Annotated in this window: 56 protein-coding genes and 1 pseudogene (2 of these 57 only partly in view); 46 read left to right on the top strand and 11 right to left on the bottom strand. The window is 64.1% G+C overall.

The features are described from left to right. The 3 genes from ACFPFG_RS01350 to ACFPFG_RS01340 all read left to right on the top strand — a co-directional run. Positions 1-359: the 3' end of a DUF932 domain-containing protein gene (locus tag ACFPFG_RS01350; RefSeq protein ID WP_380110208.1), read on the top strand. The gene continues 466 nt to the left of window position 1, outside the view; only the last 359 of its 825 coding nucleotides appear in the window; its start codon lies beyond the left edge, outside the window; its stop codon occupies positions 357-359. A 65-nt stretch (positions 360-424) separates the two neighbouring features. Then, a complete protein-coding gene (locus ACFPFG_RS01345) occupies positions 425-2,470 on the top strand; it encodes a ParB/RepB/Spo0J family partition protein (RefSeq protein ID WP_380104563.1) in 2,046 nt (681 codons plus the stop codon). A 62-nt stretch (positions 2,471-2,532) separates the two neighbouring features. Further along, on the top strand, positions 2,533-2,742 hold the full coding sequence (locus ACFPFG_RS01340; protein ID WP_380110207.1) for a hypothetical protein: 210 nt from the start codon (positions 2,533-2,535) through the stop codon (positions 2,740-2,742). A gap of 103 nt (positions 2,743-2,845) precedes the next feature. Here ACFPFG_RS01340 and ACFPFG_RS01335 read toward each other — a convergent pair whose 3' ends face one another. Further along, positions 2,846-3,514, bottom strand: coding sequence for a hypothetical protein (locus ACFPFG_RS01335; RefSeq protein WP_380104561.1), 669 nt, complete (start codon positions 3,512-3,514; stop codon positions 2,846-2,848). A gap of 906 nt (positions 3,515-4,420) precedes the next feature. On the opposite strand from ACFPFG_RS01335, the gene ACFPFG_RS01330 reads away from it, so the two are divergent. Continuing rightward, complete coding sequence (locus tag ACFPFG_RS01330) at positions 4,421-4,735, top strand: DUF736 domain-containing protein (RefSeq protein WP_380104560.1); 315 nt, start codon at positions 4,421-4,423, stop codon at positions 4,733-4,735. Positions 4,736-5,096: 361 nt separating this feature from the next. On the opposite strand, the gene ACFPFG_RS01325 is transcribed toward ACFPFG_RS01330, so the two are convergent. After that, positions 5,097-5,390, bottom strand: coding sequence for a helix-turn-helix domain-containing protein (locus ACFPFG_RS01325; RefSeq protein ID WP_380104559.1), 294 nt, complete (start codon positions 5,388-5,390; stop codon positions 5,097-5,099). Positions 5,391-5,604: 214 nt separating this feature from the next. Between ACFPFG_RS01325 and ACFPFG_RS01320 the strand changes: the two genes are divergently transcribed. The 10 genes from ACFPFG_RS01320 (at position 5,605) to ACFPFG_RS01275 (ending at position 13,491) form a co-directional block, all read left to right on the top strand. Further along, positions 5,605-5,952, top strand: a complete 348-nt coding sequence (locus ACFPFG_RS01320; protein ID WP_380104557.1) for a DUF2958 domain-containing protein — start codon at positions 5,605-5,607, stop codon at positions 5,950-5,952. Positions 5,953-6,295: 343 nt separating this feature from the next. Beyond that, complete coding sequence (locus tag ACFPFG_RS01315) at positions 6,296-7,057, top strand: DUF2285 domain-containing protein (RefSeq protein WP_380104555.1); 762 nt, start codon at positions 6,296-6,298, stop codon at positions 7,055-7,057. An 83-nt stretch (positions 7,058-7,140) separates the two neighbouring features. After that, positions 7,141-7,431, top strand: a complete 291-nt coding sequence (locus ACFPFG_RS01310; protein WP_380104553.1) for a helix-turn-helix transcriptional regulator — start codon at positions 7,141-7,143, stop codon at positions 7,429-7,431. A gap of 26 nt (positions 7,432-7,457) precedes the next feature. Further along, the gene (locus ACFPFG_RS01305; RefSeq protein ID WP_150986372.1) at positions 7,458-8,303 is read left to right on the top strand and encodes a replication initiator protein A; all 846 of its coding nucleotides are present in this window, start codon (positions 7,458-7,460) and stop codon (positions 8,301-8,303) included. 253 nt (positions 8,304-8,556) lie between these two features. After that, a complete protein-coding gene (gene parA, locus ACFPFG_RS01300; protein WP_380104551.1) occupies positions 8,557-9,195 on the top strand; it encodes a ParA family partition ATPase in 639 nt (212 codons plus the stop codon). Beyond that, a complete protein-coding gene (locus ACFPFG_RS01295) occupies positions 9,192-9,464 on the top strand; it encodes a chromosome partitioning protein ParB (protein ID WP_380110205.1) in 273 nt (90 codons plus the stop codon). Before parA ends, ACFPFG_RS01295 begins: the two co-directional genes overlap by 4 nt. After that, on the top strand, positions 9,461-9,985 hold the full coding sequence (locus tag ACFPFG_RS01290; protein ID WP_380104549.1) for a DUF2840 domain-containing protein: 525 nt from the start codon (positions 9,461-9,463) through the stop codon (positions 9,983-9,985). The genes ACFPFG_RS01295 and ACFPFG_RS01290 overlap by 4 nt, the downstream gene beginning before the upstream one ends. Continuing rightward, positions 9,982-10,581 (top strand): S26 family signal peptidase, encoded by a 600-nt coding sequence (locus ACFPFG_RS01285; protein WP_380104547.1) that lies wholly within the window; start codon positions 9,982-9,984, stop codon positions 10,579-10,581. The genes ACFPFG_RS01290 and ACFPFG_RS01285 overlap by 4 nt, the downstream gene beginning before the upstream one ends. Before the next feature lie 460 nt (positions 10,582-11,041). After that, a complete protein-coding gene (locus ACFPFG_RS01280; RefSeq protein WP_380104545.1) occupies positions 11,042-13,027 on the top strand; it encodes a relaxase/mobilization nuclease domain-containing protein in 1,986 nt (661 codons plus the stop codon). Between the two features lie 173 nt (positions 13,028-13,200). Beyond that, positions 13,201-13,491, top strand: a complete 291-nt coding sequence (locus tag ACFPFG_RS01275) for a heavy-metal-associated domain-containing protein (protein ID WP_380104543.1) — start codon at positions 13,201-13,203, stop codon at positions 13,489-13,491. A gap of 41 nt (positions 13,492-13,532) precedes the next feature. Here the strand turns inward: ACFPFG_RS01275 and ACFPFG_RS01270 are convergent, their stop codons facing one another. After that, a complete protein-coding gene (locus ACFPFG_RS01270) occupies positions 13,533-14,933 on the bottom strand; it encodes a heavy metal sensor histidine kinase (RefSeq protein ID WP_380110203.1) in 1,401 nt (466 codons plus the stop codon). A gap of 9 nt (positions 14,934-14,942) precedes the next feature. Continuing rightward, on the bottom strand, positions 14,943-15,626 hold the full coding sequence (locus tag ACFPFG_RS01265; protein WP_380104541.1) for a heavy metal response regulator transcription factor: 684 nt from the start codon (positions 15,624-15,626) through the stop codon (positions 14,943-14,945). Positions 15,627-15,990: 364 nt separating this feature from the next. Here ACFPFG_RS01265 and ACFPFG_RS01260 point away from each other — a divergent pair, with 364 nt between their 5' ends. From ACFPFG_RS01260 to ACFPFG_RS01240, 5 genes and pseudogenes are all read left to right on the top strand, one after another. Further along, positions 15,991-17,907, top strand: coding sequence for a copper resistance system multicopper oxidase (locus ACFPFG_RS01260; RefSeq protein WP_380104539.1), 1,917 nt, complete (start codon positions 15,991-15,993; stop codon positions 17,905-17,907). A gap of 25 nt (positions 17,908-17,932) precedes the next feature. After that, complete coding sequence (locus tag ACFPFG_RS01255) at positions 17,933-18,904, top strand: copper resistance protein B (RefSeq protein WP_380104537.1); 972 nt, start codon at positions 17,933-17,935, stop codon at positions 18,902-18,904. A gap of 105 nt (positions 18,905-19,009) precedes the next feature. Continuing rightward, positions 19,010-19,396 (top strand): copper homeostasis periplasmic binding protein CopC, encoded by a 387-nt coding sequence (gene copC, locus ACFPFG_RS01250; RefSeq protein ID WP_380104535.1) that lies wholly within the window; start codon positions 19,010-19,012, stop codon positions 19,394-19,396. 4 nt (positions 19,397-19,400) lie between these two features. Beyond that, a complete protein-coding gene (copD, locus tag ACFPFG_RS01245) occupies positions 19,401-20,327 on the top strand; it encodes a copper homeostasis membrane protein CopD (RefSeq protein ID WP_380104533.1) in 927 nt (308 codons plus the stop codon). A gap of 159 nt (positions 20,328-20,486) precedes the next feature. Beyond that, a pseudogene (locus ACFPFG_RS01240) lies at positions 20,487-20,671 on the top strand (copper-binding protein); the annotation flags it as partial. A gap of 83 nt (positions 20,672-20,754) precedes the next feature. Here ACFPFG_RS01240 and ACFPFG_RS01235 read toward each other — a convergent pair. Continuing rightward, a complete protein-coding gene (locus ACFPFG_RS01235; RefSeq protein ID WP_380104531.1) occupies positions 20,755-22,050 on the bottom strand; it encodes a type II restriction endonuclease in 1,296 nt (431 codons plus the stop codon). A gap of 212 nt (positions 22,051-22,262) precedes the next feature. Between ACFPFG_RS01235 and ACFPFG_RS01230 the strand changes: the two genes are divergently transcribed. From ACFPFG_RS01230 to ACFPFG_RS01130, 21 genes are all read left to right on the top strand, one after another. Then, positions 22,263-22,610, top strand: a complete 348-nt coding sequence (locus ACFPFG_RS01230) for a DUF4148 domain-containing protein (protein ID WP_380104529.1) — start codon at positions 22,263-22,265, stop codon at positions 22,608-22,610. Between the two features lie 84 nt (positions 22,611-22,694). Next, positions 22,695-23,000 carry a DUF2933 domain-containing protein gene (locus ACFPFG_RS01225; protein ID WP_380104528.1) on the top strand — a complete coding sequence of 102 codons (306 nt, stop codon included), beginning with the start codon at positions 22,695-22,697 and terminating at the stop codon, positions 22,998-23,000. 139 nt (positions 23,001-23,139) lie between these two features. Beyond that, positions 23,140-25,653, top strand: a complete 2,514-nt coding sequence (locus tag ACFPFG_RS01220; RefSeq protein WP_380110201.1) for a heavy metal translocating P-type ATPase — start codon at positions 23,140-23,142, stop codon at positions 25,651-25,653. A 107-nt stretch (positions 25,654-25,760) separates the two neighbouring features. After that, positions 25,761-26,216, top strand: a complete 456-nt coding sequence (locus ACFPFG_RS01215) for a hypothetical protein (RefSeq protein WP_380104526.1) — start codon at positions 25,761-25,763, stop codon at positions 26,214-26,216. A gap of 203 nt (positions 26,217-26,419) precedes the next feature. Beyond that, positions 26,420-27,607, top strand: a complete 1,188-nt coding sequence (locus ACFPFG_RS01210) for a TolC family protein (protein ID WP_465251917.1) — start codon at positions 26,420-26,422, stop codon at positions 27,605-27,607. Between the two features lie 14 nt (positions 27,608-27,621). Next, positions 27,622-29,130, top strand: coding sequence for an efflux RND transporter periplasmic adaptor subunit (locus tag ACFPFG_RS01205; protein WP_380104522.1), 1,509 nt, complete (start codon positions 27,622-27,624; stop codon positions 29,128-29,130). Then, positions 29,127-32,246 carry an efflux RND transporter permease subunit gene (locus tag ACFPFG_RS01200; protein ID WP_380104520.1) on the top strand — a complete coding sequence of 1,040 codons (3,120 nt, stop codon included), beginning with the start codon at positions 29,127-29,129 and terminating at the stop codon, positions 32,244-32,246. Before ACFPFG_RS01205 ends, ACFPFG_RS01200 begins: the two co-directional genes overlap by 4 nt. A gap of 204 nt (positions 32,247-32,450) precedes the next feature. Next, positions 32,451-33,344 (top strand): LysR family transcriptional regulator, encoded by an 894-nt coding sequence (locus tag ACFPFG_RS01195; RefSeq protein ID WP_380104518.1) that lies wholly within the window; start codon positions 32,451-32,453, stop codon positions 33,342-33,344. A gap of 44 nt (positions 33,345-33,388) precedes the next feature. Next, positions 33,389-33,652, top strand: coding sequence for an EexN family lipoprotein (locus tag ACFPFG_RS01190; protein WP_380104516.1), 264 nt, complete (start codon positions 33,389-33,391; stop codon positions 33,650-33,652). 208 nt (positions 33,653-33,860) lie between these two features. Next, the gene (locus ACFPFG_RS01185; protein WP_380104514.1) at positions 33,861-35,864 is read left to right on the top strand and encodes a conjugal transfer protein TraG; all 2,004 of its coding nucleotides are present in this window, start codon (positions 33,861-33,863) and stop codon (positions 35,862-35,864) included. Next, positions 35,861-36,325, top strand: a complete 465-nt coding sequence (locus ACFPFG_RS01180) for a CopG family transcriptional regulator (RefSeq protein WP_380104512.1) — start codon at positions 35,861-35,863, stop codon at positions 36,323-36,325. The genes ACFPFG_RS01185 and ACFPFG_RS01180 overlap by 4 nt, the downstream gene beginning before the upstream one ends. Continuing rightward, the gene (trbB, locus tag ACFPFG_RS01175; RefSeq protein WP_380104510.1) at positions 36,322-37,374 is read left to right on the top strand and encodes a P-type conjugative transfer ATPase TrbB; all 1,053 of its coding nucleotides are present in this window, start codon (positions 36,322-36,324) and stop codon (positions 37,372-37,374) included. Before ACFPFG_RS01180 ends, trbB begins: the two co-directional genes overlap by 4 nt. Further along, the gene (locus ACFPFG_RS01170; protein ID WP_380104508.1) at positions 37,371-37,754 is read left to right on the top strand and encodes a TrbC/VirB2 family type IV secretion system protein; all 384 of its coding nucleotides are present in this window, start codon (positions 37,371-37,373) and stop codon (positions 37,752-37,754) included. Before trbB ends, ACFPFG_RS01170 begins: the two co-directional genes overlap by 4 nt. After that, a complete protein-coding gene (locus tag ACFPFG_RS01165; RefSeq protein ID WP_380104506.1) occupies positions 37,751-38,035 on the top strand; it encodes a VirB3 family type IV secretion system protein in 285 nt (94 codons plus the stop codon). The genes ACFPFG_RS01170 and ACFPFG_RS01165 overlap by 4 nt, the downstream gene beginning before the upstream one ends. Before the next feature lie 9 nt (positions 38,036-38,044). Continuing rightward, positions 38,045-40,510 carry a conjugal transfer protein TrbE gene (gene trbE, locus ACFPFG_RS01160; protein ID WP_380104504.1) on the top strand — a complete coding sequence of 822 codons (2,466 nt, stop codon included), beginning with the start codon at positions 38,045-38,047 and terminating at the stop codon, positions 40,508-40,510. Then, positions 40,507-41,262 (top strand): P-type conjugative transfer protein TrbJ, encoded by a 756-nt coding sequence (gene trbJ / locus ACFPFG_RS01155; RefSeq protein ID WP_380104502.1) that lies wholly within the window; start codon positions 40,507-40,509, stop codon positions 41,260-41,262. Before trbE ends, trbJ begins: the two co-directional genes overlap by 4 nt. 12 nt (positions 41,263-41,274) lie before the next feature. Further along, positions 41,275-42,627: a P-type conjugative transfer protein TrbL gene (trbL, locus tag ACFPFG_RS01150; protein ID WP_380104500.1), complete on the top strand. Its 1,353-nt coding sequence runs from the start codon at positions 41,275-41,277 to the stop codon at positions 42,625-42,627. A gap of 30 nt (positions 42,628-42,657) precedes the next feature. Continuing rightward, complete coding sequence (gene trbF / locus ACFPFG_RS01145; protein ID WP_380104498.1) at positions 42,658-43,362, top strand: conjugal transfer protein TrbF; 705 nt, start codon at positions 42,658-42,660, stop codon at positions 43,360-43,362. Beyond that, positions 43,359-44,372: a P-type conjugative transfer protein TrbG gene (trbG, locus tag ACFPFG_RS01140; RefSeq protein WP_380104496.1), complete on the top strand. Its 1,014-nt coding sequence runs from the start codon at positions 43,359-43,361 to the stop codon at positions 44,370-44,372. The genes trbF and trbG overlap by 4 nt, the downstream gene beginning before the upstream one ends. A 2-nt stretch (positions 44,373-44,374) precedes the next feature. Next, positions 44,375-45,655 (top strand): TraB/TrbI/VirB10 family type IV secretion system protein, encoded by a 1,281-nt coding sequence (locus tag ACFPFG_RS01135; RefSeq protein ID WP_380104494.1) that lies wholly within the window; start codon positions 44,375-44,377, stop codon positions 45,653-45,655. Beyond that, a complete protein-coding gene (locus ACFPFG_RS01130) occupies positions 45,652-45,900 on the top strand; it encodes a DUF2274 domain-containing protein (protein WP_380104492.1) in 249 nt (82 codons plus the stop codon). The genes ACFPFG_RS01135 and ACFPFG_RS01130 overlap by 4 nt, the downstream gene beginning before the upstream one ends. 340 nt (positions 45,901-46,240) lie before the next feature. Here the strand turns inward: ACFPFG_RS01130 and ACFPFG_RS01125 are convergent, their stop codons facing one another. Continuing rightward, entirely contained in the window at positions 46,241-46,588 is a 348-nt protein-coding gene (locus ACFPFG_RS01125; protein WP_012205474.1) for an RNA recognition motif domain-containing protein, read from the bottom strand. Between the two features lie 111 nt (positions 46,589-46,699). Next, positions 46,700-46,909: a hypothetical protein gene (locus ACFPFG_RS01120; RefSeq protein ID WP_016445961.1), complete on the bottom strand. Its 210-nt coding sequence runs from the start codon at positions 46,907-46,909 to the stop codon at positions 46,700-46,702. A gap of 354 nt (positions 46,910-47,263) precedes the next feature. Here ACFPFG_RS01120 and ACFPFG_RS01115 point away from each other — a divergent pair, with 354 nt between their 5' ends. The 6 genes from ACFPFG_RS01115 to fur all read left to right on the top strand — a co-directional run bounded on the left by ACFPFG_RS01115 (position 47,264) and on the right by fur (position 51,283). Beyond that, complete coding sequence (locus tag ACFPFG_RS01115; RefSeq protein ID WP_380104489.1) at positions 47,264-47,662, top strand: transcriptional repressor; 399 nt, start codon at positions 47,264-47,266, stop codon at positions 47,660-47,662. Between the two features lie 66 nt (positions 47,663-47,728). Beyond that, the gene (gene zigA, locus ACFPFG_RS01110; protein ID WP_380104487.1) at positions 47,729-48,949 is read left to right on the top strand and encodes a zinc metallochaperone GTPase ZigA; all 1,221 of its coding nucleotides are present in this window, start codon (positions 47,729-47,731) and stop codon (positions 48,947-48,949) included. Positions 48,950-48,995: 46 nt separating this feature from the next. Further along, entirely contained in the window at positions 48,996-49,886 is an 891-nt protein-coding gene (gene folE2 / locus ACFPFG_RS01105; RefSeq protein WP_380104485.1) for a GTP cyclohydrolase FolE2, read from the top strand. Positions 49,887-49,944: 58 nt separating this feature from the next. Then, positions 49,945-50,094 carry a type B 50S ribosomal protein L36 gene (ykgO, locus tag ACFPFG_RS01100; RefSeq protein WP_182283136.1) on the top strand — a complete coding sequence of 50 codons (150 nt, stop codon included), beginning with the start codon at positions 49,945-49,947 and terminating at the stop codon, positions 50,092-50,094. Beyond that, complete coding sequence (locus ACFPFG_RS01095; RefSeq protein WP_380104483.1) at positions 50,091-50,651, top strand: gamma carbonic anhydrase family protein; 561 nt, start codon at positions 50,091-50,093, stop codon at positions 50,649-50,651. Before ykgO ends, ACFPFG_RS01095 begins: the two co-directional genes overlap by 4 nt. A gap of 182 nt (positions 50,652-50,833) precedes the next feature. Beyond that, on the top strand, positions 50,834-51,283 hold the full coding sequence (fur, locus tag ACFPFG_RS01090) for a ferric iron uptake transcriptional regulator (RefSeq protein ID WP_183017967.1): 450 nt from the start codon (positions 50,834-50,836) through the stop codon (positions 51,281-51,283). On the opposite strand, the gene ACFPFG_RS01085 is transcribed toward fur, so the two are convergent. The 4 genes in view from ACFPFG_RS01085 to ACFPFG_RS01070 are tightly spaced (at most 23 nt apart) and all read right to left on the bottom strand, a layout consistent with a single transcriptional unit that may run on beyond the window. Further along, on the bottom strand, positions 51,270-52,055 hold the full coding sequence (locus ACFPFG_RS01085) for a DNA alkylation repair protein (protein ID WP_380104481.1): 786 nt from the start codon (positions 52,053-52,055) through the stop codon (positions 51,270-51,272). The genes fur and ACFPFG_RS01085 overlap by 14 nt on opposite strands. Continuing rightward, complete coding sequence (locus tag ACFPFG_RS01080) at positions 52,052-52,543, bottom strand: MarR family winged helix-turn-helix transcriptional regulator (protein ID WP_380104479.1); 492 nt, start codon at positions 52,541-52,543, stop codon at positions 52,052-52,054. Before ACFPFG_RS01080 ends, ACFPFG_RS01085 begins: the two co-directional genes overlap by 4 nt. Before the next feature lie 23 nt (positions 52,544-52,566). Then, a complete protein-coding gene (locus ACFPFG_RS01075) occupies positions 52,567-54,099 on the bottom strand; it encodes a PepSY domain-containing protein (RefSeq protein WP_380104477.1) in 1,533 nt (510 codons plus the stop codon). 14 nt (positions 54,100-54,113) lie between these two features. Further along, positions 54,114-55,558: the 3' portion of a TonB-dependent receptor gene (locus ACFPFG_RS01070; protein WP_380110199.1), read on the bottom strand. It continues 763 nt past the right edge of the window; 1,445 of the gene's 2,208 nt are visible here — the last part of the coding sequence; its start codon lies off the right edge, out of view; the stop codon is at positions 54,114-54,116.

Genomic DNA, 55,558 nt, shown 5'->3' with positions numbered 1-55,558 from the left:
TGAGCGGTTTCGAGCGGGTGCAGGAATCCCGCGATCGGATGCGCGGCATCACCTTGGACGAAGGCGAGGCCGAAGTGTTCGCCCGGGCGGCGCTGTCCCTCAAGTACGACGACCCGGACAAGCCCGCGCCCATCACCGAATCGCAAATCCTGATGCCGCGCCGGTTTGACGACCGCCGCCCGGACTTGTGGAGCGTGTTCAACCGCACGCAAGAAAACCTGACCAAGGGCGGATTGCATGGCCGCAGCGCCAACGGACGCCGCCAGCAGACCCGCCCCGTGCAGGGCATTGATTCCGATGTGCGCCTCAATCGCGCCCTGTGGATGCTGGCCGATGGCCTGCGCCAGTTGAAAGCCTGACCGTTCCCCCCGCAGGAGGGGCGGTTTCCCCTCCATTCCTTGTTTCACTCGATTGGAGAGTCACCATGAACGCCGTTACCACTACCGAAGCCCGCGCCATCCAAGCCCCCGCGCTGGAAGCCGCCGACCCGACCAAGAACCTGATTCTGGTTCCGCTGTCGCGGCTGGTGCTGCGCCCCACGGGCCGCAACGTGCGCAAGACCCCGCGCATGTCCATCCCCGAACTGGCCGCATCCATCCAGCGTGTCGGCCTGCTGCAAAACCTGATCGTGATTCCCGCCGCCGATGGTGAGCATTACGAGGTGGTGGCCGGTGGTCGCAGGCTGGCCGCGTTGAAGCTGCTGGCGAAGAAGCACCGCATTGCCAAGGATTGGGACGTGCCTTGCCTGCAAGTGGCCGATGGCACGGCCCGCACCGCCAGCCTGACCGAGAACGTGCAGCGCGAGGCCATGCACCCCGCAGACCAGTTCGAGGCTTTCGCGGCGCTGGTGGCCGAAGGTCGACCCATCGAAGACATTGCGGCGGATTTTTCCGTCACGCCGCTGGTGGTGCAACGCCGCTTGAAGCTGGCGAATGTGTCGCCACGCCTGATGGGCGACTATCGCGCCGATGCCGTCACGCTCGATCAGTTGATGGCCTTGTCCATCACTGACGACCACGCCGCGCAGGAAGGCGCCTTCTACGATGCGCCGCAGTGGCAGCGCCAACCGGCCGCGCTGCGCGACCGTCTCACCGAGCGCGAAATCGACGCCTTCCGGCATCCGCTGGTGCGCTTCGTCGGACTGGACACCTACGAGGCCGCAGGCGGTGGCGTGCGCCGTGATCTGTTCGCGGAAGGCGATGCGGGCGTGTACCTGACCGACGCCGCGCTGCTGGAACGGCTGGCGCAAGACCGGCTGGCGGGCATTGCCGCCACCGTCCGCGCCGAGGGCTGGGCTTGGGTGGATGCCACAGCGGGCGTGACCCATGCCGATCTGCACGCTTTTCAGCGTGCGCCGAGGGAACGGCGCGAGCCGAACAAGCGTGAGGCGCAGCGCATCGATAAGCTGCAAGAGAAGATGCAGGTCATCGGTGAAGCCGTGGATGCCGCGATGGAGGCCGACGACGAGGACAAGGCCGGAGCCTTGCAGGAGGAAGGCGAAGCGCTGGGCGAGCAGTTGCAGGCGCTGGAAGATGGCTTGCAGGGCTACAGCCCGAACGTGAAGGCCGCAGCCGGTGCCATCGTCACCATCGACCGCAACGGCGAAGCCGTCATTCATCGCGGCCTGATGCGCGAGGCCGAGGCCAAGGCGCTGCGCACACTGGAAAAGCTGCGGCAGGGTTTCGGCAGCGCAGGCGAAGCCGGGAATGACGAAGACGAGGAAGCCGACGACGCACCCAAGACCGCCGCCATGTCCGACCGGCTGGCGCAGCGGTTGAGCGCCCACCGTACCGCCGCGCTGCAAATTGAAGTCGCCCGGCATCCACAAACCGCGTTGGCTGCTGTGGTGCATGGCATGGTGCAGACCGTCTTGCAGCGCCGTTACTACAGGCACGATATGCCGCTGGGCGTGAGCCTGAAAGTGCAAGACCGGCTGGAAGGCATGGCCCCCGACTGGTCGGAATCCCCTGCCGCCGTGGCGCTGCGCGAACTGCAACAGGTGGCGGGCGAATCCTTGCCGGAGGACAGCGCCGAGTTGTTCGCCGCGCTGCTGGTGAAGCCGCAAGACGAACTGGTGCGCCTGCTGGCGGTATGCGTGGCCTCCACGGTGGACACGGTGACGCCTCGCGCTACGCTGCACCAGCCCGGCAAGGAACTGGCGCAGGCCGTGTGCCTCGACATGGCCGCATGGTGGAAGCCGACCGCAGCAGGCTACTTCAAGCACGTCTCCAAGGCTGTGATTCTGGATGCCGTGGGCGATTACGCGCCGGATTCCGTCAACCGGCTGGGCAAGCTCAAGAAGGCCGACATTGCCAGCGAAGCCGAGCGGCTGGCGGATGGCACGGGCTGGATGCCTGCAATCTTCAAGGCCGCAGGCCCGGAGGCTGCGCCAGAGGAGGCGCAGGAGCAGGACGCACCGGCAGATGCCGAAGCAACGGCGGATGAACCAGCCGTGGCGCTGGCCGCTTGACCCATGCCCACAACAAGCGCCCCGGCCTCGACCGGGGCGCTTCGCTGGAAGGAGAACACCCCATGACCTGCACCACCACCAGCTGCCCACGCATGGCGGCGACCTATGCATCCGGCACGGTGCGCGCCCGCCGCTGGCATGGTAAAGGTGACGTGCGCGGCTACCGACCGCCCTCGGGCTGGTCGGCCCGCGCCGACCTCACCGACATTCATCCCATCACGGGTCGCGCCTTGTCGCGTGCCGTGTGGTGGATCATCGAGACGAAGGAATAGCCGTGATCAGCACCGCGCCCAGGCCTTTCCGTCCTGGGCGCGGTGAGTGTAATTCCGGGCACGGCGGTGGCCGCGCCCGGCGATGTTCAACTCGGTGGCGCAATCACACTTTGATCGGGCCAAACATACCCGTGTAGATCAGCGTTTCCCAAACCTTCTTAATCCCCTGTCCGGTCTCCTGGCTCACAAACAGCGAAGACCTAGCGCCGTGAGGGGCGCCCAAGAAGTACGGGCGCATCGACTCCCATGTCTCCGCGACCTGCGACCAGGTCCAGCACGGAACTTCTTTCTCCAGGATCAGCGGCACAGCGATAGCCAGCGGGATCATCTTGTCCATCGGCAACGGTTCTTCCCAGTTGCACTTGACCAAGATCGGGGTTGCCTCCGCGTTGTAGAACTGAACATCCAGCTTTTCTGCTGTGATGTAAGCGGCGTGATGGCGAGGCAGGGCCAGAACGGAGTCCAAGACGTCTTGGCCATCGCCATAGGGGCAGGTGATGAATCCGTTGGCGAAATAGCGCGTGTGATCGAGGCCTTTGTAGCCGCAGCGATCGCTGGGGGTCGTGACGGGATGGCGGTCATCGTGGTTGCGTACCAGCGGGTGCCAGGTCGGGTATCTGTCAACCACGGGCCCGAGTTCATCCACGATGTCCTGCAGCGCGTGCTTGCTTCGCACTCTTTGCGATTCGTCCGCATCCCGAGGGCGGAGGACAAGGTACTTCTCCACCTCTTCGTACCCTGCTTGTGCTGCTTCATCTGCTCGAAATGCCATGACTCACCTCATTTCAATAATGTGATGCGTGAATTTATCATTCAGTGCATGAAGAGTCAATATTGTGCGTAAAGTTTAAATTTCATGGGAAAGAGGGCAATTCTGGTTGGACGACCCTGAGCGTTCCGGCGCAACGCGCCGTCGGGCTCTCGGGCTTCGCCCCGTGCCGCCTTTGCCGTCACGGCCATTCGGCTTCAATCCCTCACGCCTTCGCGCCTGCGGCGCTGCGCACTGCGTTTGCCTCCAGGGGAAAGCCCTGCGGGCTATCCCCGCCGCGCAGGCTTGGCGCCCCTCGATGGCGCCGACCCGGCTTCGCGGATCGGCTCGGCCAGCGCCCCGCCGCATAGGCAGGGCGTTGGCGAACACGCTGACGCTTGCTGCGGCAGGTTGTGCGGATGCGTGCCGTCCTCGACGCTGGCGGTTCCTGCCCATCACGTCACGAAGAACGGTTCACGGACAACCCGCACGGCATCGCTATGGAGCTTCCACGCCACGTCTCAAGACCGGCGCCGCAAGGTGCGGCCGGGGCGTTCTCGCCTGTCGTTGGGTGGTTGACCTGGCCCGCGTCAGGGAGCGAGCCGGAGCAGCCTTCGGGCGGGGATGCCGAGCCGGCCCTGTCTCCTTTCGGATGGGGGTGGTTCGGCCCAAGGCGTCCTTGTCTTGTTGTGAAGCCTGGCGGTGGCGCGGCTGCGCCTCGGGCTTAATGGCTGCAACCGTCCAGCGAAAACAATTTCCCCGCCTTTGTCACTGCGTTCGGCGGCTTCCTCGCGGGACAAATTCTTTTCGCCTCCCGGCCCTTCACTGCGTTGCGGCCGCAAGCGGTGCAGCCAGCCCGTCCCCCGCCGGCCGGATCACAACAAGGACGCGATGGGCGCGAACCTTGTTCCACCGTAAGGAGAAATCATCATGGCCAACATCGGCACCTTCACCGCAGACAAAGACGGCTTCACCGGCACGCTCCGCACCTTGACGCTCAACGTCAAGGTCAAGCTGGTGCCCAACGACAAGGGGGACAACGAGAAGGCCCCGGACTTCCGCCTGCAGGCTGCCAGTCACGACATCGGCGCGGCGTGGAAGAAGATCAGCGAGGCCGGGCGGGAGTACATCTCCGTGACCCTCGACGATCCTTCGTTCCCGGCCACGGTCTACGCACGCCTGATCGAAGGCGAGAACGGCACGCACGACCTGATCTGGTCGCGCAGCAAGCCTCAGGCGGCGTGACCGCCGCCAGTGCCCCGCCTACGTGGCGGGGCGCTGTACTGCTTTCGTCGCACTGCATGGAGGCCGCAGCATCGCCTGGGCTGCGCCATGTCGAGTTGCTTCCGTCTGCGGCGAGTCTATGGCAGCAAGAATGGCCGCGCGTGTCGGTGCGGTGCACCGCCGGGCTTTTCGGGCTGCGCCCCGTGCCGACTTCGCCGCCACGGCCATCCGGCTCCAATCCCTCACGCCTTCGCGCCTACGGCGCTGCGCGCTTCACTTGCCCTCTGGGGATCGGCGCAAGGCCCATCCCCGCCGCGTTGCACTTGGCGCCCCTTGAACACCGCCGAACCGGCTGGCGCCGGATCGGCCGGGCCGACGCCCGTTACCGCACATCGTCTTTCTTCGTCATGGCTTTCAGCTCCTGCCGCACCTGCGCGAGAAGCTGCTCGGCCTGCCGTGCGTCGTCGCCAGCGTAGGCCAGCGTCAGCAGCGTGAGCGGATGGACTTCCATGACCTCGCACAGCTCGGCCAGTTTGTTCAGGGTGGGGCTTTTGAGATCGCGTTCCAGCGAACTCATATAGGTGCGGCTGGACACGTCGGAGAAGGCTTCCTGGCTCAGACCCCGCGCCTTCCTGATGGTCTTCAACGCCTCTGACAATGTGTGCTTCGCCGCCACTCTTGGAACTCCCCAAAATCCAAGATGACAGCCGATTGCGCCCTATAGAGCTACAATCTATAGTGTTCATTTAAACTGCCGGGCGCCTTTGTGCTTTTACGGAAACCCGTATTTACGGATGCGGACAGAACCACAAAGTCGCATCCGTGCCTTGGCGTGAAGCCGCAAATTCGGCTTCACGCTTTGGAGGATTTGTTCAATGAAGGGGTCGCCGATGAACCGACTCATCACCGAGGACGAGCGCAGACAGTTGCTGGCCCACGGCCAAGCCCGTGCCGATGGACAGGCCATCGACCCGCTGCCCGTCGTGCGGCTGTTCACCCCGGATGCACACGCCATCTGGTTGCTGACCGCGCTCGATCCCGCTGATGCCGATACGGCCTATGGCCTGATCGACCTGGGGATCGGTATGCCCGAGCTGGGCCACATCAAGCTGTCCGACCTGGCTTCCATCGTGGGGCCGCGCAAGCAGCCTGTGAGGCGGGATCGGTATTTCCAGGCAGTTCGCCCGCTGTCGGAATATTTGCGGCAGGCCCAGGAGAACGGTTCCGTCCTTGATTGAACCGCCATGCTCCGGCCAAGCGAGGCGCATTGAGACTATTTCGATCTCATTCCAGACCTGTCGGGTCTGAATTCAGACCATTGCATCCACCCCAGGCGGGTATGACCCAATCAGTCACGATCCTTTTTACAGGTTCGGGCACGGTGTTTCTTGCCGCGTGACCCAATTTGGTCAGGCGGCCGTCGTTTTCGGACGAGATTCGCAACGCACCGGAGCCAATTGGTTTTGATACCGCATGTTACATGCTTGAGTTGATGCAGATGATGTTTTTGATCTGGATGCGGTAGCTCCGTTTCTGACTCGCCCGTGGCGGCGTTCCTGCGGTTCGACAGGAGTTTTCGCCATGGTCAATCCTCATCACGTCGCGCACTGGTATCCCACTGCCGCGTACCTCTACATCCTGGGCCTGGACATGTTGGCGTTGGCCTGGGAGTACCTGCGCAGACACCCTGAATACCGGCTCGACTGGCTGCGCCACCACCGTCGGCCCCACGCGGCACATGCAGCCACGCAGCGCTGGGGCCTGCGCCTTTGGGAAGACCCAGCCCGCGATGCGCGGGACGCGCACCCGGCCTGGCTGCCTGGCCACGATGCCGTAGTACAGCTCTACCCGGATGCCGACCCGCCGCCGGATGCGGCTGTGTTCGATGTATGGCGCATGCCCGGTCACAAGCAACTGATCCACGACGGCAAGGGCCTGGCGCTGATCGCGCGCGGCCCCGGCCGCTGGCAGCGCTTCGCGCTGGCGCCCGGCCTGGAAGACGGCATGGCCGTTGCCCGTGTCCATCGCGGTCGCGGCACCACCCATGCGCCCGACACACCCGCGCCTATGGCGCGGCCACGGCCGCCGCCTGCAGCGCTGCTGGAGTTGCACACCCTGCAGGCGCTCGACGCCACCCTGGCAGGTGCGTCCCTGCGCGAGGTGGGCGAAGGACTGTTCGGTGCGGATGCAATGGCCGATTGGTACACCGATGGCGGCCTGCGCTCCAAGGTGCGCCGCCTGGCGCGGCGCGGCGATGCGTTGATGCGCGGCGGCTATCGCCGCCTAGCACAACTTCCGCCGCTTGAGAAGGGTCGTTTTGAAGGGAGTGCAAAACGACCCTGAGCAAGAGGGCTTCGTTTTCTGAGACTGCCTCCATCCGGTTGCGCTGTGTAGCCGGAGCCCTGCAACCGATGGAGGTTCTCACCATGCGTCCTGCTCCCTTGCGGCCTGCCGCCGCTCCCGCCACTGCCTCGACCGCTGCCGCACAACCGCAGCGTTATCTCACCAACGACGAAGCCGCCGACTACCTGCGACTGTCCCCGCGCACGCTGGAAAAGCAGCGCGTGCTGGGCGGCGGCCCCAAGTTCCGCAAGTTCGGCCGGCGCGTCATGTACGCCGTGGCCGACCTCGATGCCTGGGCGGCGGATCGCAGCTTTGAGAGCACGTCCGATCCCGAGTACGCCGAGCACCACTCGGCGGACAGCCGTGCGCGCTGACCACTGGCGCGTGGGAGGCCATCGCCATGTCCAGCCCCTCCGGGGCCGTCCGGCAAGAGCGCGAACAGCTCGACCTGTTCCGCGCCCTGCCGGGCGACATGGCGCCGCGCGACAGCCAGGACTTGATGGCCTTTCCGTTCTTCTCGCTGGCGAAGTCGCGGCGCACGGCGCCGATCGACTTCCAGGCGGGCGGCGTGACGATCCGCGTGGAAGGCACGGCGGAGCATGGCATCGCCACGATCTGGGATGCGGACATCCTGATCTGGGCGGCCAGCCAGATCGTGGAAGCGCGCGATGCGGGCCTGCGCCCGTCGCGCCTGATGCAAGTGCGTCCCTACGAGATCCTGCGCTTCATCGGGCGCGGTACGTCGCTGCGCGACTACCAGCGCCTCAAGGCCGCGCTGGATCGTTTGCAGTCCACGACGGTGGCCACCTCCATCCGCGAGACGACCGGGAGGCGTTTGCACCGCTTCTCGTGGATCAACGAATGGAAGGAGCTGGCCGACGCCCGCGGCACGCCGCTGGGGCTGGAGCTGATCCTGCCCGACTGGTTCTACGCGGGCGTGCTCGACGCCGCCCTGGTGCTGACCATCGACCCGGCGTATTTCCGGCTGACGGGCGGCATCGAGCGCTGGCTATACCGGCTGGTGCGCAAACACGGCGGGCGGCAGCCAGGGGGCTGGCAGTTCGATTTCCAGCACCTGTACCGCAAATCGGGCAGCGTGGCGCGGTACTACGACTTCGCCGCCGACTTGCGGATGCTGGTGGCCCGGCAAGCCCTGCCGGGCTATCTGCTGGGCATCGAGTATGTTTCCTACCTGCCTTCGCCGCTGCTGACGTTCCGGCCCGTGCCGGCCACGGCACGGGGATAACTGCGGCAAAGCCTGTGGACGGGCTCGTGCTATCAGGCAACGGAAGTCTCGTGCTATCAGGCAACGAATCCTCGTGCTATCAGGCAACAAAACCGCCCACAAACCCAGTCCTGGCGCGGGTTTCGGCCTCTCCTAACTTCCCTAACTTAAATTGTCTAACTGGTAGTAGAAGCGCCGCGCCACGGTGGACAACCACCGCACGGCCAGAAACGCAGCGGCAACAGCCGGGCTTTCCAACTTGGAGGGCCAGGCCATGATCGTCGCGCTGCTCAACCAGAAGGGCGGCGTGGGCAAGACCACGCTCGCCACCCACATCGCTGGCGAGCTGGCGATGCGCGGGCAGTCGGTCATCCTGCTGGATGCCGACCCGCAAGGCTCCGCGCTGGACTGGACGCAGCGGCGCAGCCAGCAAGGCTTGCCACGGCTGTTCAGCGCCGTGGGCCTCGCACGCGAAACGCTGCATCAGGAAGCGCCAGAACTCGCCCGTCGCGCCGATCACGTTGTCATCGACGGGCCGCCGCGCATTGCAGCGCTGGTGCGCTCCGCGCTGCTGGCGGCCGAACGGGTGCTGATCCCGGTGCAGCCCAGCCCCTATGACCTGTGGGCCAGCGCCGAGATGGTGGCGCTGACCCGCGAGGCGCAGGTGTTCCGGCCTGCGCTACGCGCGGCCTTCGTCATCAACCGGCGCGTCAGCACCACCGTGATCGGGCGTGAAGCACGCCAGGCGCTCGCCGAACAGCCGCTTCCGGCGCTGCGCGCGGAAGTGCACCAGCGCATCGTGTTCGCCGACAGCGTGGCCGCTGGCCGGCTGGCACGCGAGACGGCGCCGGACAGCACCGCTGCCCGCGAAATCACCGCGCTGGTCGATGAACTGCTGCGGTGGCCGACATGACAGCGAAGCCGCCACCCAGCAGCAAACGCCCGGCTAAGCGCGTCGGCATCGGCGCGCGTCCGCCCGCGAATCCGCACGCCGAGGCGTGGATTCGCCAGAGCGACGCCGATGCGCTGGGCAAGGGCGACCTCTACACAGCTCGCCTCACGCTCGACATCACGCCCGCCATGCGGGCGCGCATCAAGGTGTCGGCCTTCACGCAGGGCGTGACGGTGGCCGATCTGCTGCGCGCATTGCTGGAACGGGAGTTCCCGGAGCAAACATCATGACTGCATCCGCATCGCCTGCCGCTGGCGCGGTTACGGCTGCGCTCACCGGCCAGCCAGCCAGCGCGCCGCTGACGCGCGTGGCGCTGGCCTACATCGAACCGCGCTTCAAGCTCTATCTGCGCTTCGGTGAACCCGCGCGCGCCCTCCAGCTCGACCGCTGGCGACGCAGCGCCGTGTTCCTGCCGAACGCAGTGTTCTGCCGCATCCGATGGGAAGCCAACGACTACGGCACGATCCGCTGGCAGCTCATGGTCATGCAGGCTTGCACGCCGCTCGATACGGCCCAGCGCATCCCCGGCGTGCAGCCGGGCGCGCGCCTGCTGCTGCACGCCGAGGGCGAGAAACAGGTGCGCGCCGTGCTCGAACGCATCGACACCATCGAGGCGCTGGGCATCGCACCCGTTGCAGTCTCGCCCGCGTACTGGCGCACGCTGGGCAACCGGCTCGCTGCGCGCCTGCCGATGCCCGAATACACCGCCGAGCGGCACGCCGCCTGGCTGGCCGGGAGGGCGCTGTCATGACGCTTCCATCCGCCGTTGCCGGTGCAACCGGCATTCCGCCGCGTCCTCACTCACGCCTGCGTGCTCGCCTCGTGCTGGCGGGCCTGTCCGCCTGCGGCCTCGCTGCGCTGGCCTGGGCGTCCTTTGTGCAGCCGCTGCCGCTCCTGATCTACAACCCGTCCGACAGCGTGGCGGTCGGCTGGTATCGCGTGGAACCGCTCCACCAGCGCACCGACTCGCTGCCACGTCCCTTGTCCGTGGGCAGCATCGTGCTGACCATGCTGCCGCCCGACGCCGCCGCGCTGGCCGCGCAGCGCCGCTACCTGCCGGCACGCGTGCCGCTGCTCAAGCGCGTGGGCGCCGTCGCGCCGCAGGCCGTGTGCGTGTTCGATGCGCTGGTCTGGATCGACGGGGTGCCGATGGCCGCCGTGCTGCCTGCCGACCGGCTGGGCCGTCCGCTGCCCTCATGGCGGCAATGCCGCCAGCTTCGGCCTGGCGAACTGTTCCTCTTGAGCGTGACCAATCCGGCGTCGTTCGACAGTCGGTATTTCGGGCCGGTCAGCGCAGCCGCCGTGATCGGCGTCGCGCATCCGGTCTGGCTGGAGACACGCCCATGATGGCCGCCGATTCGCTGTACGTTGCCGTACATCTCATCGTGCCATCGAGCGTGTCGTTCTGCTGGCCGTCGCCGTGTCGTCGCGCGTGCAGTGCGAGCGCATTCGCGCTGCACCTCGCGCGACATCCGGCGCTGCCTTCCCACGTGCAGGCGTCTTGCCTCGAACGCGCCCGGCCTGTGGCCCCAATCACACCTGTTCGCGCGTTCGCCGGTGCGCTGGCTGCTCACGCAGCAGCGCCGCCGGGCCGCCGCTGCCCGGAGCGCCAGCGAGGGGCAAAGGCGGAAGGCAAGACAAAAGGGTACGGCACCTGTCGGCCCGCAAAGCCAGTCTGCACGTGGGGTTGGCGCAGCACGGCGCGGCTTCGCCGCCGTGCTGCTTGTGGCGCGAGACCCGCGCCAATGCAGGCATGTCCGCGTGCTTCGCACGCCGGGGCACGCCCCAGCTTTCAAGGAGCGAAGCCATGAGCAACCGCAGCGATGACGATTTCCGCATCCGCCCCAGCGCCCCGAAGAACCGGGGCCAGGGCTTCGTCTCCAAGGTGCTCAAGCAGGCAGGCAAGGCCAGCGGCGGCAAGTCCTCGGTGCGCCGTCCAGCATCGGCGCGTGGCACCGGCCAGCGGCCCGGCTCGCGCCTGGGGCGCGGGCATACGGCGGCGCGCTTCGCAGGGGCGAAGCTCACGCCCATGTCGCGGCGCGTGACCATCAAGACCTTGCTGGTCAATCACCAGCGGGCCAGCCCGCAGTCGCTCGCCAGGCACCTGCGCTACATCGAGCGTGATGGCGTGGGCCGCGATGGCGAACCAGGCCAAGCCTATGGGCCGCAGACGGATGCCGCCGACCTTGATGCCTTCAAGGAACGCTGCGCCGACGACCGACACCATTTCCGCTTCATCCTCTCGCCCGAGGACGGCGCCGAGCTGGAAGACCTGCGCACCTACACGCGGCACCTCATGGGCCGCATGGAGGCTGACCTGGGCACGGGCCTCGATTGGGTGGCCGTCAACCATTGGAACACCGACAACCCGCACACGCACATCGTCGTGCGCGGGCGCGACGACACCGGCAAAGACCTCATCATCGCGGGCGACTACATCGCAGATGGCTTCCGCCATCGCGCCGCCGAACTGGCGACCGAATGGCTGGGGCCGCGTACCGAGCTGGAGATCCAGCAGACCTTGCAGCGCGAGGTGGAGCAGAAGCGGTGGACGAGCTTGGATTGCACCTTGAAACGCGAGCTGAACGCCGATGGCCAGGTGCGGATCAAGCGCTTCAACGAACCGAAGCTGCAACGCCAGCGCCTGCTGCTGATCGGTCGTATGCAGCACTTGCAGCGCCTGGGCTTGGCCGACGAGGCGCAGGCTGGAACCTGGGCCGTCCATGCCGATGCGGAGCAGACCTTGCGCGCGCTCGGAGAGCGCGGCGACATCATCCGCACCATGCAGCGGGCCATGAGCGGCCAGTTGCGCGAGCTGGCGGTGTTCGAGCCGGGCCAGGACGCGGATAGAAGTGGCCGCCCCATCGTCGGGCGTGTCGCCGCAAAAGGGCTGGCCGACGAACTGCGCGACCGGGGCTATCTGGTCATCGACGGCGTTGACGGCAAGGCCCACTACGTCGCGCTCAATGCCCGCGACGAGCTGGCGAACTATCCCACCGGGGCCGTGGTGGAGGTGAAGGGGTCGGCCGAGGTACGCGCGGCCGACCGGAACATCGCCGCGCTTGCGAGTGGTGGCCTGTACCGTACTGACCATCACCTGGCGATTGCACAGGGTCAGGCGCAAGCCAGTCGCGACCCGCAAGAGGTGGTTGAGGCCCACGTTCGCCGCCTGGAAGCCCTGCGCCGCGCCGGCATTGTGGAGCGCGTGGCCGAAGGTCTATGGAAGGTGCCGGACGATCTGCCGGAACGTGGCCGCCAGTACGACGCGCAGCGCCTGGGCGGCGTGGCCGTGGAGTTGAAATCGCACCTGCCCATCGAGCGGCAGGCCCGCGTGATCGGCGCGACCTGGCTGGATCAGCAGTTGATCGGCGGTGGCAAGGGGCTGGGCGACCTGGGCTTTGGCAGCGAGGTCAAGGATGCGCTGCAGAAGCGGGCCGACTTCCTGGCCGAACAGGGGCTGGCCGAGCGACGCGGCCAGCGTGTGATCCTGGCGCGCAACCTGCTGGGCACGTTGCGTGGCCGGGAGCTGGTGCAGGCTGCGAAGGACATTGCCGCTGAAACCGGGTTGGAGCATCGGCCGGTGGCCGACGTTCAGCGCGTGGCTGGCATCTACCGCCGCAGCGTCGTGCTGGCCAGCGGGCGCTACGCGATGCTCGACGACGGCATGGGGTTCAGCCTGGTGCCGTGGAAGCCGGTGATCGAGCAGCAGCTGGGGCAGCAGATCTCCGCGACGATGCGCGGTGGTCGAGTGTCATGGGAAGTTGGGCGGCGGCCTGGGCTGTCCCGAGGCTAGGTATCAGCCCACGCCAGCGATCCCACAAAATGGGCATAGCTTCAACGTGAAGCACTTGCAGAGCATCGTGGAAGGTTTTCAGCGAAGCCTACCCATAGACTTTGGAGTGAATCGCTTGACATTCCCATGGTGTCAATGTCGAGACTCTGCACATAACTTTAAAGGAGTACTCAATGACGGCTTTTCGTGTAGCCAACATGACGTGCGGCGGTTGCGCAGGACGCATCCAGCGGGCGATCATCGCAATGGATGGCGAAGCACGCATCGAGATCAGCCTTCGTGATCGCATGGTGCAGATTTCTGGCGCAGCAACTGATGCGGAGTTTGCTGGAGCTATTCAGGCAGCCGGATACACGCCTGAAATGATTGACCGGCGACCCTCACCAGCATCCCACATGAGTGGCGATGCAGGAAAGAGCGGTTGCTGCGGATCAACCACCCGCGGTGCTTCATGCTGCGGATAGCCGATAGCCACCCATTTTCAATGGGTGCTTCACCGGCCAAGTTACAGCTCTGCAGCTTGCAGAGGAAAACTCAGCGTAAAGCGTGTTCGCCCATTGGATGATGCGGCTGCGACACTGCCACCGTGGGCCTCGGCGATGGCGCGGGTGATGGCCAAACCCAGTCCGCTGCCGTCTGAACTGGGATGGGCCCGGGAAGGGTCCGCGCGGTAGAAGCGGTCGAATAGCCGGGGCAGGATGTGAGGGTCAACGTCCTGCCCCGTGTTTTCCACCACGACCATCGTGGACGAAGCGCTACTTGAAATGCGGATTGAGACGTTGCCCGCATCCGGCGTGTGGCGCAAGGCATTGGATAGCAGGTTGCTCACTGCACGGCGGAACATCAGACGGTCGCCGTCGATGCACCCATCGCCTTCGAGGCTGAGCTGGACATGCTTTTCCTCAGCGACGGCTTCGTAGAACTCCAGCAAGGCGTGGGCTTCGTTGCGTGCAGAGAACCGCTCCTTGCGCGGCAGATCGACACCGCGTTCGGTTTTAGCCAGAAAAAGCATGTCTGACACCATCCGGGCCAGGCGCTGAAATTCCTCCGCATTGGAGGCCAGGATATCCCGGTAGGTTGCGGCATCGCGCTTAGTGGCCAGCGCCACTTGGGTTTGCGTCAACAGGTTGCTGATAGGCGTGCGCAACTCATGCGCCAAGTCCGATGAAAAATCGGTCAAGCGCTGGAAGTCGTCCTGCAATCGATCCAGCATGCGATTGAGCTCCTGCGCCAGGTCGGCCATTTCCATGGGCACGGCCGCCACAGGCATGCGCTCTGTCAGTTGCTGGCCTGTCACGGCGGCAGCTCGTGATTTCATCTCGCGCAGCGGTGCCAGCCCCCGCCGTGCGGCTAACCACGATAGCACCCCGCAGACAACGATGGCGGCGAACACATAGACGAACAGGCTATTGCGAAGTCCGTTGAGAAACTGGACGTGGTGCTTGGTATCTGCGGCGATCAACACCTGCAAGGCCGATGCAGGGGAATAGGCCGGAACGGCTTCAAAGCTCAGGGAATGAAATGCAATGCCATCGTGGTGCCAGACCCCAAAAGTCCCCTGGCTGTCGGAATGCAACGTGATACCGCCTTGCACAGGGAGGCCGGAGGCTGGGGATTGAAACAGCGTATTTCCTGCGGCATCTCTAATCCAAACCCGAAGATCATGGTGATAGCTCAAGGCCTCGCTCAGGCGCCAGCGTGCATCGTCCATCGAACTGGCATTGCGAAGAATCTCCTCGATCAAATGTCGCTTGTCTTGCAAAGCCATCCGATCCAGCTCCACGAAATGCCGCTCGGTTTCGACGAGGAACAATCCACCCAGCCCCAGCACCACCGCGGCTGCGACCACGGTGAAGAAAAGCGTCAACCGCCGAGTCAGCGAGAGCTTGCCTTGGCGTCGCTGCAGGGACTGCATTCAGTCCTCCTCCGGCACGTCCAGCACATAGCCCATGCCGCGCACGGTCTGGATGAGCTTGACCGGATGGCCTTCGTCGATCTTCACGCGCAGTCGGCGCATGGCCACCTCAATGACGTTGGTGTCGCTGTCGAAATTCATGTCCCATACCTGCGATGCGATCAATGAACGTGGCAGCACTTCACCATGTCGGCGCATCAGCAACTCTAAGAGTCCAAACTCTTTGGCTGTGAGGTCAACACGTTTGCCATTGCGAGATACGCGACGACGCAGCAGGTCTAGCTCGAGATCTGCAACAGTCAGAGTAGTACCTTCGTTGGCAGGATGTCCACGTCTAAGAATGATGCGAACTCTGGCGAGTAGCTCTGCGAACGAAAACGGCTTTACCAGGTAATCATCTGCGCCGAGTTCCAGTCCTTTGACACGATCCTCGACATGGTCCCGTGCAGTAAGAAACAGGACCGGCATATGTAGTCCCCGATCACGCAGAGACTGGAGCACCTGCCAGCCATTGAGGCCCGGCAACATGACATCCAAGATCACCAAGGAGTACTCACCTTGCAAAGCCAGATGTAAGCCGTCTGAGCCATTTGGGACGAGGTCAGCAATGTATCCAGCCTCGGTCAGTCCCTGGCGCAGGTACTCACCTGTTTTAGGCTCATCTTCAACAACCAAAATCCTCATGTATTCGCTCCGCTGCAGTGGACGATCAAGAGTGTGCCGAGTTTGATGCCCTCTGACATGAAGATAAGAAAAATGTAATGTTCCTGAAATCCTGGCGATAGAAAGGCTCAACACGGCCTTGTTGTTCCCTTCTGGGAAGTCGTCAATCGTGGCGACCAGCGTGAGCCTCCTGGCTGCAACGAACGCTTTTGTGGATAGGCGCCCCAGTCGCACAGAACATGACGCGAGCATTACATGAATGTAATGCGTGAGTCACTCCATCGAAATTCAGCGCGCCCTAGCATATTGAACATATCGAGCGCTTCTTGTTTCAGGCAGCGTCGCCGAAAACGAATTTCTTGAAAGCTCTGGAGGATTTCACCTTATGCCGCGTCGTTCGCCATTTTTTGTCACTCCCACTCAAGGGTTCTCTCGTCGGCGCTTCGTTCAGGGGCTGGCCGCAGGGGGCGTGCTGGCGGGCCTGTCAACGCAGTCGCTCATGGCATTCGCGCAGCAGAGCGCAACAGTTCGTGGGGCCGCTCCGGTGCTGAAGGGTAACGAGTTTGATCTGGTGATCGCCGAGTCCGCCGTGAACTTTACGGGCAAGCCTGGCATGGCGACAACGATCAATGGATCGCTTCCTGCACCAACCCTGCGCTGGCGGGAGGGTGAGACAGTGACGATTCGCGTCACGAACAAGCTTCGCGAGGCCACTTCTATTCATTGGCACGGCATTATTTTGCCCTACCAGATGGACGGAGTTCCAGGCATCAGCTTTGCGGGCATTCCTCCTGGAGAGACGTTCACCTACCGTTTCAAGGTTCAGCAAAGCGGTTCCTACTGGTATCACTCACATTCAGGCATGCAGGAGCTCACTGGCATGTATGGAGCGATCATCATTGATCCCGCAGGACCTGAGACTATCCGTGCAGATCGTGACCATGTCGTGCTCTTCTCTGACTGGACTGACGAAGACCCCATGCGCGTCTTCGCAAAACTCAAGGTTCAGGGCGACTATTACAACTACAACCAGCCCACGATCTTCGACTTCTTCCGTGATGCATCGCGTGATGGCGTGTCGGCGGCATTAGACAAGCGCAAGATGTGGAACGAGATGCGCATGAGTCCAACGGATTTAGCCGACCTCTCTTCTGCAACTCTGACTTATCTCGCAAATGGCGTCACACCAGCAGGCAATTGGACTGCTCTTTTCCGTCCGGGCGAGCGTGTCCGGCTGCGCATGGTCAATGGTGCGGGCAATACCTTCTATGACGTACGTATTCCGGGTCTGAAGCTCACTGTGGTGCATGTTGACGGCGTCGATGTAGAGCCTGTGACTGTCGATGAATTCCGATTCGGCCCTGGCGAAACCATAGACGTGATTGTCGAGCCACGTGATGACGCCTATACGATCTTTGCTCAGTCGATGGACCGAACAGGCTATGCACGCGCTACGTTAGCAGTGCGCGAAGGGCTGCAGGCTCCTGTACCTGCAATCGATCCCGTCGAGTGGCTGGGAATGAGCGACATGATGGGCGCCATGAGCCATGGCACTTCCGGTGCCGACATGGAGATGACCGGCATGTCTGGGATGACGGGAATGTCTGGCATGACTGGCATGACTGGCATGACTGGGATGACGGGTATGACGGGCATGGCTGGTATGTCGGGGGCAATGGCCGGCATGGATCATGGTGCGATGGGCGGCATGAATCATGGTGGTATGGCGATGGACCATAGTCAGCATGCCATGTCAGCAGGAGGATTGGCTGTGCCCAGCACTACTGCACGCCATGCCCGCACTGAGTATGGGGCGAGCACTGATATGCGGGTCGATATGGCACGCACCAATCTCGACGATCCGGGCATCGGTCTGCGCAATAACGGCAGACGGGTGCTGACCTTGGCAGATCTGCATACGCCTTCAGGTCCAATGGACTCGCGCGGTCCTGGACGTGAGGTGGAGTTGCACCTGACCGGCAATATGGAACGCTATTCCTGGTCTCTTGATGGTTTGGAGTTCGGGCAATCAACACCTGTTCACTTCCGTCACGGTGAACGTTTGCGGGTCATCCTACACAACGACACCATGATGACTCACCCAATGCATTTGCATGGGATGTGGAGTGAACTGGAGAGCCCTGATGGTCGCTTCCTTGCCCGTCGACACACCTTGCCAGTACAGCCTGCACAACGCATCAGCTTCTTGGTGACGGCAGATGCTCTCGGACGCTGGGCTTGGCATTGCCACCTGATGTTCCACATGGATGCTGGCATGTTCCGCGAAGTCGTAGTGTCTTGAACAAACATCATAAGGAAGATCAAAAATGTCCAAAGCACTCCCCATTCGTGCATTGTCCACTGCAGTCCTTGCTCTTGTGAGCATTGCGGCACAGGCCCAAAGCGACCATTCATCGCATGGTCAAGCCGGTATGCAAATGGAAACGCCGACAAGCCCCGCCACAACTGCAGCTGATCCACACGCCGGTCATGGTGCTATGACTGAGAGCGCCGCAAGTGCCCCTGCGATGGATCACGGCAGCATGCAGATGCAAGGGGGATCCGCCCCCCCAGATGCTCGCGACCCTCATGGGTACTCCAATGGGTTGACCTTGGGATCGGGCGACTACGCGGTGCCTGGCGTCCCACGCTTGATGCTTGCGGACGAGCATACCTTTGCCTCGCTGCGTGGTGAGACCCTGGAACGCCGTTTTTCACGCAGAGGTGATGATTCAACGGCCTATGACTTGCAAGCATGGTATGGCAACGCATACAACAAAGCTGTTCTAAAGGCAGAAGGTGACGTCACCAAAGGAAAGCTAGAAGAGTCTCGCACCGAGCTGCTATGGGGCCGGGCGGTCACAACCTACTGGGATACGCAGCTTGGTCTGCGCTTAGACAACGGAGTGGGGCCTAGCCGTCAATGGCTGGCATTTGGTGTACAGGGCTTAGCCCCTTACTGGTTCGAGTTGGAGGCCACAGCCTATGTTGGCAGTGGTGGCAGAACTGCGCTTCGCCTAAATGCAAGCTACGAACTATTGCTGACTCAGCGCCTGATCCTTGAGCCCAGGGCTGAAATGCAGTTTTACGGCAAGGATGATCCAGAGCGCCATATCGGCAAGGGCCTTGCTGAAGCATCTGCTGGCCTGCGACTGCGCTACGAATTCAGCCGTCAGTTCGCTCCATATATCGGAGTGGAACGTGCGGGAAGTTTCGGACGTACCGCCGATCTCGTTCGCGCAGAAGGTGGCCGTGCGCAACAAACACGTTGGGTGGCAGGTGTCCGCTTCTGGTTCTAGCCTGACCAATGTCCCCTTCCTAGTTGGCGCGTCCTTGGGGCGCCAACTCCAGAGACTTAGATTCATCTATTTTCAAACCACCATCACACTTAGATAGGAGTCATCATGAACCGCTCAAACCTGGTCGCTAAGTTCATCGCACCAATCGCCGCCACAGTGTTCGCTTCCGCAGCATTTGCTCATCCCTCGCTAGTTTCTTCCTCACCGGCGGATAAGTCGCAGGTTGCTGCGCCTGCAACGATTGAGTTGAAGTTCTCGGAGACACTGGTTCCTCAGTTCTCCGCTGCGAACTTGACCATGACGGGCATGCCCGGAATGCCGAATCACGGCGCAATGAAGGTCAGCGCAAGCGTCTCTGGCGCTAGCGATGGAAAAACCATGGTCATTACTCCTGCTCAGACGCTTCAGCCAGGCACATATCGCGTCGATTGGCGTGCCGTGTCGTCTGACACACATCCTATCAACGGCAACGTCACATTCCAGGTGAAGTAAGCAAATGTCCGAGGATTGGTTCACCATCGTATTGCGCCTTGCGCTTTATCTAGACATGGCAGCGGCTTTTGGCGTCGCCATGTTTGGCGTCTATGCTCTTGGCCGCGACGAGCGATCCTTGGCAATAGCGCGCTTTTACCGATTAAGTGTCGGTGCATTTGCGGCAATCGGAATTGCCTTGTCCGTGGTCAGTATGACAGTCCTTGCCAAGGCAATGTCCGGTGCGCAAACATATGCCGAGTTATCAACGCATGTGTTCGAGATGCTCATCACCGGCACCCACATGGGCCTAGCTTGGTGCATTCGTATGCTTGCGCTTGTGCTTTGCATCTTGATCGCATTGGTGAAATTCAATCCAACGGTGCGCTTTGTTGCCATGTCCGTCTCCAGCGGTGTGGCACTGGCGACTCTGGCCTGGGCTGGCCATGGTGCGACGGACGATGGAATGCGCGGATACATCCACCTGACTTCGGACATCGCGCACCTCTGGGCTGCAGGTGCATGGGTCGGAGCTTTGCTTTCCTTTTTGATCTTAGCCGCAAGCAGCGCGAGTGCGGCATCGAACACAGTAGCGATATTGAGCCGTACATCGAATGGCTTCGCTCAGGTCGGGACGCTGATCGTGGTCGTCCTGGTGATCAGTGGTGTGCTCAACTACGTATTGATCGCAGGGCCTTCGCTTGATCCGCTTGTTTCGACACTCTATGGTCAGTTGCTGTTAGGCAAGCTGATGCTGGTTCTCGGAATGCTTGTGTTGGCGGCGGCAAATCGGTTCAGGCTCAGTCCTGCTCTGCAGGCAGCGTTGATCTCTGGAAATCATGCACAAGCAATCGCTAAGCTACGCCAAAGCCTGTTCATGGAAGCAACACTTGCAGTTCTGGTTCTGGCGAGTGTGGCGTGGTTAGGGATTCTTTCCCCAAAAGGAATTTGATCCGCCGAGATCAACCACCGACCACAAACGCGGGAGCGACGCTTAGCAGAAGTAGCCTCTCTGAGGCAGGGTAAAGCCCTTCCGAGGGTTCCTGTCTGGATGACCTCTGAGTGAGGTAGTCATTACAAAGCAAGAGGTCAGTAAACACACGCAGTTCAGGACAACGGCAAGGTCACCATCAACACGGAGATATCAAGAACCTGGATATGCCGGGCATGACGATGGTTTTCACCGCCAAGGACAAAAGCATGCTGACGAATCTGAAACCCGGTGACAAGGTGAAGTTCATGGTGATCAGCGATGGCGGAAAGCTGGTAGTCACGGAAATCCAGCCTGTGCGCTGACCACGCACTCGGAAAGACAGCCACGGATGCCATCAATATGCGCCGGGCACCATGTGCTCGGCTCACCGTGGGTATTGCCGGGCTTATTGCACCAACAATCTGGAAATGGCCTCCATGCCTTTGAGGCCACTGCCGAAACGGGCGATGGCATGCCGATGCTCACGCAATTCACCGTAAGGCAGATAGCGCAGCTTCAGCTCCTGCACCCTTGAAAAAGCGGGACGAGAGAACTGAAGGCGCACGTCCTGCTCTCGGCTATCTGGCGCCACCAAGTAGTAATGATTGCCCATATGTTCCGGCGCGCCCAGGGCCAGGTCGAGCATGCGGACGATGCCGGAATAGATGCTGGTGCTGTGCTCTACCTCAAAGGCAGCGACAAGCTGGCCGTTCCCATCAAGCCACAGCACATCGATCAGCCGAATCATGTCAATGGACGGCAAGGCTTCCAGATGGGCAGGCAAGCAGGTAAGGCAATGCTGCCCTAGTGCCGTCCCCTCATGAATGCGACTTCGGTCATTGCTTGCGATCCAGACTGAGTAGCCCAATTGGTGACCAAGGTCACGCAGCCAGCTCTGAATTTCGGTATGGGTGTGGTCCGACTCCCTTGCAAGCGACAGCGCTTTTGCAGCCTGGGCGCTTTCAGCGCGGACGGCGGCCAGATCGGATTCAAATCTGGCTTGCGCTTCCGGGTCATCGGGCTGTGGCGGGCTAGGATAGCGGCCGCTGCCCACATCAAAGAGAAATCCGGCGATGGCTCCGAAATCATTGGACAGCAGGTCGCGGTAGGTCTGAATCAGCGCCTGCATGCCTTGCCGCATCACCAGGTAATCCGGCCAACTGCCGAGCTTGACCTTGCTTTGGGTGATGGCGTTATAGCCCTTGACGATGGCCGTATTGAAGGGCGGTACCCGGGTCGGGTGCAGGAAGTAGAGCAGATTCGCGGCTGCCGGGCCCACGCCCTTGATCTTGAGCCGATCCAATGCGTGGATGGCGTCCAAGACAGACTGGTCGGTGCTGCAGCAAAGGCAGCTATTCAAAAATAGGCCAAATGCCTGCTGGTTCTCACGGCTTTCGTAGATATCGGGAATACGCAGCTTGGGCTTCCAGAGGAAGGCGTGATCGGCCCCCTTGAAAATTTGGCGCTGCTCGGCAATGGAGTGAACCACCGTCTCCAGCGATGAGCCGCGGTACTGCGTACCGAAGGTGTCGGCTTCTATCTCCGAGATCACGGCTTGCAGTCCGCGCCGGATCGAGCGGAAATTCTTCAGGCGCTCCTCCCATAGAAACCAGCTTTGGTAAGTCGCAGCCGGATCGCCTCGCCAGCGTTCCAGCAAATTGCGCACTGGATCAGAAGTGCCGGCCTGTGTCGATATCGTCATGGATGAATGAAGGGCTGGGGATGCCTGAGAAATGGAATCCTAATGATAAAGACCTCATGCGTTCCGCCATGGCTGCAACAGAGCTGACATAAATGTCACCGCAGTGTCCCGCTCCTGCAAGGCAAGGGTTTCTACCATAAACACATCTCCTCATCGCCTGACCACGGCAGAGGAGACGCAAGTTTCATCGACCTCTACTAGGAGCTTCCATCATGTCTCAATTCCGCTTTTCCATTTCTTCCTTGATCGCAAGCGCAGCCGCAGCCGCTGCTCTGGGTCTGCCAGGGATGGCTTCGGCTGCATACGAGCATCCCGCCAACAACGAGCGAGGCTACATCGTGCACCCTGAACACTTCAAGAGCGATAAGACCCGCGCTCAGGTACAAGCAGAGGCCGAAGCTGCCATGCGGGAAGGCCGGCTGTCTTATGGTGAGCGCAACTATCCAGCTCCCGTGCCCAATGTGGGGCCCGGCAAAACACGTGCCGAAGTGATCAATGAGCTGCGCAGCGAATCGCCGGCGGAACGTGAGGCGCGCCTACGTTTCAACTACCCGAATTGATGGGCATCAAGAGACGCACCACAGGGAACACGAGATCGCCATGATCAATGAATAGCTTGGTGGGTGACTGAGTGCCGATCGCCGATGTTCCCAATACTTCCTGGATCCAGGGCCATTAGGAATCACAATCACACAACTCGTCAGACCAATCTGACTACCTTTTGCGCCATCTCAAGCAGAATGGTGCGGTCCCGCTATGCAATTGGAGGAATGGCACGGGCGATTGTTGCGGGATACTTATTTGGACGGAACACCGTGTCCATCTGGCGCAGTGGTGCCTTATGCTGTTGCATTATTGTGCCCTTGATGCATCTCTTCATGCACAAGGGCCACGGAAGCGGCACCACGGGAATTGAGAAAAATCGAGACACCGCTTCCAGTGTGCAGTGAAGCGTTGGCCCTGGGGTGGGAGCTTGTCTGACAGCAGCAGGTGTTGCATGGGCACGCCCTTTGCTCTACAGAAAATGGGTTGACCTTGCCACGATGGAAAGGTGAAGAATGGGATGCAACCCATAAAGGTATTGTTGGAATGAACGACCACACTCACCATCACCGTGGCATCGACCAGCCCGCGACTGCAAATGAGGTCCCATCAAAGGCTGAGGGCCTCAAGGACCCTGTATGCGGCATGAGCGTCACTGCCCAGTCGCCCCACCACGCTACCCACGGGGGCAATGTATACAAGTTTTGCAGCACGAACTGCCGGGACAAGTTCATCAGCGATCCGGTGCGCTATGCGGTGAATGGCGCACAGCCCGACACGTTCTACGTGTGCCCCATGCACCCCGAGATACGCCAGGATCACCCTGGCCGTTGCCCCAAGTGCCAGATGGATCTGGTGCCTGAAGCCAGGGCGCAGGAAAACCACGGCGGCGCCCATCACCATCATCATCACGCGGCAGGCCATGTCCGCCCAGACTCCGCCGCTAAACCTGCCCCCTTGCCGGCAGACACGATTTACACCTGCCCCATGCACCCCGAGGTGCAACAGGATCACCCCGGAAACTGCCCCAAGTGCGGCATGACGCTGGAGCCCATCATTCCGCTGGGCGAAGAAGACAACAGCGAACTGAAGGATTTTCAGCGGCGCTTCTGGTGGACGCTTCCGCTCACGTTGATCGTGACGGTGCTGGCCATGTTCGGGCATCAACTGGGCTGGTTCAGCATGCAGACCCAGACCTGGGTCGAGTTCGCCTTGTCGCTGCCGGTCGTGCTGTGGACGGGCTGGCCTTTCTTCGTGCGGGGCTGGCAGTCGATCATGCACCGCAGTCCGAACATGTGGACGCTGATCAGCCTGGGGTCGGGGGCGGCATTTGTGTACAGCATCGTTGCCACGGTGGCGCCGGGCGTGTTCCCCAGTTCCTTTGTGTCGATGGGCCGCGTGGCTGTGTACTTCGAGGCTGCAGTGGTCATCATTTCGCTGACCATGTTGGGCCAGATCATCGAGTTGAAGGCCCGCTCCCAGACGTCAGCAGCCATCAAGTCATTGCTCGGTCTGGCGCCGAAGACCGCGCGCCGCATCAACACGGACGGCAGCGAGGAAGATGTGCCGCTCAACCATGTCCATGTGGGTGATCTGCTGCGCGTGCGCCCGGGCGAGAAGGTGCCGGTCGATGGCATCGTCACCGAAGGCCGCAGCGCCGTCGATGAGTCCATGTTGACCGGGGAGCCCGTGCCGGTGAGCAAGCACGTCGGCGACAAGCTGATCGGTGCCACGCTCAACACCAGCGGCGCGCTGGTGATGCGCTCCGAGAAGGTCGGCGCGGAAACCATGCTGTCGCAGATCGTGCAGATGGTGGCGTCGGCCCAGCGTTCCAAGGCTCCTATGCAGCGCATGGCCGATGTGGTGGCGGGCAAGTTCGTTATCGTGGTGGTGCTGATTGCCATCGCCACGTTCCTGGTCTGGGGCTGGTTTGGGCCGGAGCCGAGTTGGGTGTTCGGGCTGATCAATGCGGTAGCCGTGCTAATCATCGCGTGTCCTTGCGCCTTGGGGCTGGCCACTCCCATGTCGGTGATGGTGGCCACCGGCCGCGCCGCCGAGCAAGGGGTGTTGTTCCGCGATGCCGGTGCGATCGAGAAGATGCGCGAAGTGGATACGCTGATCGTGGACAAGACCGGCACGCTCACCGAGGGCAAGCCCGCGTTCGACACCGCCATTGCCGCCCCCGGCTTCACCCCGGATGAAGTGCTGCGGCTGGCGGCCAGCCTGGATCAGGGCAGCGAACACCCGCTCGCGGATGCCATCGTCAGTGCGGCAAGGGCCCAGGGGCTGCAGCTGGCCAAGCCGGAGGACTTCGAGTCAGGTAGCGGCATTGGCGTGCGCGGCACGGTGGAAGGCCAGCGCCTGGCACTGGGCAATACGGCGTTGATGGAGCAAGAAGGTGTGGCCGTGTCAGCCTTGCGGGCGGACGGAGAGCGCTTGCGCGGCGAGGGCGCCAGCATCATGCACTTGGCCGTCGATGGCCGGTTCGCAGGCATCCTGGCAGTGACCGACCCCATCAAGGCCAGCACGCCCGATGCCATCCGGACTCTCCACGCCAGTGGATTGCGCATCGTGATGGCGACCGGAGACGGACTGACCACGGCCAAGGCAGTCGGGGCGAAGCTGGGTATCGACGAAGTGCATGGCGAAGTCAAGCCCGCCGACAAGCTGGCGCTGGTGGAGCAACTGCAGAAAGAGGGCCATGTGGTCGCCATGGCAGGAGACGGCATCAACGACGCGCCCGCGCTGGCCAAGGCCGATGTGGGGGTGGCGATGGGAACGGGTACCGACGTGGCGATGAACAGCGGCCAGATCACCCTCATCAAGGGCGATCTGCGCGGCATCGCGGCATCGCGCGAGGTCTCTCTCGACACGGTGCGCAACATGCGCCAGAACCTGCTGTTTGCCTTTGTCTACAACGGCATTGGCGTGCCGATTGCCGCTGGAGTGCTGTACCCGTTCACGGGGTGGTTGCTGTCGCCAATGATCGCGGCGCTGGCGATGAGCTTGAGTTCGGCCTCGGTGATCTTCAACGCGCTGCGGTTGCGTGCCATGAAGTGATTGAAATGTTGGCCCTACGCCAATGTCAAGTCGATAGGGCGACGGGCTATTTCCCCGAGGCTGACACAAGTCAAACGGCGCCCTTGCCGCACGGTTAGCATATTGCAATGATCTGCTTCAAACGCATCGCCACGAAGTGGGGCCGCTGGATAGCCAGCGGCCTTGTCGTGTCCTTGCTGTTTTCGCAGGTTGCGCTGGCGATGTATGCCTGCCCGAAGCTGGACTCTGCCGGACACGTCGCTTCAATGCAGGCGGCTGGCATGGCCATGGAGGATGCGATAGGCATGCCGTCCATGCCGGACTGCCACGCCATGTCCGGGACAATGGACGATGAGGCACCGCAGTTATGCCGTGCCCATTGCGGCAGTGATGGGCTATTGACCCCTTCGCTGCAGGGTCTGGATATCCAAGCCATGGCTGCGCATGCGGTCTGGATTGCTTATCTGCTTCCGGTCATACGAGAAGCACAGCCCGCGTCCGGCCCGATAGCAGCCTACGCGCCACCCGACGACCGAGCGGGTGCTCCTCCCCTCTATCTCACGCTCCAGGTCCTGAGGAATTGATACGCCGTCCGTGCCCGCCGTGCATTGACGCGGCCCAACACGCGATTTCGTGAGTATCAATTTCGAGGACCATCATGTTTATTCCCTCCCCCGGGACTCCGGGCGAGCGCAGCCTTGCGTTTGCCCGTGGTGTAGCAGGTGCGGACACCTGCCCAACATGGACACATCGGCTGAGCGTTCTGAGTATTGCCTTGGCGGGCAGCATGCTCGTTGCGCTTCCTGCCCGCGCCCTTAGCTTTGCCGAAGCGCGGGAAATCGCCGAGCAGCAGAGCCCGCGCGTTTCCGCTCAGCGGTTGCAAATCGACGCCGCCGAGTCCGCGCAGAAGGCAGCCGGCTCGCTCCCCGACCCCAAGCTCTCAGTGGGCATCGAAAACCTTCCCACCGGTGGCATGGATCGCTGGAGCCTGACGCGCGACTTCATGACGATGCAGCGCCTGGCCCTCATGCAGGAAGTGCCTAACCAGGCCAAGCGCAATGCCAAGGTGGCCAGCGCCCAGGCCCGGGTCGAGCGGGAACGCGCGGCACTGGTCTTGCAGCGCCTGCAGATCCGGCAGGAGCTGAGCCTGGCATGGATCGCCGCACAAGCGGTTGAGCAGAGAGACTTGCTGTTGACAGAGCTTCTGGCAGAAAACCAGCGCCTGCAGCACAGTCTGCCCGCCCGCGTAGCAGGCGGCTCCGCCCAGGCTGGCGACCTCTTGGTTGCTCAACAGGAAGCCCTGGTCCTGTCGGACCGGCGTGATGACTTGCAACGGGACCGGGCCAAGGCGCGGGCGATGCTGCGCCGGTGGGTAGGCTCCCGAGCCGACGAACCACTGCAGGGCAGCCCCGGCCCCCTGACCCGGCCTGTCGCTCAATTGCGCTCCGATCTCTCCAACCACGCCGAGCTTGAACTGTACCCGGCGATGCAAAGCATGGCCCGTGCCGAGTCCCATGAAGCGCAGTCGGAAGCCCGTGGTGACTGGTCCTGGGAGATCGCCTACAGCCGGCGCGGCCGTCAATGGGGTGACATGGTGTCCTTTCAAGTCACATTTGATCTTCCCTGGCAGAAGGACCGGCGTCAGACGCCCATGATCCAGGCAAAGCAGCGCGAGCTTGAGCGCCTGGAGGTCGAGCAAGAGGATGTGGCGCGGCGGCATCTGCAGGAACTGGACGATAGCGCCGCGGAGTTACAGGCGCTTGACAAGCAGATCGAACGATTGCAATCCACCGGACTGCGACTGGCGCAAGAGCGCGCGGAACTGGCGTTGAGCAACTATCGCTCCGCCAAGGCGGATCTGGGCAGCGTGCTCAGTGCCCGCACTCAAGTACTTGAGGCGCGCATGCGTCTGATCGATCTCCATGCACAGCGCGATGCTCTCATCGCGAAGCTGAATAGCCTGATCGCGGACTGAGCGGAGAACTCCCCATGAACATCTCTAGAAAAATCCTCTTGGGCCTGACCGTGCTTGCCGCGGGCATTGCCATTGGCTTGGGTATCGCCCAGCGGTTCCCAGGTGGCGCAGGCAAGGCTGGCTCTGCGGCAGAGTCCAGCCCTCAGACTGACCGCAAGGTGCTGTATTGGTATGACCCCATGGTGCCGACCCAGAAGTTCGATCAACCCGGCAAGTCCCCCTATATGGACATGGAGCTGGTGCCCAAGTACGCGGACGAGGATGCGCAAGACAATGCTGGAGTCCGCGTGTCCGCCCGGACGGTGCAGGCGCTGGGCCTTCGCACGGCCGAGGCCGTGCAGCGCTTGATCGGGGCAGACCTGGATGTGGTCGGCACCGTGTTGCTCAATGACCGTGATGTCAGCATCGTCCAAGCCCGTGCTGCGGGCTTTGTCGAACGGGTGTATGCGAGGGCTGCCGGTGATGTCATCGCTGCGGGGGCGCCACTGGCCGATCTGCTCCTGCCAGAGTGGGTGGCTGCGCAACGCGAGTTTCTGGCAGTTCGGTCGCTGGGAGACTCCTCGCTGACGACCGCCTCCCGGCAACGGCTGCTGCTACTGGGCATGCCCCAGGCCTTGGTGAACCAAGTGGAACGCACCGGTGAACCGCGGGGGGTGTACACGGTCACGGCTCCGCAAGGAGGCCTGGTGGCCGAGTTGATGGTGCGCCAAGGGATGACCGTTACGGCAGGCGCCAGCCTGGCGCGTGTGAATGGTCTGGCCACCGTATGGATCGAAGCCGCCGTGCCCGAGGCTCAGAGCGGCCCACTGCAGGCGGGACAGGAGGCGCAAGTCCGGCTGGCGGCATTCCCCGGCGAGGTGCTGAAGGCGCGCATCGTGAGCATCCTGCCGGAGGCCAACCGGGATACCCGCACCGTCCGCGTGCGGCTGGAGATGGGCAATCCCGGACAGCGGCTCAAGGCCGGCATGTCTGGACAGATCTCGCTCCAGGGCCGCGAGCAAAGCGCGCTGCTGGTGCCCAGCGAAGCAATCATCCGTACCGGCAGGCGAGCCCTGGCATATGTCGTTGATGGCCCCGGCAAGTTCCATCCTGTCGAGGTCCGGCTCGGCGCCGAAATCGGTGACCAACTCGTCGTGCAAAGCGGACTGGAGCCTGGGCAGCAGGTTGTCGCTTCGGCTCAATTCCTGATCGACTCGGAAGCCAGCCTGCGAGGAGCAGTTCCTGCGGGATCAATCGCCGACGCTAACCCGGCAGGAACGGCGAGACCGGCCGCGTCAGTGCCTTCAGCGCCTGCAGGGCAGACGTTCACGGTCAATGGGGTTGTGCAGAAAGTGTCTTCCGACGAAGTGACATTGGCGCACGATGCCGTTCCTGGGCTGAAGTGGCCAGCCATGACCATGGGCTTCAAGCTGGCCAACCCCCAACTGTCTGCAGGACTGGCTCCGCAGCAGCGAGTGCGCTTCACATTCTCCCAGCAAGGAGATGACTACGTGATCACCCGCATCGAGAGGAGCGCCCCATGATCGCGAGACTGATTCGATGGTCCGTGGCCAACCGCTTTCTGGTGTTGCTGGCCACCGCGATGCTCGCGGCCTGGGGCGTGTGGGGCATTCGCAGTACGCCGGTGGATGCGTTGCCCGATCTTTCCGACGTGCAGGTCATCATCCGCACCAGCTACCCCGGACAGGCACCACAAATCGTCGAGAACCAGGTCACTTATCCATTGGCCACCACCATGCTGTCGGTTCCGGGGGCCAAAACGGTGCGCGGCTTTTCTTTTTTCGGGGACTCGTTCGTCTATGTTCTGCTCGAGGACGGAACCGACCTGTACTGGGCGCGTTCGCGGGTACTGGAGTATCTGAATCAGGTTCAGGGCCGCTTGCCCGCCACGGCCAAACCAGCGCTCGGGCCTGATGCGACCGGGGTGGGCTGGATCTTTCAGTATGCGCTGGTGGACCGCGCGGGCAAGAACGATCTGGCGCAACTGCGCGCGCTGCAGGACTGGTTCCTCAAGTTCGAGCTCAAGAGCCTGCCCAATGTCGCGGAGGTCGCTTCGGTGGGCGGCATGGTCAAGCAGTACCAGGTCGTGCTTGATCCGATCAAGCTGGCTTCCTATGGGCTCAGCCAAGAACAGGTGCGCACGGCGCTGGTGAACGCCAACCAGGAAACCGGCGGTTCCGTTCTGGAGTTGGCGGGGGCGGAGTACATGGTCCGTGCGAGTGGTTATCTCAAAAGCCTGGATGATTTCCGCGAGATTCCGCTGGTGGCGCGCGGCGGGGTGCCTGTGCGACTGGGTGACGTTGCGACGCTCCAGATCGGGCCGGAAATGCGGCGCGGCATCGCCGAGCTGGATGGGGAGGGAGAGGTCGCGGGCGGTATCGTGATCCTGCGCTCGGGCAAGAACGCTCAGGAGACGATCGCCGCCGTCAAGGCCAAGCTGGCGCAACTGCAGGGCAGCCTGCCCAAAGGGGTCGAAATCGTCACGACCTACGACCGCAGCGCATTGATCGAGCGGGCCATCCGCAACCTCACGGCCAAGCTGGGGGAGGAGTTCCTGGTCGTGGCGCTGGTCTGCGCAGTTTTCCTCTGGCACCTGCGCTCCGCGTTGGTGGCCATCATCTCGTTGCCGCTGGGGGTGATGACGGCCTTCCTTGTCATGCGCTACCAGGGAATCAATGCCAACATCATGTCGTTGGGAGGCATCGCCATCGCCGTGGGCGCGATGGTGGATGCGGCCGTGGTCATGATCGAAAACGCGCACAAGAAGTTGGAGGCCTGGCAGCACGCGCATCCGGACCAGCGGCTGCAGGGAAAGGAACGATGGGCGGTGATCACGCAGGCTGCGGAGGAAGTCGGCCCGGCGCTGTTCTTCTCGCTGCTCATCATCACGCTGTCGTTCGTTCCCGTTTTCACCCTCGAAGCCCAGGAGGGGCGCCTGTTCGGGCCTCTGGCGTTCACCAAGACCTACGCCATGGCGGCAGCGGCGGGCCTGTCGGTGACGCTGATTCCCGTGCTCATGGGCTACTGGATTCGTGGGCATATTCCCGACGAACAGAAAAATCCCATCACTCGCATGCTGATCGCGGTGTACCGGCCCAGCCTGGAGTGGGTGCTGCGCCGGCCCAAGGCGACGCTGCTGATTGCGGTGCTGGCATTGGCGACCACAGCCTGGCCGCTGGCCCGGCTCGGCGGCGAATTCCTGCCCCGGCAGGACGAGGGGGACCTGCTCTATATGCCCTCGGCCCTGCCCGGATTGTCTGCGCAGCAGGCCTCGGAATTGCTGCAGATCAGCAATCGCATGATCAAGACGGTGCCCGAAGTGGAGCGCGTGTTCGGCAAGGCGGGGCGCGCGGAAACTGCCACTGATCCCGCGCCTCTTGAGATGTTCGAGACCACGGTGAAGCTCAAGCCCAGGGAGCAATGGCGCCCCGGCATGACGCCGGAGAAGCTCATTGAGGAGCTGGATCGCGCCGTGAAGATTCCAGGGCTGTCCAACATCTGGATTCCCCCCATCCGCAACCGCATCGACATGTTGGCCACCGGCGTCAAGAGCCCGATTGGGGTCAAGGTGACCGGCAACGACCTGAACGCAATCGACCGCATCGCGGCAAAGGTGGAGCAGATCGCCAAGGGAATTCCGGGAGTGTCTTCCTCATTGGCTGAGCGGCTGACGGGTGGCCGTTATGTGGACGTGCAGATCGACCGCGTAGCGGCAGGGCGCTACGGCCTGAACATCGCCGATGTCCAGGCTGTCGTTGCCGGCGCCATCGGCGGTGAAAACGTGTCGGAAACTGTCGAAGGGCTGGCACGCTTTCCCATCAGCCTGCGCTATGCGCGCGAATGGCGGGACTCACCGCAGAGGCTTGCGCAACTGCCGATCTTCACGCCCATGGGCCAGCAGATCACGCTAGGCACGGTGGCGCGTATTGCGATCACCGATGGGCCACCTATGCTCAAGAGCGAAAACGCTCGGCCATCAGGTTGGGTGTACGTCGATGTACGCGGGCGTGATTTGGCATCGGTGGCCAACGAGCTGCGTGATGCGGTCAGCCGCCAGGTAAAACTGGAGCCGGGGGTGAGCATCACATACTCTGGACAGTTCGAGTACATGGAGCGAGCCAATGCACGCCTGAAGGTGGTGGTGCCGGCAACCTTGTTGACCATCTTTGTCTTGCTGTACTTGACGTTCAGCCGTCTCGACGAAGCTGGTCTAATCATGGCGACATTGCCATTTGCCCTTACGGGTGGCATTTGGTTCCTGTACCTGATGAGCTACAACCTTTCCATCGCCACGGGCGTCGGCTTCATCGCACTGGCGGGTGTTGCGGCAGAGTTTGGGGTGGTCATGCTTATTTATCTGAAGCATGCCCTGGAGGCGCGCTGCCCGGATGGCCGAAGACCCACTGCGGAGGAACTGCTGGACGCCATTCGTGAAGGGGCTGTGCTGCGTGTGCGGCCCAAGGCGATGACCGTGGCGGTCATCTTGGCCGGCTTGGTGCCCATCGTTTGGAGCAGCGGCACAGGATCGGAGGTCATGAGCCGCATTGCCGCACCGATGCTCGGTGGCATGGTGACGGCACCGCTGCTGTCGTTATTCGTGATCCCGGCTGCCTATGTGCTGATGCGCAAGCCTCGCTAGCTTGGAAAATTGGCGGGGTTTTGCGATGAAACCCTGCTTCTCGTCAGAAGGAGAGTTTCTCTTGGAGGAATTAACGTCGCTTCAGAAATTTCTCGGCTCACGGAGTCTGACAAAAAAATAATCATCCGCTCATTGATTTGTCAGGAGCCGCATGAAGAATGAATTTGCAATCCTAGCAATCGACTTTTACGGCGGAATTAACTCATGGAATTGCGACATCTTCGCTGCTTCCTAGCGGTCGCGGAGGAACTCCATTTCGCACGTGCAGCGGAAAAACTGCATATTGAGCAGTCGCCTCTTTCGCGTGCTATCAAAGAACTGGAAGAAGACCTTGACGCACAACTCTTCGTCCGAACGTCCCGTAGCACGCGATTGACTCGGGCCGGCAAGTTGTTCCTCGCGCATGTGCCGCGCGTCTTCGCTGCGCTGGAGCAAGCAAGGGAGAGTGTCAATGCTGCCGCCAACGGCTTTCAAGGGCAACTGCGCATCGCATTATCTGATGGCATCACCCCGTCTCGTCTGCCTGCGCTTCTTGCTCGCTGCCGGGAGGAAGACCCAGAAATCGAGATTCGCTTGTTCGAGGTGCCGTTGGCTCAGCAACTCAAGGGATTGCATGACGACCTGTATGACGCGGGCTTCTCAATGGCGGACGAAGTAGATGGCGGCATCCTTGTTGAATTGGCCTGGGAAGATGAATTGATGGTGGCGGTACCTGCTCGCCACCCTGTGCTGTCCTACAGGCAAATCCCTTTGGAGGAAGTGCTGCGCTATCCTCTCGTCATTGGTGATCCCGCTATATGTGAGGGGCATGCGCGCCAAGTTGATCGAGTCCTGCGTCGGCAAGACAAGGAGCCATTGATCGTTCAGCGAGTGGCCACCTTCGATGTGATGATGACACTGGTATCTGCAGGCTTGGCTCTGGGGCTTGCCGGGGCTGCCCATATTGCTTTCAGTCGCGAGCCTAACGTGGTGGGCCGCTCACTCGCTGGACAGCCTCCGATGCTAGCCACCTACCTGTTGCGGCGGGATGCGGAGCCCTCTCAGGCGCTAGCCCGTTTCATTGAGCGGCTGGCATCCCTTGGATCGGACGACGCATGACACGTCGATCTATTTCCTCACGTTGAACCTAGGAGGAACATGTCATGAGTCCCAAGATCATCGCTTTCTTGTCTCTAGCGACATTGCTGGCATCGTGTGGCAAGTCATCTCCGCCTACCCCCATTGAGACGGTGGAGTCGCTGGCTGCGAATCCAGAACGACTGAAGGAACTCCGACAGCAATGCAAGGTGGATCGCGCGAAGCTGGGTGACGCGCTGTGCAACAACGTCGCCGAGGCCACGAACAAGCGCTTCTTTGGTGACGGCAAAGTGCCCTATACCCCGCCCAAGGAGCCGCCCAAGTTCTGACTTGTCTGCGGTCTGCAACGAGTCCGCGATTTTCTGCTTGATACGCCGCAGTGCGCCGTTCCGCGCGGCTTTTACCCGGCATTCGTCCCAGCCTGAAACGATGCTTTTTTTCGGCATCTACGTCCCGATAACGGTCTTTGACCGGCCCTCACGCGCGCCTTGATCCTGATGCCTGCGGCACGTTGTTGTGCCGTAACTGGAGGCTGGGATGCAAGGGACGAACGTGCTGTTCGGTCAGATCGCCGTCGTATTCGGCATCGTGATCGTCGGAGTGTGGAGCGCCACGCAATGGACGGCAGCGGCCCTGGGCTACCAGCTACGCCTGGGCTTGCCGTGGTTCGACTTTTTGGGCACACCGGTCTACCACCCGTGGCGGCTGTTCGAATGGTGGTTCTTCTTCGACGCCTACGCGCCCCGCGTGTTCGACACCGGCGGCGCCATCGCAGGCGGCAGCGGTCTTGTCGCCGTGCTGGTGGCGATTGGCATGTCGATCTGGCGCTCTCGGCAAAGCAAGCTGGTCACGACCTATGGCACGGCGCGCTGGGCGAATGCGGAGGACATCCGTAAGGCGGGACTATCGAGCCCGGTGGGCGTCTTCCTCGGCCAACATCACGGCCAGTACCTGCGGCACGAAGGCCCGGAACACGTCCTGACCTTCGCGCCCACGCGCTCGGGCAAGGGCGTGGGCCTGGTGGTGCCGACGCTGCTTTCGTGGCCCGCGTCCGCAGTGATCCACGACATCAAGGGCGAGAACTGGAACATCACCGCGGGCTGGCGCTCGCGCTTCTCGCATTGCCTGCTGTTCAACCCGACGGATAGCCGGTCGGCGGCCTACAACCCGCTGCTGGAAGTACGGCGTGGCGCGCATGAGGTGCGCGACGTGCAGAACATCGCAGACATCCTGGTCGATCCCGAAGGGGCGCTGGAGAAGCGCAACCACTGGGAAAAGACTTCGCACGCGCTGCTGGTCGGGGCCATCCTGCATGTGCTCTATGCCGGTGAAGACAAGACGCTGCGCGGGGTGGCGAACTTTCTTTCCGATCCGGCGTGCCCGTTCGAGCTGACCTTGCACCGGATGATGACCACGCCGCACCTCGGCGATGGCCCGCATCCGGTGGTGGCATCGGCCGCGCGCGAAGTTCTCAACAAGAGCGACAACGAGCGCTCCGGCGTGCTGTCCACGGCCATGTCGTTCCTGGGCCTGTACCGCGATCCCACGGTGGCCGAAGTCACCTCGCGCTGCGACTGGCGCATCGCCGACCTGATTTCCGCCGAACACCCCGTATCGCTGTATCTGGTGGTGCCGCCTTCGGACATTTCGCGGACGAAGCCGCTGATCCGCCTGATCCTCAACCAGATCGGCCGGCGCCTCACCGAATCGCTCGACGGCTCCGACGGCATTGCGCGCCGCCACAAGCTGCTGCTGATGCTCGACGAGTTCCCGGCGCTCGGGCGCCTGGATTTCTTCGAGACGGCACTGGCCTTCATGGCCGGCTACGGCATCCGCAGTTTCCTCATAGCCCAAAGCCTGAACCAGATCGACAAGGCGTATGGGCAGAACCATTCCATCCTCGATAACTGCCACGTCCGCGTGACGTTTGCCACGAACGACGAACGCACCGCCAAGCGCATTTCCGAAACGCTCGGCACCGCGACCGAGCTGCGCGCGCAGCGCAACTACGCCGGCCACCGGCTCGCGCCGTGGCTGGGCCATCTCATGGTGTCGCGCCAGGAGACGGCCCGCCCGCTGCTGACGCCGGGCGAGGTGATGCAGCTTCCGCCCGATGACTCGGTGGTGATGGTGTCCAGCCTGCCCCCGATCAAGGCCAAGAAGCTGCGCTACTACGCAGACGCCAATTTCAAGCGGCGCGTGCTGGCGCCGCCTGCGCTCGCTGCCGGCAGCTATGCCGACGCGCCGCCAGCGCGCGCCGACGACTGGAGCGGGCTGGCGATTCCTGCTGTGCCCGCTGCGTCAGCGGCCGATGCCGGCGAAGGCTTTGCAGGTTCCGCCGACGACGGCGGCCCACGCCGCCAGCCAGAACTCTCCGAAACCGTCGCCTACGACCCCGAGCTGACCGCGAGCACGGCCGACCTCGGCCTGCTCGATGACGACGACGACTTGCCGCTTCCTCTCCCGCGCCAGCTTGATCCGGCCCTGCAGCGCACGGCCCGGCTGGCTTCCCTCGACCCCAACGACGGAATCGAGCTATGAGCCACTACCGCCTGAACCTCTTTATCCAGCCCGAGCACGCCCAGCGGCTCGATGAACTGGCCGCCAAGAAAGGCGTGTCCAAGTCATCCATCGTCGCGGCGGCGCTCGCATCGTGGCTATCGCCCGATGCGGCCGACCAGCGCGAGGCAGCCATCGCCAAGCGCCTTGATCGCTTGTCGCGCCAGGCCGAGCGCATGGAGCGCGACCAGAACATTGCCATCGAGACGCTGGCGCTGTTCATCCGTTACTACCTGACCGTCAGCACGCCGGTTCCCGAGGCGCACCAAGACGCGGCTCGCGCGCAGGGCAAGGCGCGCTTCGAGCAGTTCACCGAGCAGCTTGGCCGCCACCTGATGCGGGGCCGCAGCCTGGTGCGCGACGTGGTGGAGGAACTGCATCCCGACCCGATGCGCATGGAGGACACGGCGACAGCCACGCAGGCGCAGGAGCGTGCGTCATGAGCGCCGTTCCCCAATCCATGAGCGCCACGTCGCTCGACCGCCGCATCCAGATGTTGCGCACGGCAATGGGGCCACTGATCGCCACTGCGCTGGAAGACCCCGACGTGGTGGAAATCATGCTCAACCCCGATCGCACCCTGTGGGTGGATCGGCTGTCGTCGGGCCGTGCGCCGATGGGCGTGGAGATGCCCGAGGCCGATGGCGAACGAATCATCCGCCTGGTGGCGGCCCATGTCGGCGCGGAAGTGCATCGCGGCCAACCGCTGCTATCCGCCGAGCTGCCCGAAACCGGCGAACGCTTCGAGGGCATCTTGCCACCCGCTGCGCCGGGGCCGGCCTTTGCGCTGCGTAAGCGCGCCATCGGCGTGATTCCGCTGGAGCGCTACGTCGAGGAGGGAATGATGACCGCCGCCCAGGCCGGCTTTCTCGTTCGCGCTGTGCGCGAGCGCCAGAACGTCTTGATCGCGGGCGCCACCAGCAGCGGCAAGACCACGCTCGCCAATGCGCTGCTGGCCGAGATCGCCGCCACGGGCGACCGCGTGCTGGTACTCGAAGACACGGTGGAACTGCAATGCGCGGCCCGCGACCACGTTCCGCTGCGCACGCGGCAAGGTGTCGTGTCCATGACCGATCTGGTGCGCTCGTCCATGCGCCTGCGGCCTGACCGCGTGGTCGTCGGAGAAGTGCGCGGCGCCGAGGCGCTGGATCTCATCAAGGTGTGGGGCACGGGCCACCCCGGCGGCATCGCCACCATCCATGCCGGCTCCGCGCTCGGCGCGCTGCTGCGCCTGGAGCAACTGATTCTCGAAGTGGCGGTGAACCCGCCCCGTGCGCTGATCGCCGAGGCGGTCAACGTGGTGATCCACATCGCCGGGCGCGGACGCAAGCGCCGCATCGAGAGCATCGCCCGCGTCGTCGGCTTCGACGGTGTGGGCTACCAACTGGCGGACGCGATGGAGCCCTCGTTTCCCGAGCTGCCGCCGATTCCCGATGCCGCACCCGCTGCGGCGACTTCCTCGTCCCCTGACCAACCTGGAGAACTGCCATGACGCAGATGATCGTTCCTGCTTTCCGTTTTTCCGTAAATCCGGCTTTGCGCCTTGCACGGCTGCGCAGTCTCGCCCGCCCTGCGGGGCAGGGTCTGATGCTGGCCGCGCTGCTGCTTTTCCTAACCGGCACCGCGCAGGCCGCCGGTTCCTCAATGCCGTGGGAAGGCCCGCTGCAATCCATCCTCGAATCCATCCAGGGGCCGGTGGCGCGCATCGTCGCGGTCATCATCATCATCGCCACGGGCCTCGCGCTCGCCTTCGGCGACACGTCGGGCGGCTTCCGCAAGCTGATCCAGATCGTGTTCGGCCTGTCCATCGCGTTCGCCGCATCCTCGTTCTTTCTGTCGTTCTTCAGCTTCTCCGGCGGGGCCGTCGTATGAACGGCCCGGATACCTTCGCGGCCGGGTTCGCCAATGGATTCGAAATTCCGCTGCATCGCTCGCTGACCGAGCCGATCCTGCTGGGCGGTGCGCCGCGCACCGTGGCGATTGCCAACGGCACGCTGGCCGCCGCCGTCGGGCTGGGCCTGCAACTGTGGATTCCGGGCGTGGTGCTCTGGATCGCCGGCCATGCGTTGGCGGTCTGGGGCGCGCGCGTCGATCCGCAGTTCATGCAGGTCTTCGCCCGCCACATCAAGCACAAGCCGCTGCTGGACGTGTGAGGTGATGCCATGCTGAACCTTGCCGAATACCACCAGCGGCCCGCGTTGCTGGCCGACTGGTTGCCCTGGGCCGGGCTGGTGGCGCCGGGTGTCGTCTTGAACAAGGACGGCAGCTTCCAGCGCACGGCCCGGTTTCGCGGGCCTGACCTGGACAGTGCGACGCAAGGCGAGCTGATCGCCACGTCCGCGCGCTTGAACAATGCGCTACGGCGCCTCGGTTCGGGCTGGGCCTTGTTCATCGAGGCCGAGCGCCGGCCTGCGGCCGACTATCCGCACTCGGAGTTTCCCGAATCGCTGTCGTGGCTGGTAGACGAGGAACGCCGCGCCACCTTCGAGGACTCGGGCAACCACTTCGAGAGCTGCTATCACCTGACGCTGGTGTACCTGCCACCGGAAGAATCCCGTGCCCGCGCGGCCAAGATGCTCTACGAGAACACGCCGACGAATGGCGTGGACTGGCGCGAACGGCTGACGGCCTTCGTGGCGGAAACCGATCGTGTCTTTGATCTGCTCGATGGCGTAATGCCGGAAATCGCGTGGCTCGATGACGAGCAGACGTTGACCTATTTGCACTCGACCATTTCCACGCGGCGCTACCGCGTGGGCGTGCCCGAGGTGCCATTCCACCTTGACGCGCTGCTGGCCGATGCACCGCTGATCGGTGGCCTGGCGCCCATGCTGGGCGACCAGCACCTGCGCGTGGTGTCGGTGCGGGGCTTCCCGACCTCGACCTGGCCGGGGATTCTGGACGACCTCAACCGCCTCGGATTTGCCTACCGCTGGTCAACTCGGTTCCTGTGCCTCGACAAAGCTGAGGCGGAACGGGAATTGGGGCGATTGCGCCGTCAGTGGTTTGCGAAAAGGAAGAACGTCATCGCGCTGCTGCGCGAAACGATCTTCCAGCAGGAAAGCCCGCTGGTCGATACCGACGCCAGCAACAAGGCGGCCGATGCGGACGCGGCCTTGCAGGAGTTGGGCAGCGATCAGGTGTCCTTCGGCTACCTGACGGCGACTGTCACCGTTATGGACGCCGATCCCGCCGTGGCCGACGAGAAGCTGCGCATGGTGGAGCGCGTCATCCAGGGCCGGGGCTTCGTCACCATCCCCGAAACGCTCAATGCCGTGGATGCGTGGCTGTCCTCGATCCCCGGCAACGCCTACGCCAACGTGCGCCAGCCCATCGTCTCGACGCTGAACCTGGCGCACCTGATGCCGGTATCAGCGGTGTGGGCCGGGCCGGAGAAGAACGCGCATCTGGATGGCCCGCCGTTGATCGTCACCCGTACCGATGGCGCCACGCCGTTCCGGCTGGTGACGCACATCGGCGACGTGGGCCATACGCTGGTGGCCGGCCCGACTGGCATGGGCAAGTCGGTCTTGCTTGCCACGCTGGCGATGCAGTTCCGCCGCTATCACGGCTCGCGCATCTTTGCCTTCGACATGGGCCGCTCCATGCGCGCCACCATCCTGGGGCTGGGCGGCGAGCACTACGATCTGGGCACGGACGGAGAAATCGCCTTCCAGCCCTTGGCCCGTATTGACCGCGAGGGCTACCGCACCTGGGCGGACGAATGGGTCGAGGGCCGCTTGCGGCATGAGGGCGTGGCCGTCGGACCGGACGAGAAGGCGGCCATCTGGTCGGCGCTGGGAAGTCTCGCCGGTGCGCCGGTGGAGCAGCGCACGATGACGGGCCTGTCGGTGCTGCTGCAATCGAATGCGCTGCGCCAGGCGCTTGCGCCCTATGTGCTGGGCGGCGCCCACGGCAAGCTGCTGGACGCCGACCATGACCGGCTCGGCATGGCCGACGTGCAGTGCTTCGAGATGGAGGAGCTGATGCACAGCAAGGCCGCCGTCATGGCCGTGCTGCATTACCTCTTTGCTCGCTTCGATGAACGCTTTGACGGTGCGCCCACGCTGCTGATCCTCGATGAAGCGTGGCTGTTCCTCGATGACCCGGTATTCGCCGCGCGCATCCGCCAGTGGCTCAAGACGCTGCGCAAGAAGAACGTCAGCGTCATCTTCGCCACGCAGTCGCTGGCCGACATCAAGGATTCGAGCATCGCCCCCGCGATCATCGAAAGCTGCGCCAGCCGCATCTTTCTGCCGAACCCGCAGGCGACTGAGCCGCAGATTCGCACGATCTACGAGGGCTTCGGCCTCAACTCGCGCCAGATCGAGATCGTCGCCACGGCAGTTCCGAAGCGCGACTACTACTACCAATCCCGTCTCGGCAACCGCCTGTTCGATCTCGACCTGGGGCCGGCCACGCTGGCCTTCGCGGGCGCTTCCTCGCCGCAGGACCAGCGCGACATGGATGCGGTGCTTGCGTCCGCTTCCTCTGCTTCCTCCCCGTTCGCGGCCGCCTGGCTGCGCCACCGCCGCCTCGATTGGGCGGCCGATCTGCTGCGCGATTTTCCCGGCGCTTCGCCGGGTGCTGCCTTCATCCCCACCTATGCACAGGAGAACCAACCATGAAACTGCATACCCCCAAGCTCGCTGCGCTCACGGCCGCCTGCGTGCTCGCCTTCGGCATCGCGCAGCCCGCGCACGCGCTGTTCGGCGTCGGCGACATCGTGCTCGACCCGACCAATCTGGTACAGAACACGCTCACCGCCGTTCGCACGCTGGAGCAGATCAATAACCAGATCCGCCAGCTCCAGAATGAAGCCCAGATGCTCATCAACCAGGCGCGCAACCTGGCCAGCTTGCCGTTCAACGTGGTCAGCCGCCTGCGCAGCAACCTGGCGCTGACCCAGCGGCTGATCGCGCAGGCTAAGGGACTCGCGTACGACGTCACGAACATGAACCAGATGTTCCAGCGTCTGTACCCCGAGCAGTATGCGGCCACCGTCGGCGGCGACCAGATGTACAAGGACGCTCAGGAGCGATGGAAGAACACCTTGAATGGCCTGCAGACTGCGATGCAGATGCAAGCCCAGGCCTCGGAGAACCTCAACGATGACGAGGGGGTGCTGGCCGATCTGGTGAGCCAGAGCCAATCTGCCGTCGGTGCGCTGCAGGCAATGCAGGCCACGAACCAGTTGCTGGCCCTGCAGGCCAAGCAATCGATTCAGACCCAGCGGCTGCAGCTCACGCAAGGGCGGGCGGCCTCGCTGGAGCTGGCGCGGCAGGCCGCAGCCGCAGAGCGCGGGCGCGAGGTGACGCGGCGCTTTTTGGGCTCGGGGACGCCGTACACGCCGCAGACCGTCAACTTCTACAGCCGCTGACGGGGCGGCGCCATGAACGACGTAGCGGTCATTGACCGCTTCCTCGATACGTTCTCGCGCTATATCGACTCGGGTTTCGGGTTGCTACAGGGCGAAGTGGCGTTCCTGACGGCCACGCTGATCGTCATCGACATGACGCTCGCCGGGCTGTTCTGGGCGCTGGGCCACGCCACCGGCCAGGGCGAGGACGTGATCGCCAAGCTGATCCGCAAGGTGCTGTATGTGGGCGCCTTCGCCTACATCATCGGCAACTTCAACGCGCTGGCCGGCATCCTGTTCCGTTCCTTTGCCGGACTGGGCCTGACGGCCAGCGGCTCAACCCTGAGCATGGGCAACTTCCTGCAGCCTGGGAGATTGGCCAAGGCCGGCATCGACGCGGCGTCGCCCATCCTCGCCCAGATCAAGGAGATGGCGGGGTTTCCGGAGGTGTTCGTCCACATTGCGCCCATCGTCGTGCTGTTCTTTGCGTGGATCGTGGTGATCGTCAGCTTCTTTGTGCTGGCTGTGCAACTCTTCGTCACGCTGATTGAGTTCAAGCTGACCACGCTCGCCGGCTTCGTCCTGGTGCCGTTCGCTCTCTGGAACAAGACTGCGTTCCTGGCCGAGAAGGTATTGGGCAACGTGGTGTCGTCGGGCATCAAGGTACTGGTGCTGGCTGTCATCGTGGGCATCGGCTCGGGTCTGTTCGCCGAATTCAGGATACCGCCCGGTTCCGAACCCTCCATCGACCAGGCGCTGGTCATCATGCTGGCCTCGCTGTCCTTGCTGGCTTTGGGCATCTTCGGGCCGGGCATCGCCACTGGCTTGGTTTCCGGCGGGCCGCAGCTCGGCGCTGGGGCAATGGCCGGTGCTGCCTTGGGTGCCGCCGGCGCTGCCGTGGCCGTCGGTGCCGCAGCCACGGGCGTCGGTGGCGCGGTGGCTGCTGGCGCACGCATGGCACCGGGTGCCGCCAAGCTGGCCGGCAGCGGTGCGCGTGCTGCCACTGGGGCCGCCAGCAGCGCGAAATCGGTCTTCCAGACCGGCTCCGCTTCCGCTGGCGGCGGCCTCAAGGGCGCAGCCGCGGGCGCGGGCAACGTCGCCAAGACCGGCGCGCAGGCCACCGGGCAGAAGGTGGTCGATGGCGCGCGCTCGATGAAGGAGCGCGTCGCTGCCGCTTTCCGGCCCGATGACGCCGCTGCATCCGGCGGTTCACAGGGCGCTGCCGATTCCACCGCTTCGCCAGCCGCCGCCCAGCCCGCCTGGGCCAAGCGCCTGCATCGCAGGCAGCAACTCACCCATGCCGCGACGACGGCCGCCCACACGCTGCGCGGCGGCGATGGTGGCAGCTCCAGCCAAGGCCCGAGCCTGCGCAACCCCGATGAATGAAGCGATTCCTGATCCTCAAGGAGAACACTCATGCGATTCAAAAGACCCCAGGTGCGCTACGCCGACATGCCGCAGCCTGCCACGCCGTACCAAGCTGCCGGCCAGGTGTGGGACGACCGTATCGGCTCGCCGCGCGTGCAGGCAAAGAACTGGCGCTTGATGGCGTTCGGGTGCCTGACGCTCGCGCTGCTGATGGCCGGCGGCCTGGTGTGGCGCTCGGCGCAGTCCATCGTGACACCCTACGTGGTGGAGGTGGACAACGCGGGCCAAGTGCGTGCCGTGGGCGAAGCCGCCACGCCGTACCGGCCCAACGATGCGCAGACCGCGCACCACATCGCGCGCTTCGTGACGCTGGTGCGCTCGCTGTCCATCGACCCCATCGTGGTGCGGCAGAACTGGCTCGATGCCTACAACTACACCACCGACAAGGGCGCCGTGGCGCTCAATGAGTACGCCCGCACCCATGACCCGTTCGCGCGCATCGGCAAGGAGTCGGTGACGGTGCAGATCGCCAGCGTGACCCGTGCCAGCGACACATCCTTCAACGTGCGCTGGACGGAGACGCGCTTTGTGAACGGTGCGCTGGATCGCACCGAGCGCTGGAACGCCGTGGTGTCCATCGTGCAGCAGACCCCGCGCACCGAGCAGCGCCTGCGCAAGAACCCCTTGGGCATCTACGTCAACGGGCTGTCGTGGAGCCGCGAACTGGAAGGAAATGAAGGAGCAAAACCATGAATGCACTTTTACGCAAATCCGCCTTGCCGCTGATCCTACTGGCATCAACCGTTTTGTTTGCGGGCTGCGCCACGCAGGGCACCCCGCCGCCTGTGATTTCGCTCGATGAGCCGGTGCAGGCCCACGCCCTGCCCGAGCCGCCTGCGCCCGTGGAGGTGGTCACGGTGCCCGAGGTGTTGCCGATGCCGGCACAGATGAAGCCTGTGCCCAAGGCCAATGAAGCCAAGCCTGCGGCGGAGCCCGCCGATGAAACCGTGCGCGTGGCCCGCGCCAATGCCGAGGCGCGCATCGCGCCAACGCGCGAGGGGTATGTGAACGCCATTCAGGTCTGGCCCTTCACCGATGGCGCGCTGTACCAAGTCTATGCGGCCGTGGGCCGCGTGACCGTGATCGCGCTCCAGCCGGGCGAGGAACTGGTGACGGTCGCCGCCGGCGATACCGTGCGTTGGATCGTGGGGGACACGTCCAGCGGCAGCGGCGATGCGCTGCGCGTGAACGTGATGGTCAAGCCGATCCGATCCGGCCTGAAGACGAATCTCGTCATCACCACCAGCCGCAGGACGTACTTGCTGGAGCTGACCTCGACGGAGAAGACGTGGATGGCCTCGGTGTCCTGGGAGTACCCGAAGGACAAGATGCTGGCTCTGCAGCGCCAAGCGCAGGCCGCGCAGACGGCCGCGCCGGTCGATACCGGCCTGTCGCTGGAGAAGATCCGTTTCCGTTATGCGGTCAGCGGCAGCAATCCGCCGTGGAAGCCGCTGCGCGCTTTCGATGACGGGGAGAAGGTCTATATCCAGTTCCCGCCGGGTATCGCCCAGGGCGAACTGCCGCCGCTGTTCGTCATCGGTGCGCAGGGCGACGGGCAGTTGGTGAATTACCGCTTCCGCTCGCCCTACTACATCGTGGATCGGCTGTTTGGTGCAGCGGAACTGCGCTTGGGGGGAGACAAGAGCGACGTGGTGCGGATCAAGCGCACGGACGGGGTTGCTGGTGGCACGCGGAGGAATTGACCATGAACCAGGACGACATTCCCGACCATGCCTCGGATGCTTCGCCTTCGGCGGGCAAGGTGGCGCCCGAGGCGATGGCGCTGCGCGCGCAGCCGCGCCCGGTCACGCGCCTGAACCGGCGCACGCTGGCCATCCTCACCGGCGGCCTGTCGGCCGCCGTGCTCGCGGGCACGATCTGGTCATTGCAGCCGCATCGGCGCGGCGCTGGCGAGCAGACCGAGCTTTACAACGTGGATCGTGTGTCGAAGTCCGAAGGGCTGGACGGCCTGCCTGCCGACTATTCCAAGCTGCCGGCGAAGGTGCCGGAGCTGGGGCCGCCGCTGCCGGGTGACCTCGGCCCGGCCATCGTGAAGTCGCAGCAGCCCGTGACACCGGCCTATGCGCCGCCGGGCCACGACCCGGAAGATGCACGGCGCAAGGAAGCCGATGCCGCAGCGGCTTCGACGGTGTTCTTCCGCTCGGGCAATCAGGGAAAGGCCGCGGCGCCTAGCGCGGCCCAAGTCGCTGCGGCTTCGCCCGACAGCGCCTTGGCAGGCTTCGATCCACTGGCGGCCGGGCCGGCCTCGACGGCGGCCCAGCCCAGCGATCCCACCGCTGTGCAGAACCGGCAAGACCAGAAAGAGGCTTTCCTGAAAGACGGTTCTACGGAAACCCGCAATTCCGGCAATCTGCAAATGCCGGCTTCGCCGTACCAGGTCATGGCGGGCACCGTGATTGCGGGCGCGCTGGTCACGGGCATCAAGTCGGACTTGCCGGGCGACGTGATCGGCACGGTGACGGAGCCGGTCTACGACACGGCCACGGGCAAATTCCTGCTGATCCCGCAGGGCTCACGCATCCTGGGCCGCTACAACAGCCAGGTGAGCTACGGGCAGAGCCGCGTGCAGGTGGTGTGGAACCGCATCATCCTGCCCGACACGTCTTCGCTGAAGCTCGACAACCTGGCGGGCACCGACCCGGCCGGCTACGCCGGCCTGGAGGATGGTGTCGATTGGCATTGGGATCGTGTCTTTGCCGGCGCGGCACTGACCACGCTGCTGGGCGTGGGTGCCGAACTAGCCGCGCCGCAGAACCGACAGGACGGCAATCGCATCGTGATCGCCGGGCGTGACAGTGCGCAGGACAGCGTCAACCAGGTCGGCCAGGAGATGACCCGGCGCAACATGAACATCCAGCCGACGCTGACCGAGCGGCCGGGCCTGCCGGTGCGGATCATCGTCAACCGCGATCTGGTGCTGCGGCCGTACCAGCCGCTGTTCTTCAACCGGGGGGCCATGCGATGAGCACGACCAAAAAGCTACGGCTGGGGCCGCTGCCGAAACTGGAATCCACGAAGCTGACTTTCGCGTGCCCGGCCAGCTTGAAGGCCGACCTCGACCGCTACGCGGCGCTGCACGCCCAGGCGTATGGCGAGGCCGTGGATGCGACGACGCTGATCCCGCACATGCTGGAGGCTTTCATGGCTGGGGATCGGGGATTTAGAAAGGGTAGCTCCGTCGCCAAGACGGGCCAGCAGAAGCCGGCCTAACTGTTGCAGCCGCCCGAAAGCAAAAGCGCAACCCTTCGGCTGCGCCTTTGCCATTTGGTGGACGAGGGACAACTATGATGACAGCCCGATCTTGGCCGCTACGATGCTCCCAGGCTTTCCACCGCAAAGCACCTATGTGGCACCTAGCTCCAGAAGAAGCAAGATCGCGCAACGGTCGAAATCTGGCCTAACCTGTTGCCCCACAAGACCTTTCGTACCGCGGCCCGGTCTCACAAAGAACTTGACAGCGGACATTTTTCATGCCTGCAATGGCAGGAAAGAAAACCGCAGGCGAAAAAAAACCGGCCCAGAGAGCCGGTTTTCGGAAGCTGCGCCGTGATCAGTAGCGACCGCCGCCGTGGCCGCCGTTGCCATAGCCGACGTCCGAACGCTTGCCGGCGTAACCCTGCGGGCTGTAGCCACCGGAGCTGCGGCCTTCTTCGCGGGGACGGGCCAGGTTCACGACGATCGAGCGTCCGTCCACGGACATGCCGTGCAGGCCGGTGATGGCGGCCTGGGCGACTTCGGCAGAAGCCATTTCGACAAAGCCGAAGCCCTTGGAGCGGCCGGTTTCGCGGTCCATCATGACCTTGGCGGAGGCCACGTTGCCGAACTCGGCAAAGTTGCTTTCCAGGCTGGAGTCGGTCACGGAGTAGGGCAGATTGCCCACGTAGATTTTGGTGGTCATAGGAAAACCTCTTTGATTAGATGTGCGCAAACGGGCGCACCGTTGGAATGCAGGCGGCGGACTGTGCAATCCGCAGCAGGGAATGGATGGGGGTTCGCAGCAGGCAGGCCATCAGCACGCAGGCGGGTGCTGCATGCAGGTCTGAAGCCAGCCTTGGGTGACGGCAAACAGCCGTGCCGCTTCGCTGGAGGCGAATGCCTTGTCGAAACGGAATACGCGACAGTAGCTGCCGTTGCCCTGGGAGCGATGGACCGAGAAGGAGGCGCGGAAGCGGCCGCAGTCGGTCGGGTGTGTCGAGGGCGAGACGACGTACTTGCCCATGGGAATGCCGGTGTTTGAAATGTGGTTCAGTCAGGTTCGCAGCCTTGAGCAGGCCTGCGTGAGCATCTAGGAACTCGGTTGGCTGCAGCTCTACAGACCAACTGGGCGACAAAGGTCGCGAAAGACATCCTGCAGGAAGCGGCTGGCAAGCCGTTGCGCGGGAGATGTCGTTGCCGACTCAGGTAATTGGGTCTGGACAACGGTGCTGACTATATCCTGTTGATTATTTAAACGCAACTTAATATTCTTTTTAATTGTAAAAACCTGCCTGGCAGGCGATGGTTTGTTATGTTATAACTTAACAAAATTGACATGACTCAACATGCCGGCCGTTTGCCAGACCAGGAAATCACCATGCCCACTCCTTTGACCGCCAACCAGCAACGGGTGCTCGACGCCCTGCGCCAGGCCGGTGCGCCGCGCACGGCCTATGCACTGCTCGACCAACTGCGTGACCACGGGCTGAGCGCCCCCACCCAGGTCTACCGCGCGCTGGACAAGCTGGCCGAGCAGGGCGTGGTCCATCGCCTGGAGTCGCTGAATGCCTATGTCTGCTGCTCGCATCCGGACGAGGGCAGCCATGACTTCTCGGCCTTTGCGATCTGCGACAGCTGCGGCCAGGTCGATGAGTTCGTGGACGACGCGCTCAACCGCTGCCTGGGCAGCTGGGCGCATGGCCATGCGTTTGCGCTGGCCCATTCGAACATCGAGCTGCATGGCAAGTGCTCTGCCTGCACCGCGCTCCACGCCTGAGACCCCGCCTGCCGCACGCGGCTGCCGTGCCTGCAGCGTGCTCCCTTTCCCTGCTTGAGAGATTCCATGATGCATACCGTAGCGCCGGTTCAGCCGCCGCATGCCCGATTGCCTGTGACCGTGCTGTCGGGTTTTCTGGGCGCGGGCAAGACCACCTTGCTCAACCACATCCTGCACAACCGCGAAGGGCGGCGCGTGGCCGTCATCGTCAATGACATGTCCGAGGTCAACATCGACGCGGCCCTGGTGCGCGATGGCGGGGCCGGCCTGTCGCGCACCGACGAAAAGCTGGTGGAGATGAGCAATGGCTGCATCTGCTGCACCCTGCGCGAGGACCTGCTGCTGGAGGTGGCGCGGCTGGCGGGCGAGGACCGCTTCGACCAGCTGGTCATCGAGTCCACGGGCATCTCCGAGCCGCTGCCGGTGGCCGAGACCTTCACCTTCGCGGGCGAGGATGGGCGCAGCCTGGGCGATGTGGCGCGACTGGACACCATGGTGACCGTGGTCGATGCCTTCAACTTCCTGCACGACTACGGCTCGCGCGACAGCCTGCGCTCGCGCGGCGAATCGCTGGGCGAGGAGGACCGCCGCACCGTGGTCGATCTGCTGATCGAGCAGGTGGAGTTCTGCGATGTGATCGTGCTCAACAAGATCGACCTGGTCACCGAAGAGGACTGCGCGCGGCTGGTGGCCATCCTGCGCGGACTCAACCCGCGTGCCAGGCTGGAGATGGCCTCCTTCGGCCGGCTGCCGCTGGATCGCGTGCTGGATACCGGGCTGTTCGATTTCGAGGAGGCATCCAGGGCGCCGGGCTGGCTGCAGGAATTGCGTGGCACGCACCGGCCGGAGAGCGAGGCCTATGGCGTTGCCAGCTTTGTCTACCGAGCCCGCCGCCCCTTCCATCCCCGGCGCTTCTTCGGCCTGGTGCAAAGCGAATGGCCGGGCGTGGTGCGCTCCAAGGGATTTTTCTGGCTGGCCAGCCATCCGGCGATGGCCGGCTCCTGGTCGCAGGCCGGCGCCGTGGCGCGCCATGGACCGGCTGGCCACTGGTGGGCAGCCGTGGAGGCCGAGCGCTGGCCGCGCGACCCCGAGAGCGTGGAGCGCATCCTGGACAAATGGGTCGACGGCGTGGGCGATGCGCGCCAGGAGCTGGTGCTGATCGGCATGGGCATGGACGAGGACGCGCTGCGCGCCCGCCTGGACGACTGCCTGCTGACCGATGCAGAAATGGCCCTGGGCCCGCAGGCCTGGGCGCAATGGGACAACCCGTTTCCCGACTGGAATTGAGCGAATACCGCGCCGGCCTGGGTCGGCGCGGCCAATGGAGCCCTGAATGCCTGCACCTCTTCCCGATGTTTCCCTGACCGATCCCGCGCCCAGCCTCAGCCCGCTGCAATGGGTGGGCATGCAGGGCATAGACCTGCCCGTGACCGTGGCCGAGCCCGGCTACTGGCGCGAGCTGCATGCGCGTGCCGATGTGCAGGTCGATCTTCCTGCGGCCCATGTCAAGGGCATACACATGTCCCGGCTGTACCGGCAACTGGACAGCCTGGCCGAGGAATCCGCACTGTCTGCCCTGGCGCTGCGCCATGCGCTGCAGGCCATGATCGACAGCCACCTCGACTGCCAAAGCTGCAGCGCCCGGCTGCGCCTGTCGCTGGACCTGCTGACCCAGCGGCCCGCCCTGGTCACCCACGACCTGTCGGGCTGGAAGTCCTATCCCGTGCGCCTGGACGCCACGCTGGCCGAGGGCGTGTTCCAGCTGCGGCTGCAGGTGAGCGTGGGCTATTCCTCGACCTGCCCCTGCTCGGCGGCCCTGTCGCGGCAGTTGCTGGAGCAGGGCTTTTTGCAGGCCTTTGCGGGCGAATCACTGGTGGCGCCGGACCAGGTGGCCTCCTGGCTGCGCCGGCATGGCACGCTGGCCACGGCGCACAGCCAGCGCAGCGAGGCCCGGGTCAGCGTGGACCTGGGCTGTGATGGGCCGGACCTCGGCATCCTGCCCCTGATCGCCCGCGTGGAGCAGGCGCTGGGCACGCCCGTGCAGACCGCCGTCAAGCGCGCCGACGAGCAGGCCTTTGCCGCGCTCAACGGCCGCAACCTGATGTTTGTCGAGGATGCGGCGCGCCGCATACAGGCGGCCCTGGAAGGCGTCTACGCCCAGCCGCGCGTGCATGTGCGCCACCTGGAAAGCCTGCATCCGCACGACGCCGTGGCCTGGGCTTGAGCCGCGAACAGCGACCAGCAGTCCCGCATCCGTTTTTGTCCAACCCAAGGAGTTTTCCATGCAAGTTCTCTCGTCCCTCAAGGAAGCCAAGCTGCGCCACCGAGACTGCCAGGTGGTGCGCAGGCGCGGGCGCACCTATGTCATCTGCAAGAGCAATCCGCGCTTCAAGGCCCGCCAGGGCGGCGCCAAGAACAAGCGCAAGGGATGATCCGCAGGAACCCGCGCGGGGACCTGCCGCGCATCCATGCCAGCGCCTTCGTGGACCCCACGGCCATCCTGTGCGGACTGGTGATCGTGGAAGAGAACGTCTTCATCGGCCCCTACGCCGTGATCCGTGCCGACGAGATGGATGCGGACGGCCACATCGACCCCATCGTGATCGGTGCGCACTCCAACATCCAGGACGGGGTGGTGATCCACTCCAAGTCCGGCGCGCGCGTCAGCGTGGGTCAGCACAGCTCGATCGCCCATCGCGCCATCGTCCACGGGCCCTGCACCGTGGGCAGTGGCGTGTTCATCGGCTTCAACAGCGTGCTTTTCAATTGCGTGGTCGATGACGGCTGCGTGGTGCGCTACAACGCCGTGGTCGATGGATGCCACCTGCCACCGGGCTTTTATGTGCCGTCCACCGCGCGCATAGGCCCGGAGACCGACCTGTCCACGCTGGCCCAGGTGCCCGCGGACGCCAGCGATTTCTCCGAGGACGTGGTCCGCACCAACAACGAATTGGTGCGCGGCTACAAGGCCATCCACAATGAGTTCTAGAACAAAGCACCCCCTGAGCGGCTACGCCGCTTCCCCCTCTCTCGCTGCGCGGGAGGGGTACGACACCCTCGGTGCGGGGCTGCCCTTCCTCGGTGTCCCTGGGCTGGGGTGCGCCAGTCTCGTGGACCGTGGACGGTTGGTAGCGCGCAGTGGCGTGAATCACTGAGACAAGAAAGGGCTGCATGTCCGATTCCGCTGACCTCAAGAACCTGGGGCTGAAGGCCACGCTGGCGCGACTGTGGGTACTGGACATCTTTCGCCACGGGGACCAGCGTCATCTGGCAGCGGAGGAGGTCTACCGCCAGCTGCATGACCAGGGCCGGGGCACCAGCCTGGCCACGGTCTACCGCGTGCTGGCGCAGCTGGAGCAGGCCGGGTTGCTGCGGCATCAGCGCTTTGCGGCGGGCAAGGCGGTCTATGAACTCGATGACGGCGAGCACCATGACCACCTGATCTGCACGCGCTGCGGCCTGGTGCAGGAGTTCCATGATGCGGTGATCGAGCAGCGCCAGAAGCTGCTGGCGCGCTCGCATGGCTTTGCCATCGTGGAGCACTCCCACATCCTCTACGGGCGCTGCGTCAAGCCCGACTGCGAGCGGCTGGCGGGCCGGCAGGAGGCTAGCTCTCCTTGAGGCTGCGCTGCGCACGCTCGCAGATGCGGCGCGTGGCGGGCACGGGCGATTCCTCGAGCCATTGCGCGCACAGGGCGCGCACCCAGTCGGGCCGGCTCTTGGCCGCGTCGTTGAGCCAGTTGGCCACCGAGTCCTGCACATAGGGCGAGGCATCGGCGCGCAGCCGCTGCAAAAGGGGCAAGGCGATCTCCGGCTGCTGCTTGAGCGCCGCGATATGGCTGCACCAGACGCCGCGCGGCCGCAGGGCCTCGCTGGCGAAACGGCGCAGGCGGTCGGAGGGCCGCCTTGTCCACCGGGACAACTCGGCCACAGCCTGCGGCAGGTCGCTGGCCAGATGCGGGCGCACGCCCATCCACGACCATTCGCGCACGCCGAAATGCGAGTCATCGGCCAGCGGCTGCACCAGCTCCAGGCGCTGGCGCAGGTCCAGGCCGGGCTGCGCACCCGCCATGAAGCAGGCCCAGCCGCGCACCGTGTCAGAGCGGTGCGTGAGGCAGCGCTGCCAGCCAGCCTGGCCCAGCGTCTGCCACAGCAGGCCGCCAATGCACTCCATGCGCTTGAGGATGCCGAGCTGGCCCAGCGCCTGTGCCGTGTCCTGCAGCTGCGGCCACGCGTCGGGAAAGACGGCTTGCAGCAGCCGGGCCTGGTCCACGGCCAGGCTTTCGGTCAGCGTGGCGGTTTCGATCTCGCCCAGGGACAGGGCCTGCAGCAGTTCGGGAGTGATGTCGGCCGTGCGGTTGGCGCCCTTGCGCCGGGGGGCGGGCGCCGTCATGCGCTGGCCTCCACGCCTGCGCAGGCCTTGGCCAGCAGCTTTCCCAACTGGCCGCGTTCGGCGGGCGTCAGGTTGGAAAACAGGCCGGCGATCCATCGGCTGTGCTGGGCAAACAATTTGCGCGCCAATTGGCGCCCCTTGGCGGTGAGCTGCACGCGCAGCGCGCGGCGGTCGGCGGGGTCGGGCAGGCGCTGGGCCAGGGCCTCGCGTTCCAGGCCGTCCAGCAGGCCGGTCACGGTGGCGCGGGTGATGCCGGCCTGCTCGGCCAGATGGTTGGGCGCAAGGCCTTCGCTGGCGGATTCCAGCAGGAACAGCAGCACGAAGCGCCCTTCGGACAGGCCATGGGGCGCCAGCAGCGCGGCGCAGTCACGGTCGATGCGCGCAGCCAGGGACAGGGTCTGGAAGCACAGCCGCATGCTGTCCACATCGGGCAGCCGGCGGCGCTCGGCCTCGGCCAGCAGGGCCTGGTATTTCTGTTCGAGTTGCATGTGGCAAGCATACAGTATGGCGGCTAACCATATACACCCGCCTTGGCCGATGCCGGCATCCGGGCGCCATGGCTGCGCTTTTTGCGCAGCCGGCGCAGGCCGATGAGCACGCCCGTGGCGCTCATCAGCAGGCCGCCCAGGCTGAAGGCCAGCAGCAGCCCATCCCATAGCGGCCGGCGCTGCAGCAGCGGCAGCCAGTCCCAGCTGTGCAGCATGGCGAACAGCCAGCGCTTGAGGCGCTGGGTGTCGTCCAGCCGGCCCAGCACCTGGCCCGTGTGCGGGTCGATGTGCACCCAGCTGGCCGCGGCATCGCCAAAGACCACGCGCAGCACGGGCAGGGGCTTGTCATGGCCGCCCATCATGGTGTGCTCGGCGCGCTCGTACCAGTACAGGTCGTGCGCGGTCAGCCATTCGCTGCGCAGCACGGGTGCGTCGATCAGCACGGCTGCGCGCGCCAGCAGGGCGTCGCGCGAGTGGGCTGCGGGCGCGGCGCTGGCGCTGTCCAGCACCAGGGGCGTGCCGGCTGCGGGCTGGGCCAGCACCTCGGTGCGGCCTGCGGTGCGCAGCCAGCGCAGTTCGCGCACGGGGCCGCCCGCTGCGGCGATCAGCGACTGTGGCGTGGCGTCGTCCCCGGTCAGGCGCAGCGGGCCCTGCTGCCAACGGGCCATGTGCAGCGGCGGCGTGCCCGTGTCGAACAGGCGCCAGGGGTTCATGGACATCAGGCCGCTGAAGATCCAGGCCAGCGTGGTCAGCGCGAACAGCAGGCCCGCCACATGGTGCCAGCGCATGGCGCGGCCCGGGTAGGGCGTGCGCCGGCCGCTGCGGTAGGGCTGCCTGAACCGCCAGCGCATCACCCCGACCACGGTGCCGGTGATGGCCACGGCAATGCCGACCAGCGACAGCACGTTGACGATGTCGGCCCAGGCGCCATCAAAGGCATTGCCCCGGAACATGTACAGCCAGTGCAGCCACGCGCCCAGGTAGTTCCAGCCGCGCTCGGTGCGCGTGGCATCGCGCACCACCTCGGCCGTGCGGCCGGAGATGTAGAGCAGCGTGCCCTGGGCATCGTCCAGCTGCACGCGGTGCAGGGGGCGGTGGATGTCCAGCGCGCGCGAGTGGCTGAAGGCATCCTCATCCACCGTGCCCAGGTAGTGCAGGCCCGTGCCGTCCCCCGCGAAGGCGCGGGCACTGGCCAGGGCCTGCGCCTGGCTGGTGGCGGGCAGCACCTGGCCGCTGGCCGCATCAATGGCCACGGGCTGGCGCCGCCCCTCGGGCGTGGCCAGGTAGCTGGCACGGCCGGCGCTGCCGGCATGCAGGCGCAGGTCCTTGAGCGGGCCGTCGATGCCGGCCGCGCGCAGCGCCTCGGCGGGCGCGAGCAGGGCGGCACTGCCATCGAGCGGGGGCAGGTGGCGCAGCCGTTCGGCCTCGGTGAGCTTGGGGTAGCCCACGTACATCATCACCATGCCCGAGACAAACCACAGCGCAAAGAACAGGCACACGGCAATGCCCAGCCAGCGGTGCAGCAGGAACAGCCAGCGTTTGAGGTGAAGGCGCATGGCGCGGCCCTCGCTCAGAACGCCACGCGCAGCGTGATATCGGCCGTGCGCGGCGCCCCCAGGTAGGCCATGGTGCTGGTCAGGCTGGCGGCGTAGACGCGGTCCGTGGCATTGCGCAGCCGTGCGATCACCGTCATGCGCGGGTCGATGCGGTAGCTCAGGCCCAGGTCCAGCAGGGTGTAGGCAGGCCAGGACAGGGTATTTGCCGCGTCAGCATAGATACCGCCCACGCGGCGCAGCCCTGCGTTGACCTCCAGCGCGGGCGTGATGCGGTAGCTGGTCCAGAGGTTGAGCACGCTGGCGGGCGTGTTCGTGGGCCGCTTGCCGGCCAGGGATACGCCGCCTTGCTGGTAGTTGTCATAGCGCGCGTCCACATGGCTCCAGTTGCCCTGGATGGACCAGCGCGGCGTGGGCGCCAGGCCCATGGACAGCTCCACCCCGCGCGAGGACTGCTGGCCCACCAGCACCGTGCGCGTGCTGTCCTGCGGGTCCTGGGTGGAGATGTTGCGGCGCGTGATGTGATAGACCGCCAGCGCCGCCGTTCCCTTGCCCTGCCAGAACGACAGCTTGCTGCCCGCCTCCACCTGGCGGCCCGTGGTCAGCCCGGTGTTGTTGATGGCGTCGGCAAACGAGGCGCCCATCAGCATGCCCGACGGCGGATCGGCCGCCGTGGAGAATTGGGCGTAGAGATTGGCCTCGGGCGTGGCATCCCAGACCAGGCCCACGCGCCCGGTCGTCGGGCTATAGCTGCGGCTGTAGCTGGCGGGCAGCGCGGGCGTTACATCGCGCCGGTTGGTCAGGTCCACATCGATGCGTTCATGGCGCAGGGCGGTCAGCAGGTGCAGGGCCGGGGTGAGGGCCGTGCGGTTTTCCAGGTAGAGCGCGGTGGTGGTGACCTTGTTGTCGCGATCGGGCCTGAATCCGGGCGCCATGCCGGGAATGTCGTAGAAGTTCTCTGTCGTGAAATCGTAGGGATTGACCGTGCTCACCGTGCCCGACAGGCTGTTGGGAAAGCGCGTCTGCCGGTTCACGCTCACATCCAGGCCAAAGGCCCATTCGCTGCGCCGGCCGGCCAGCTCGCCCAGGTAGCTGCCTTCGATGCGGTCGCCCACCATGCGCTGGTCATGGCGCTGCAGCAGCGCGGCCGAGCGCACCACCGCGCTGTTGTCGGGCGTGAAGCGGTAGGTCTCCACGTTGCGGTAGTCGCGCAGCGCGTCATAGGCGTAGAAGGTGTTGCTCAGCTTGAGCCGGTCGCTGGCCCGCCATTCGGTGATGGAGCGCAGCCACTGCACGCGCTGGGCATACAGGCCGTCGGCACTGTTGTAGTTCTTGCCGAGGGTGGCCTCGTCAATGCGGGCCTGGCCGCGTAGCGGGTTGAGCAGTGGCGTGCCCCAGTAGGGGCGGTCCACGCGCTCATGCTGGGCCTCGTAGGCCAGGGTGTGCGTGAGGCCGCCACCCA

The sequence above is a fragment of the Delftia deserti genome (genome assembly GCF_042653485.1).
GTDB classification, from domain to species: Bacteria; Pseudomonadota; Gammaproteobacteria; order Burkholderiales; family Burkholderiaceae_C; genus Comamonas; species Comamonas acidovorans.
The sequence above is the reverse complement of the archived record's forward strand: the minus strand, read 5'-3'. Positions and strand labels throughout refer to the sequence as shown.

Bases quoted from the DNA above. Each gene is read 5' to 3' on its own strand.
- ACFPFG_RS01345 (WP_380104563.1), top strand. From the start codon at position 425: ATGAACGCCGTTACCACTACCGAAGCCCGCGCCATCCAAGCCCCCGCG.
- ACFPFG_RS01340 (WP_380110207.1), top strand. From the start codon at position 2,533: ATGACCTGCACCACCACCAGCTGCCCACGCATGGCGGCGACCTATGCA.
- ACFPFG_RS01335 (WP_380104561.1), bottom strand. From the start codon at position 3,514: ATGGCATTTCGAGCAGATGAAGCAGCACAAGCAGGGTACGAAGAGGTG.
- ACFPFG_RS01330 (WP_380104560.1), top strand. From the start codon at position 4,421: ATGGCCAACATCGGCACCTTCACCGCAGACAAAGACGGCTTCACCGGC.
- ACFPFG_RS01320 (WP_380104557.1), top strand. From the start codon at position 5,605: ATGAACCGACTCATCACCGAGGACGAGCGCAGACAGTTGCTGGCCCAC.
- ACFPFG_RS01315 (WP_380104555.1), top strand. From the start codon at position 6,296: ATGGTCAATCCTCATCACGTCGCGCACTGGTATCCCACTGCCGCGTAC.
- ACFPFG_RS01310 (WP_380104553.1), top strand. From the start codon at position 7,141: ATGCGTCCTGCTCCCTTGCGGCCTGCCGCCGCTCCCGCCACTGCCTCG.
- ACFPFG_RS01305 (WP_150986372.1), top strand. From the start codon at position 7,458: ATGTCCAGCCCCTCCGGGGCCGTCCGGCAAGAGCGCGAACAGCTCGAC.
- parA (WP_380104551.1), top strand. From the start codon at position 8,557: ATGATCGTCGCGCTGCTCAACCAGAAGGGCGGCGTGGGCAAGACCACG.
- ACFPFG_RS01295 (WP_380110205.1), top strand. From the start codon at position 9,192: ATGACAGCGAAGCCGCCACCCAGCAGCAAACGCCCGGCTAAGCGCGTC.
- ACFPFG_RS01290 (WP_380104549.1), top strand. From the start codon at position 9,461: ATGACTGCATCCGCATCGCCTGCCGCTGGCGCGGTTACGGCTGCGCTC.
- ACFPFG_RS01285 (WP_380104547.1), top strand. From the start codon at position 9,982: ATGACGCTTCCATCCGCCGTTGCCGGTGCAACCGGCATTCCGCCGCGT.
- ACFPFG_RS01280 (WP_380104545.1), top strand. From the start codon at position 11,042: ATGAGCAACCGCAGCGATGACGATTTCCGCATCCGCCCCAGCGCCCCG.
- ACFPFG_RS01275 (WP_380104543.1), top strand. From the start codon at position 13,201: ATGACGGCTTTTCGTGTAGCCAACATGACGTGCGGCGGTTGCGCAGGA.
- ACFPFG_RS01265 (WP_380104541.1), bottom strand. From the start codon at position 15,626: ATGAGGATTTTGGTTGTTGAAGATGAGCCTAAAACAGGTGAGTACCTG.
- ACFPFG_RS01260 (WP_380104539.1), top strand. From the start codon at position 15,991: ATGCCGCGTCGTTCGCCATTTTTTGTCACTCCCACTCAAGGGTTCTCT.
- ACFPFG_RS01255 (WP_380104537.1), top strand. From the start codon at position 17,933: ATGTCCAAAGCACTCCCCATTCGTGCATTGTCCACTGCAGTCCTTGCT.
- copC (WP_380104535.1), top strand. From the start codon at position 19,010: ATGAACCGCTCAAACCTGGTCGCTAAGTTCATCGCACCAATCGCCGCC.
- copD (WP_380104533.1), top strand. From the start codon at position 19,401: ATGTCCGAGGATTGGTTCACCATCGTATTGCGCCTTGCGCTTTATCTA.
- ACFPFG_RS01235 (WP_380104531.1), bottom strand. From the start codon at position 22,050: ATGACGATATCGACACAGGCCGGCACTTCTGATCCAGTGCGCAATTTG.
- ACFPFG_RS01230 (WP_380104529.1), top strand. From the start codon at position 22,263: ATGTCTCAATTCCGCTTTTCCATTTCTTCCTTGATCGCAAGCGCAGCC.
- ACFPFG_RS01225 (WP_380104528.1), top strand. From the start codon at position 22,695: ATGTTCCCAATACTTCCTGGATCCAGGGCCATTAGGAATCACAATCAC.
- ACFPFG_RS01220 (WP_380110201.1), top strand. From the start codon at position 23,140: ATGAACGACCACACTCACCATCACCGTGGCATCGACCAGCCCGCGACT.
- ACFPFG_RS01215 (WP_380104526.1), top strand. From the start codon at position 25,761: ATGATCTGCTTCAAACGCATCGCCACGAAGTGGGGCCGCTGGATAGCC.
- ACFPFG_RS01210 (WP_465251917.1), top strand. From the start codon at position 26,420: ATGCTCGTTGCGCTTCCTGCCCGCGCCCTTAGCTTTGCCGAAGCGCGG.
- ACFPFG_RS01205 (WP_380104522.1), top strand. From the start codon at position 27,622: ATGAACATCTCTAGAAAAATCCTCTTGGGCCTGACCGTGCTTGCCGCG.
- ACFPFG_RS01200 (WP_380104520.1), top strand. From the start codon at position 29,127: ATGATCGCGAGACTGATTCGATGGTCCGTGGCCAACCGCTTTCTGGTG.
- ACFPFG_RS01195 (WP_380104518.1), top strand. From the start codon at position 32,451: ATGGAATTGCGACATCTTCGCTGCTTCCTAGCGGTCGCGGAGGAACTC.
- ACFPFG_RS01190 (WP_380104516.1), top strand. From the start codon at position 33,389: ATGAGTCCCAAGATCATCGCTTTCTTGTCTCTAGCGACATTGCTGGCA.
- ACFPFG_RS01185 (WP_380104514.1), top strand. From the start codon at position 33,861: ATGCAAGGGACGAACGTGCTGTTCGGTCAGATCGCCGTCGTATTCGGC.
- ACFPFG_RS01180 (WP_380104512.1), top strand. From the start codon at position 35,861: ATGAGCCACTACCGCCTGAACCTCTTTATCCAGCCCGAGCACGCCCAG.
- trbB (WP_380104510.1), top strand. From the start codon at position 36,322: ATGAGCGCCGTTCCCCAATCCATGAGCGCCACGTCGCTCGACCGCCGC.
- ACFPFG_RS01170 (WP_380104508.1), top strand. From the start codon at position 37,371: ATGACGCAGATGATCGTTCCTGCTTTCCGTTTTTCCGTAAATCCGGCT.
- ACFPFG_RS01165 (WP_380104506.1), top strand. From the start codon at position 37,751: ATGAACGGCCCGGATACCTTCGCGGCCGGGTTCGCCAATGGATTCGAA.
- trbE (WP_380104504.1), top strand. From the start codon at position 38,045: ATGCTGAACCTTGCCGAATACCACCAGCGGCCCGCGTTGCTGGCCGAC.
- trbJ (WP_380104502.1), top strand. From the start codon at position 40,507: ATGAAACTGCATACCCCCAAGCTCGCTGCGCTCACGGCCGCCTGCGTG.
- trbL (WP_380104500.1), top strand. From the start codon at position 41,275: ATGAACGACGTAGCGGTCATTGACCGCTTCCTCGATACGTTCTCGCGC.
- trbF (WP_380104498.1), top strand. From the start codon at position 42,658: ATGCGATTCAAAAGACCCCAGGTGCGCTACGCCGACATGCCGCAGCCT.
- trbG (WP_380104496.1), top strand. From the start codon at position 43,359: ATGAATGCACTTTTACGCAAATCCGCCTTGCCGCTGATCCTACTGGCA.
- ACFPFG_RS01135 (WP_380104494.1), top strand. From the start codon at position 44,375: ATGAACCAGGACGACATTCCCGACCATGCCTCGGATGCTTCGCCTTCG.
- ACFPFG_RS01130 (WP_380104492.1), top strand. From the start codon at position 45,652: ATGAGCACGACCAAAAAGCTACGGCTGGGGCCGCTGCCGAAACTGGAA.
- ACFPFG_RS01125 (WP_012205474.1), bottom strand. From the start codon at position 46,588: ATGACCACCAAAATCTACGTGGGCAATCTGCCCTACTCCGTGACCGAC.
- ACFPFG_RS01120 (WP_016445961.1), bottom strand. From the start codon at position 46,909: ATGGGCAAGTACGTCGTCTCGCCCTCGACACACCCGACCGACTGCGGC.
- ACFPFG_RS01115 (WP_380104489.1), top strand. From the start codon at position 47,264: ATGCCCACTCCTTTGACCGCCAACCAGCAACGGGTGCTCGACGCCCTG.
- zigA (WP_380104487.1), top strand. From the start codon at position 47,729: ATGATGCATACCGTAGCGCCGGTTCAGCCGCCGCATGCCCGATTGCCT.
- folE2 (WP_380104485.1), top strand. From the start codon at position 48,996: ATGCCTGCACCTCTTCCCGATGTTTCCCTGACCGATCCCGCGCCCAGC.
- ykgO (WP_182283136.1), top strand. From the start codon at position 49,945: ATGCAAGTTCTCTCGTCCCTCAAGGAAGCCAAGCTGCGCCACCGAGAC.
- ACFPFG_RS01095 (WP_380104483.1), top strand. From the start codon at position 50,091: ATGATCCGCAGGAACCCGCGCGGGGACCTGCCGCGCATCCATGCCAGC.
- fur (WP_183017967.1), top strand. From the start codon at position 50,834: ATGTCCGATTCCGCTGACCTCAAGAACCTGGGGCTGAAGGCCACGCTG.
- ACFPFG_RS01085 (WP_380104481.1), bottom strand. From the start codon at position 52,055: ATGACGGCGCCCGCCCCCCGGCGCAAGGGCGCCAACCGCACGGCCGAC.
- ACFPFG_RS01080 (WP_380104479.1), bottom strand. From the start codon at position 52,543: ATGCAACTCGAACAGAAATACCAGGCCCTGCTGGCCGAGGCCGAGCGC.
- ACFPFG_RS01075 (WP_380104477.1), bottom strand. From the start codon at position 54,099: ATGCGCCTTCACCTCAAACGCTGGCTGTTCCTGCTGCACCGCTGGCTG.